Raw genomic sequence first — 55,859 nt, 5'->3', positions numbered from 1 at the left:
GTGGTGAAGCCGCCACCGCCGTCAGCTTTGCCAAGGTGCAGGAAGTGATGAACGCACGCTGCGTGCAGTGCCACGCCGAGCAGCCGAAGATGATGCCGACCGCAGCCAAGGGCATCAAGCTCGATACCGCGGAAGACATCAAGGCCCACGCGCAGCTGATCTACCAGCAGGCCGTGCAGCAGAAGGCGATGCCGCTGGGCAACGTGACGCAGATCACCGACGACGAACGCGCCCTGCTGGGCCAGTGGTTCGAAGGCGGTGCCAAGACCACCAACTGAGGGTGGCTTGATCTGAAAAGCATCAGGGCCGGCGCGTGCCGCCGGCCCGCGAAATCCGAGCATCGGTGATCGACGGTCCGGAGGGTTGTGCAGTTGGCAACCATCAGTACCGGACCGGCGAGGGTTTGAACGGGGCCTTGTGCCCCGTTTTTTTTCGGCGACTTATCCGCCGATATTCAGCAACGCCAGCACCCCCAGCACCAGGAAGATCCCCGCCGCGATCTTGTGCACCAGTCCGATCGGCATCTTGTTGGCAAACTTGTCGCCAAGCAGGACCGCCGGCGCATTGGCGACCATCATGCCGAAGGTGGTGCCGGCCACCACGGCAATCACCGCATCGCTGAAGCGCGCGGCCAGCGCCACGGTGGCGATCTGGGTCTTGTCGCCCATCTCGGCAAAGAAGAAGGCCACGATGGTGGTGCCGAGGATGCCAAGGGCGCCCTTGACCGGCCTGGCCTGTTCGGCGTCGTCGAGCTTGTCGGGGATCAGCATCCATGCCGCCATCGCGATAAAGCCCAGGCCCAGGATCCAGCGCAGCAGGCTTTCGCCCAGCACATGCGTGATCCAGCCGCCGAGCGCACCGGCAAAGCCGTGGTTGAACAGCGTGGCGATCAGGATGCCAACGATGATGGGAACGGGCTTGCGGTAGCGCGCGGCCAGCACCAGTGACAGCAATTGCGTCTTGTCGCCCATTTCAGCGAGGGCGACGATGCCTGTGGAGACGAGGAAGGCTTCCATATTGGTGTTGTGGGGTAACCGGGCCGCAATGCATCGCGAGATGCCAATGACGCACACCTTTCCCGGCCCGGCCAGAAAGGTATGGTCATCGGTCTCGCCAGGCTGGACGCTGCCGGGTCCGTATCAGTACGGCCGGGCGGGTCCGGAGCTGCGCACGCCATAACCGCAAGCGGTCAAGTCTGTTGACGTACGCCCCTGTCCCCCGGAGTCCGCATTGCGCGGCGCGGTGAGAGCAGGGCGGCTACTCCCCAATGGAAGCGGCAATTATAGCGGCGGCGGGGGCAGGCGTCCACCTGCCCCCGCCACAAGGCCTGACCCCTCAGACGGGTACAGGCGCGTTGTCGCTGGTCTGGCGGCCGCGGAAATCGGTCCAGCACAGGGCCTTGAAGTCATAGAGCTTGCAGCGGCGCGCGGTATCGAAATACCAGCGCCAGGAGAAGTTCTCGATGATGATGCGGCCCGGCAGCGCGTGCTCCAGCAGTGCCTGGGCGCGCTTGAGGCGGTACAGCGGCACGCTCATGTCGACGTGGTGCGCGGTGTGTTCCATGATGTGGTGCAGCGCCGCGCCGATGCCGTGGCGGAAGCGCAGGTGCACGGTGGTCGAGACAAAGGGCTGTGCCTTGGCCCACATGGCCTTGGTGTCATACCAGGCGACGCTGGTGTGGGTGTGGTGCACATACAGCACGAAGCCGACGGTGACATTCCAGACCAGGAATGGCAGCACAAAGCCCGCGCCGATCAGCAACCACACCGACTGCTCCGTGGCCAGCGCCAGGCCCGCCAGCGCGCCGATCCAGGCCAGCCCGAAGGCGGCTACCAGCACACAGTCGCCGGTGAAGATCGGGCGGCGCGTAGCCATCTGGCGCTTGCTGGGGAAGAACATCTTGCACCACCAGATTTCCACCAGGTAATACAGGCCCGGGCCGAAGCCGGTGCGGTAGATGCGCTCCATCACGCGGCGCCAGCGCGGCAGCGCGTTGAATTCTTCCAGTGAGTAGGGCGCCCAGACGAAGTCGAAGCCCTTCAGGTTGGTATAGCCATGGTGCACCACGTTGTGGCCGACTTCCCACAGGCTGTACGGCGTCAGCGAGGGCAGGAAGGTGAGCCGTCCCAGCCACTTGTTCAGGCCGCGGCGCGGGGTCAGGCTCTGGTGGCAGGCATCGTGGCCGATGATAAACAGGCGCGCGATGATCAGCCCGGCCAGCACGCCCAGCGCCAGCTTGGCGGCCCAGTGCTGCGCCAGCACCACGCCGGCCAACACGGCGCCGAACAGCAAGTAGTCGAAGGCGGACAACAGCAGTGCGCGCGGCGTGCTGCGCTGGCCCAGCGGGATCAACCAGCCGCGGATGATCTTGCGCGAGGGCAGCGGGGCGTCCGGCGCGATCGGCTCCGGCAGCGGGGCGTGGTTGGGCGCGCCCTTGCGCGCGGCATGGGGCACGCCATGCGGGCCACTGGCGCGCTCAGGGGCGTGAGCGGCGGATTGGGAAGCGGTCATGCGGAACCTTCTGATTGCGGTCGGATGGGTATGGGCGCACGGCACGCAGACGGCCGCGGCGGAACCGCAAGGTTAGAAGGCTTTGTCGAAGGCGGCCTTGACGGTCGTCAAGCCGGAGGCGGGGGCGAAGCGGTAAAAGCGCGCCCGCCGCATGGGGGCGGGCGGCTGCTGGCCAGGTGACGGATCAGGCGGCTGGCACGTGGGCGGCCTCGCCCATCACATAGACGCTGTCGATGACGCGGTCGTCGCCCAGCATGGCAAAGGCGAACAGCTCTTCTTCCAGCGTTTCCGAGCGGTTGCTGCGGCGCGCGATCAGCGGCGTGGCCTTGGGGTCCAGCACGATGAAGTCGGCCTCGCAGCCAACGCTGAAGCTGCCGACGCGGTCGGTCCAGCCCAGCGCCTCGGCCGCGGCGCGGGTGGCCAGGTAGAACATGCGCAGCGCGGTCAGGTAGTAGCCGCCCATGCGCGCCACCTTGTGCGCCGCGTTCATGGTGCGGAACATCGAGAACGAGGTGCCGCCGCCGACGTCGGTGGCCAGCGTCACGTTCAGGCGGTTGGCGTCGGACTGGTGGAAGTCATAGAAGCCGCTGCCCAGGAACAGGTTGGAGGTGGGGCAATGCGCCACCGCGGCGCCGCTGTCGGCCAGGCGCCGGCGGTCGTCCTGGTCCAGGTAGATGGCGTGGCCATACATCGCGCCCGGGCGCAGCAGGCCGTAGCGGTCGTACACGTCCAGGTAGCTGCGCGCGTCCGGGAACAGCTCGGCCACCCATTTGACCTCGTCGCGGTTCTCGGCCACGTGGGTCTGGATAAAGGCGTCCGGATAGGCGCGCGCCAGCTCGCCGCAGGCGGCCAGCTGCGCCTCGGTCGAGGTCGGGGCAAAGCGCGGCGTGATGGCGTAGGCCAGGCGCCCCTTGTTATGCCAGCGCGAGAGCAGGTCGGCGGAGTCCCGGGCGCCGGTCTCGGCCGTATCGCGTAGGAATTCCGGGCAGTTGCGGTCCATCATCACCTTGCCCGTGACCATGCGCAGGTTGCGCGCCTCGCTTTCGGCAAAGAGAGCCTCGGCCGAGGCCTTGTGCACCGTGCTCCAGACCACCGCGCTGGTGGTGCCGTTGCGCAGCAGTTCCTCGGTGAAGAAGCCGGCCACGCCGCGCGCGTAGTCGGGGTCGGCAAAGCGGCGCTCTTCGGGGAAGGTGTAGGTGTCGAGCCAGTGCAGCAGGCCCGGCGACGGCGACGCGATCATGTCGGTCTGCGGGTAGTGCACGTGGGTGTCGATAAAGCCGGGCACGATCAGCTTGCCGCGGTGGTCGACGATCTCGGCATCAGCCGGAATGCGCGCAGCCAGCTGCGTATGGTCGCCGGCGGCGGCGATGCGCCCGTTGGTGACGATCAGCACCCCGTCGTCCCAATACTGATACGCATCCTCATGGAATTGCGGATCGCGCAGGAAATGCAGCACGCGGCCGCGAATGGCACGGGTGAGGGAGTCAGTCTTGGGGTTGGTCGTCATGGTTTGTCTCTTGTGGCCGGCCCGCGCGGAACGGCATGGTTCAAGCAGCGGGCCGGGCTATTGGCATGCGCCGCGCTCAGGCCGCTGGGGCCGTTGCGGGCGGGGACTTGGGCGGGCTCGACCAGAAGTGGTCGACTTCCGCCAGGAATTCGGCCTTCTGCATGGCAGGCAGGAAGGCCGCTTCAAAGCTGTTGCGGGCAAGCTTGTGGGCATCGGCCGCGTCCAGCGGCAGCGCCTCGAAGGTGGCTTCCCAGTTGGCGTTCATATAGCCGCCGAAGTAGGCCGGATCGTCCGAATGCAGCGTGATCACCACGCCGGCATCGAGCATGCGCTTGAGCGGGTGGTCGCGCAGGTCCGGGTAGACCTTGAGCTTGACGTTGGACAGCGGGCACACGGTCAGCGCCACGCGCTCGCGCGCCAGGCGTTCCACCAGTGCCGGATCGTCGATGGCGCGCACGCCGTGGTCGATACGCTGCGCCTTGAGGATGTCGAGGGCGTCGGTGACGTATTGCGCCGGACCTTCCTCGCCCGCGTGGGCCACCAGGTGCAGGCCCAGCTCGCGCGCCCTGGCGAACACGCGCGCGAACTTCTCGGGCGGGTTGCCTTGCTCGGACGAATCCAGGCCCACGCCGACAAAGCGGTCGCGGTAGGGCAGCGCCGCTTCCAGCGTGGCGAAGGCGTCTTCCTCCGGCAGATGGCGCAGGAAGCACAGGATCAGGCTGCTGGAGAAGTCATATTCGGTGCGCGCCTGGGCCAGGGCATCGGCGATGCCGTCGATCACCACGCCGATCGGCACGCCGCGCGCGGTATGGGTCTGCGGATCGAAAAAGATCTCGGCGTGGCGGACGTTGTCGGCGACGGCGCGCTTGACGTAGTCCATGGTCATGTCGAAGAAATCTTCCTCGGTCAGCAGCACGCTGGCGCCGGCGTAGTAGATGTCCAGGAACGACTGCAGGTCGGTGAAGGCGTAGGCGGCGCGCAGCGCCTCGACGCTGGGATAGGGCAGCGCCACCTGGTTGCGCTGCGCCAGCCGGAAGATCAGTTCCGGCTCAAGCGTGCCTTCGATATGCACATGCAGTTCGGCCTTGGGAGTGCGGCGGATCTGTTCCGCGAGCGCGGCATCGATGGTCATGGGGGCCTCGTTTCTGGGCTTTTCTGTGCCTGCCGGCGAGGCCGGCGGCACGGGTTCAGGGATGCACCGCCTCCGGGCGGCCCAGACGCAGCGCGGCAAGGCGCTGTTCGCGGACCTGGAGCAGCTGGGCGACGATGGCTACCGCAATCATAGCCGGAGCCTTGTCGGTAATCCCGGGAACCCCCATGGGGCATGTCATTTCCGCAAACCGGGCCGGGTCGATGCCGTGCTCGGCCATGCGGTGTTCAAAGCGCGCGCGCTTGGTCTTGGAGCCGATCAGCCCGAAGTAGGCAAAGTCGGTGCGCTTGAGGATTTCTTCGCACAGGGTCTGGTCCAGCGCATGGCTGTGCGTCATGACCAGGAAGTAGCTGCCCGCGGGCGCCTGTGCCACTACCGCTTCGGGTGTGTCGCTGGCCTCGGCCTCGACATTGTCGGGCAGCCCGCCGGGGAACAGCGTGTCGCGCTCGTCGACCCAGTGCACGCGGCACGGCAGCGTGGCCAGCACCTTGACCAGCGCATGGCCGACATGGCCCGCGCCAAACAGCACCACGTGCATGGTGTCGGGCACCAGCGTATCGGTCCAGCTGCCGTCGGCGTGCAGCGTTACGCCGGGGATCACGGCATGGCTGTCGCCATGGGTGATCGCGCCGCTGGCCGGCACCTGCCGCTGCACTGCCTTGCCGGCGGTGAAATTGCGTTCGACCGCGTCAAGCCAGTGCAGGTCGGTTTTGCCAAGGACCTCGAACGCCAGCTGCACCACGCCGCCGCAGCACTGGCCCAGCGCCGGCCCGAGCGGAATGCGCTCGATCCGGCGTTGTTCACCGCGCACCAGCATCTCGCGCGCGATATCCATGCCGCGCCACTCCAGGTGGCCGCCACCGATGGTGCCGACCAGGTCGTCGGCGCTGACCAGCATGCGGATGCCGGCCTCGCGCGGGGCCGAGCCCTTGACCTCGACGATGGTGACCATTGCCACCGGCACGCCGGCGCGCACCATGCGGGCGGCGTCGGCGAAGCGGAAGGGTTTGAGCGGTGCGTCCTGCATGTCGGGGGCCTTGTCGGTGTTGCCTGGTTGCTGCTTGATGCTGTGGTGCTGCCTGCGCTATGTCAGCGCAAGGGTGGCGCGCGCCTGCTTCTGCCACCGGCCCCTTGCCCGTCAACGCGGCCAAGGGGGGAAAGTCCGGGGGCGCCCGCAGGCGCGCGCTTCCTGCGATCGTTCCGCCAGCTCAGGCTGGCTGCTCCGCGGCTGCGCGCACGGCGTCGACGGCGTCCAAAATCGCTTCGCTGGTGGCCGGGGCCTTCAGCGGCGGGTTGATGCGGTAGTCGCCAACGGCAGCCACGGCGTCGCGGATCGCGAAGAACACCGAGAACGGCAGCAGCAGCGGCGGCTCGCCCACGGCCTTGGAGCGGTGGATGCTGTCCTCGACGTTGCGGTTCTGGAACAGGCGCACGTTGAATGCCTCCGGGCAGTCGTTGACCGTGGGGATCTTGTACGTGGACGGGGCGTGCGTCATCAGCTTGCCGTCCTTGTTCCACCACAGTTCCTCGGTGGTCAGCCAGCCCATGCCCTGGATAAAGGCGCCTTCGACCTGGCCGATGTCGATCGCCGGGTTCAGCGAGCGGCCGGCGTCGTGCAGCGCGTCGGCGCGCAGCAGCTTCCATTCGCCGGTGAGCGTGTCGACCAGCACCTCGGAGCACGCGGCACCGTAGGCGAAGTAGTAGAACGGGCGGCCCTGCAGCCTGCTCTGGTCCCAGTGCAGCTTGGGCGTGGTGTAGAAGCCGTCGGACCACAGCTGCACGCGCGCCACGTAGGCTTCGCGCGCCAGCTCGCCGAACGACACGCGCAGTTCGCCGGCGCTGACCAGGTCATCGTTGAAGCGCACCTCGGACGGCTCCACGCCGGCCTTGCGCGCGGCAAACACGGCCAGGCGCTCGCGGATCTGGCGGGCGGCATCCTGCGCGGCCTTGCCGTTCAGGTCGGCGCCGGTGGAAGCGGCAGTGGCCGAGGTATTGGCCACCTTGCTGGTATCGGTCGCGGTCACGCGCACGCGTTCCATGCGGATGCCCAGTTCATGCGCCACCACCATCGCCACCTTGGTGTTCAGGCCCTGGCCCATTTCGGTGCCGCCGTGGTTCACCAGCACTGAACCGTCGTTGTAGACGTGCACCAGCGCGCCGGCCTGGTTGAAGTGGGCCACGTTGAACGAGATGCCGAACTTCACCGGGGTGATGGCGATGCCCTTCTTCAGCACCGGGCTGGTGGCGTTGAACGCGCGTGTGGCCTCGCGGCGGGCGCGGTATTCGCTGCTGGCCACCAGTTCGTCGATCAGCTCGTGGATGACGTTGTCTTCCACGGTCTGGCCGTAAGGCGTGACGTTGTTCTCGGTCTTGCCATAGAAGTTGGCGCGGCGCACGTCCAGCGAATCCTTGCCGACCGTGCGGGCGACATTGTCCAGGATGTATTCGACCGCGAACGCGCCCTGCGGGCCGCCGAAGCCGCGGAAGGCGGTATTGCTCTGCGTGTTGGTCTTGCCGCAGTAGCCGTCGATCTGCACGTTCGGCAGCCAGTAGGCATTGTCGAAGTGGCAGATGGCGCGGGTCATCACCGGGCCCGACAGGTCGGCCGAGAAGCCGGCGCGCGACACCATCTCGACCTTGACGCCCTCGATGTGGCCTTCGTCGTCGTGGCCCACGGTGTAGTCGAACACGAAGTCATGGCGCTTGCCGGTGATCATCATGTCGTCGTCGCGGTCCGGGCGCAGCTTGACCGGGCACATCAGCTTCCAGGCAGCCAGCGCGGCGCAGCAGGCGAACAGCGCCGACTGCGATTCCTTGCCGCCGAAGCCGCCGCCCATGCGGCGGCATTCGACCAGCACCTGGTGCGCCTGCCAGCCGAGCATATGGCACACCGCGTGCTGCATCTCGGTCGGGTGCTGGGTCGAGCACCACACTTGCATGCCGTCGTTCTCGCGCGGCGCGGCGTACGAGATCTGGCCTTCCAGGTAGAACTGCTCCTGGCCGCCCAGGTGGATCCTGCCGCTGTCCTGGTGGGCCGCGCCGGCAATGCGCGCGGCGGGCTCGCCGCGCGTCAGGTGCATCGGCGGCAGCACATAGCTGCCGGCCTCGTGCGCGGCTTGCGGCGACAGCACCGGGGGCAGGTCTTCGTAGTCGATCGTGCCCAGGCGGGCGGCGCGGCGCGCGGCGTCATGCGAGGTCGCCACCACGATAAAGACCGGCTGGCCGACGAACTGGACCACGTCGCGCGCCAGGATCGGGTCGTCGTGGATGATCGGGCCGCAGTCGTTGGTGCCGGGGATGTCGTCCACCGTCAGCACGTCGACCACGCCGGGCGCGGCGCGCACCTTGTCGAGCGAGATCGACTTGATGCGGGCGTGCGCGCGGGTGCTCATGCCGAGCGCGGCGTGCAGCGTGCCGGCCAGCTCGGGGATGTCGTCCGTGTAGGTGGCGGTGCCGGCCACGTGCAGGTGGGCGGATTCATGCGGACGCGAGATGCCGACCTGCGAGACCTGTTCGGCGGTGGCGTCGAGCAGGAAGGGTTCGGTTTGCTTGTTCATGCCGATGCTTTCCTTTTTCTCTGGCTCAGGCCGTGGCGGTTTCAGTGGCGCCGGCGCCGATGGCGCGGACGTTGACGGCTGCCGCGGGCAGCGCTTCGGCGCGGGTCTCCAGCCAGAAGCGGTACAGCAGGTTGGCGGCACCGCGGCTGCGGTACGACGCGGTCGCGCGCATGTCGGACAGCGGCGTGTAGTCCTGCGCCAGCGCGGCCATGCCGGCGCGGGCGGTGGCTTCATTCCACGGCTGGCCGGTCAGGGCCGCTTCGGTGGCGGCGGCGCGCTTGGGCGTGGCGGCCATGCCGCCGAAGGCGATGCGGGCCTGCGTGACGATGCCGTCCTGCACGGTGATGCCGAATGCGGCACACACGGCGGAAATATCCTCATCAAAGCGTTTGGACAGCTTGTAGGTGCGGAAGTGCTGCGGGCCGGCCACCGGCACGCGCAGCGCGGCGACGAATTCGCCCGGCTGCATCGCGGTCTTCTGGTAGGCCAGGTACAGGTCTTCCAGCGGCAGCGTGCGGCGCGTCTCGCCGTGCTGCAGCACCACTTCCGTGCCCAGCGCGATCAGCGCAGGCATCGAGTCGCCGATGGGCGAACCGTTGGCGATATTGCCGCCCAGCGTGCCGGCATTGCGGATCGGCAGCGAGGCAAAGCGCTTCCACATCTCTTCCAGCTCGGGGTGTGCGGCGTTGAGTGCGGCGTAGGCCTTTTCCAGCGTCACGGCGGCGCCGATCTCGACCATGCCGTCGCGTTCCTCAATGTGGCTCAGGTCTTCCACCTGGCCCACGTAGAGCAGGTTGCCCAGCTCGCGGAACTGCTTGGTGACCCACAGGCCCACGTCGGTGCTGCCGGCCAGGATGCGGATATCGGGCTGTGCCGCCTTGATCGCGCCGAACTCGGCCGCGCTGCGCGGGGCAAAGAACTCCTGGCCCTGGGCGCGGTAGCGGAAGGTCTCGCCGCGCTTGAGGTTGCGCAGGGTGTCGGCGATCTGCTTCGGGTTGAGCTTGTCCGCCGTCGGGGCGGGCAGGGCCATCATGCGCTCGCCGGCGTCGATGATCGGGCGGTAGCCGGTGCAGCGGCACAGGTTGCCGGTCAGCGCGTCGCAGATGGTCTGGCGCGAGGGCGCTTCGCCGCCCGGGGTGTGCTGCTGGTACAGCGCCCACAGCGACATCACGAAGCCGGGAGTGCAGAAGCCGCACTGCGAGCCGTGGCACTCGACCATGGCAACCTGCACCGGGTGCAGGTTGCCGTCGGCCTGGCGCAGGTCCTCGACCGTGATCAGGGCCTTGCCGTCGAGCGTGGGCAGGAACTGGATGCAGGCGTTGACCGCCTTGAATTCGACATCGCCGCCGTCTTGCAGCTCGCCGACCACGACGGTGCAGGCGCCGCAGTCGCCTTCGGCGCAGCCTTCCTTGGTGCCGGTGCAGCGCGCGTCTTCACGCAGGTACTGCAGCACGGTGCGGGTAATGGGGGCGTCGGATACTTCCTTGACCTGGCCGCGGTGGAAAAAGCGGATGGTTTGCGTCTCCATGGTCTTCTCTCTCTTGGTGATGGCGGAAACATAGCACCCTGGCCTTTCATGCAATATTCGGCCCAGGTGATATGCCCCATCAGCGGGCGGCCCGATTGGTGCCCCGCCGCACCGCAAGGCGCCCCCCTGGAGGAGGTGATTTGACCGTTTGCGGGGCGCCTGTCATACACTATGCGCCGTTCCCATCCCCCACGCCACCCATCTGGCCCCTGCCGGAGGGCCGCCATCGCCATGCACGGACGCGACCATCTCGATACATATTTGCTGCGGGTGCTTCACACCCTGCTGACCGAGCAGAGCGTGACCCGCACGGCCGTGCGCCTGGGCCAGTCCCAGCCCGCCATCAGCAATACCCTGAAGCGCCTGCGGGAGATCACCGGCGATGCCATTTTGGTGCGGGGCAAAAACGGCATGGTGCCGACCGAGCGCGGCCGCGAACTGCTGGCGCTGGCCGAGCAGAGCCTGGCGGCGATGGACCGCATCGCGCGCCCGCCGCAGCAGTTCGACCCGGCTACCACCACGCGCACCTTCCACCTGGGCGCGCCGGACTACCTGGACGCCTTCTTCCTGCCCAATATCGTCGAGCGCGTGCGCCGGCTGGCGCCGGGCGCCAAGCTGTTCGTGCATCCGATGACGTCGTCGTCGGACTTCCTGGACGACCTGGAGCAGGGGCAGCTCGATATCGTGGTCGGCAACTGGCTGTCGCCGCCGGAGCACCTGCATATCTCGCCGCTGTTCGACGACGAGGTGGTGTGCATGCTGGGCGCCCAGCATCCGCTGGCGCGCAAGGGGCTGACGCTCAAGCACTACCTGGAGATGCCGCACCTGGCCCCGGCGCCGTATGCGTCGATGCAGCGCAGCATGATCGACCAGGCCCTGGCCGAGCAGGGCTACAAGCGCAACATCCAGGTCACGCTGCCGTATTTCGGCCTGGTGCCGTATGTGCTGATGAAGACGGATATGGTCTTTACCACCGGCCGCCAGTTTGCCGCGCACTACGCGCAGTACCTGCCGATCCGCATGGTGCCCTCGCCGGTGTCGTTCCCGCGCATGCGCTTCTACCAGCTGTGGCACGAGCGCTGCCACGCGGCGCCGGATGTGATGTGGATCCGGCGCATGATCGCCGAGGTGGCGGCGGACCTGCCGCAGTTGCCGCGGCTGGAGGCAGAGGCCGGCTGAGCGGGCCGGGGCAGCAGGCGAGGAGCCTACTTTGCCTTGTAGCTCGGGAAGAACAGCTGCTCGCCTTCCACCTGGTACCTGGCAATCGCGTCCTGTCCTTCCTTTGACGTGATCCACTCCACCAGCTTGATCGCATCCGTGTGGTTGATACCCGCATGCCTGGCGGGGTTGACCGCGATGATGCCGTACGGGTTGAACATCTTCGGATCGCCTTCGATGGCGATGGCCAGGCCGGTCTTGGCGCGATAGGCGCCGTAGGTGGCGCGGTCCGACAGCGTATAGGCCGGCATCTGCGCGGCCATCGTCAGCACCTCGCCCATGCCCAGGCCGGCGTTGACATACCACGGCTGGCCCTTGGGCTCGATGCCGAGCTGCTTCCAGTAGTCCTTCTCCATCACGTCGGTGCCGGAGTTGTCGCCGCGCGAGATGAACTTGCTGCCGCTGCCGGCGAGCTTGCGGAACCCCGCCAGCACGTCCTTGCCGCCCTTGACGCCTGCCGGGTCGCTGGCCGGGCCGACCACGATGAAGTCGTTGTACATCACGTCGCGGCGGTTCACGCCGTAGCCGGCCGCGACAAAGGCGTCTTCCATCTTGCGCGCATGCACCAGCAGCACGTCGACGTCGCCCATCTCGCCCATCTTCATGGCCTTGCCCGAGCCGACCGCGATCACCTTGACGGTGACGCCTGCCTTTTGCTCGAAGCGCGGCAGCAGGTATTTCAGCAGGCCCGAGTTCTCGGTGCTGGTGGTGGTGGCCAGCTTCAGTTCCCCGCCATGGGCCGCCGACAGCAGGCCTGCGCAGGCAATCGCAACGAGATGGCGCGCTGGGCGGCGCAGGCGTTGGGCAAGGCGAGGCGACATGCGGTGGCTCCTTTGTATTATGTTTTTTCAGACATAATTGCTTTTGCCTTTCGATCTCATGGAGAATGCGGCAAAAGAACATAAGAATGGGGTATTCATTGTGGTCCAGCCGAGATCGACAAGTAAATATGCTGCGGATGACATATGACCTTCCGCTTTGACCTGTTCCCCGTGATCGCGCCCGACGACAATCCGCGCGCCAACGGCAAGGTCTTCCAACTGCTCAAGGCCGTGCGCGAGACCGGCTCGCTGCACCGCGCCGCGCGCGAGATCGGCTTGTCGTACCGCCATGCCTGGGGCGTGATGCGGGCCTGGGAGGAAATGCTCGGGCGCAGCGTGCTCGATATGGAGCGCGGCCGCGGTGCCTCGCTGACCCGCTTTGGCGAACGCCTGCTGCGCGCCGAGCTGCGCCTGCGCGAATCGGTCGACCCGGTGGTGCAGAAGGCCATGGCCGACTTCGTTGCCGAGCTGGACGATGCCCAGCAGCCGCAGTCGCAGGTGCATTTCACCGGCAGCCATGACCCGGCGGTGGAGGTGCTGGCCGCCGCGCTGGGCGAGGCAAGAACCTCGCTGCAGCTCGACACGGTGTTCTGCGGCAGCGTGGAGGGGCTGATCTGCCTGCAGGAGCGGCAGTCGGAACTGGCCGGCTTCTATGTCTCGCCGGTGCAGACCGCGGGCTCGGTCGCGCATGTGACGCTGCGCAAGTGGCTGCGGCCGGCCGCGGTGCGGCTGCTGCGGCTGGCCTGGCGCGAGCAGGGCCTGATCCTGGCGCCGGAGGTGGCGCGCGAGGTGCATGACCTGCGCGACCTGGCGCGCACCCAGGCGCGCTTCGTCAACCGGCAGCGCAGTTCGGGCACGCGCATGCTGTTCGACCAGCTGCTGGCCGCGCAGGGGCTGTACCCGGACCAGATCACCGGCTACGAGGAGACCGAGTTCAGCAACGAGAAGGTGGCCGAGGCCGTGCACGGCGGCCGCGCGCAGGTGGGCTTCGGGCTGCGCATGAATGCCGAGGCCCACGGGCTCGCCTTTGTGCCGCTGACGCGCGAGGCCTACTACCTGGCGCTGCGCAAGAACGACCAGACCGCCGGCTGGATGGCAGCGCTGCTGGCCCTGCTGGCTGATCCGGCCTTTGCCCGGCGCATCGAGGCGCTGCCCGGCTACACCATGGCCGAGCCGGCCGGTATCCTGACGCCGCAGGAGGCGTTGCCGTGGTTCGGGCCGGGCGGCAAGGAAGACAACTGAGGGCCAGCCAGGCGGCATGACGCCGACGGGCGCGCGGCTGCGCGGCCCGGTCCGTATTACACTCCCTGCCAGGCGCACCGCGGTTTGCATCGGCTTGCGCCAGACCCTTGCAAGGAGCGCCATGCTGGAAACCGCCGCGCTGGCCGCGGGCATGTCCTGGGCCAGCGGCTTTCGCCTCTACCTTGCGGTGCTGGCCGCCGGCGTGCTGGCGCGCCTGGGCTGGCTGGACCTGCCGCCCGGGCTGCAGCCGCTGGAATCCTGGTGGGTCATCGGCGTGGCCGCCGTGCTGGCCGTGGCCGAATTCGTCGCCGACAAGGTGCCCGCGTTCGATACCGTCTGGGACGGCATCCATACCTTTATCCGGATCCCCGCCGGCGCGATCCTGGCCGCCGCCGCCTTCGGCCAGCTGGATCCGCAGTGGATGGTGGCGGCAGGGCTGATCGGCGGCACGCTGGCCGGCACCGCGCATGCGGTCAAGGCGGGCACGCGCGCGCTGATCAATGTGTCGCCGGAACCGTTCTCCAATTGGACGGCCTCATTCACTGAAGACCTGACCGCGACCGGCAGCCTGCTGCTGGCGTTTTTCCTGCCGGTGGTGTTCCTGGTCTTGCTGGTGGTCTTCCTGCTGGTGTCGGTGTGGCTGCTGCCGAAATTGTGGCGCGGCGTGCGCCGGCTGCATGCGAGCCTGCGCGGCAGGTCTGAGCGGCCTGGCACACCTCGCTAGCTTCCCGGCCATTTCCGCTTTTTTTTCGACTGACCCGAGGCGCGCCGCCGCCAGAAACCAAGAACCAACCAACCGATGCCTCCCGAGTCCGCCATCGAAGCCCCGGCCACGGCCGCCAACCCCGCCGGCACGCGTCCCGCGCATGGCGGCCGCTTCTCCGCCTGGCACCAGGCGCTGCGCATGGCCCGGCGCGACTGGCTGGCCGGCGAGCTCTACCTGCTGCTGTTTGCGCTGGTGCTTGCCGTGGCTGCGCTGACCAGCGTGGGCTTCATGGCCGACCGCATGCGGCTGGGGCTGGAGCGCGACGCACGCCAGATGATCGCGTCCGACGTACTGCTGGTGGCTGACCAGCCTTTCGATGCCGCCTTCGCGCAGCGTGCGCAAGCGGCGGGGCTGGCCGTGGCCCAGACCGTCACCTTCCCGAGCATGGCTACTGCCAACGGCAAGGCGCCGGCCGGCGGCGACGCGCCCAGCCAGCTGGCCGCGCTCAAGGCGGTGACCGACGGCTATCCGCTGCGGGGCAAGCTCAAGGTAGCCAGTGCGGCGGGGGCGCCGGATGCGCCCGCCGAAGGCATTCCCGCGCCGGGCACGGTATGGGTCGACGAGGCGCTGCTGGGCGCCCTGGGGGTTGCCGTGGGCGACACCCTGCAACTGGGCAGCCGCAGCTTCCGCATCGAACGCATCATCACGCAGGAGCTTGATCGCGGCACCGGCTTCATGAACTTCGCGCCGCGCGTGCTGATGCCGCTGTCGGACCTGGACAGCACCGGGCTGATCGGCTGGGGCAGCCGCGTGACCTACCGGCTGCTGGTGGCCGGCCCCGACGCCGCGGGCGCTGCCTTCCAGAAATGGGCGCAGGACGAGATCGGACGCCGCAAGCTGCGCAATACGCGGGTCGAGTCGCTGGAGTCGGGCCAGCCGCAGATGCGTGCCACGCTGGACCGCGCCGAGCGCTTCCTGTCGCTGGTGGCGGTGCTGTCGTCGATGATCGCGGCGGTGGCCATCGCCATGTCGGCGCGCCGCTATATGCAGCGCCACACCGATGCCTGCGCGGTCTACAAGTGCCTGGGGCTGTCGCGCGGGCAGATCCTGCGCGCCTTCGGCCTGGAGTTCCTGCTGGTGGGGGCCGCGGGCGCGCTCGCCGGGGTGCTGCTCGGGTACCTGGCGCACTATGGCCTGCTGCTGTCGCTGGGCGGGCTGCTGCGGGTGTCGCTGCCGCAGCCGTCGCTGCTGCCGGCGCTGGTGGGCGTGCTGGCCGGGCTGGTGCTGCTGGCCGGGTTCGCGCTGCCGCCGCTGCTGGCGCTGACACGGGTGGCGCCGCTGCGGGTGCTGCGCCGCGATATCGGGCTGCCGCCGGTGTCGGCCTGGGTGGCCTATGCGCTGGGCCTGGGCGCCTTTGTCGCGCTGCTGCTGGTGGCGGCGCGCGACCTGCGGCTGGGGCTGACCACGGCGGGCGGCTTTGTCGCCGCGGGCGTGGTCTTCGCGGTGCTGGCGCTGGCGCTGCTGACGCTGCTGTCGCGCCTGCTGCGGGGGCGCCTGCGCGGGCGCGCGGCGATGGGCTGGCGCTTTGCGCTGGCGGTGCTGGAACGCCGCCGCGCGGTCACGGTGCTGCAGACCGTGGCGCTGGCGGTGGGGCTGATGGCGCTGCTGCTGCTCGGCATGACCCGCAACGACCTGGTCGATTCCTGGCGCCAGGCCACGCCGGCCGACGCGCCCAACCGCTTCATCATCAATATCCAGCCGGACCAGCGCGAGCCGCTGCGCCAGATGCTGGCCGGCGCCGGCATCAACGACCTGCTCTACCCGATGGTGCGCGGGCGCCTGACCCATATCGGCGAGCGCGCCATCCGCGGCGACAGCTTCGAGGACGGGCGCGCGCGCAACCTGGTCGAGCGCGAATTCAACCTGTCCTATACCGATGCGCTGCCCGAGGGCAACCGCGTGATTGCCGGGCGCTGGTCCAACGGCCCGGACGCCGGCGCCTCGGTGGAAGAGGGCATCGCCAAGACGCTGGGCATCCGGCTGGGCGACACGCTGCGCTTTGACGTGGCCGGCCAGGCGGTGCAGGCCCGCGTGACCTCGCTGCGCAAGCTGGACTGGGGCTCGATGCGCGTCAATTTCTTCGTGATCCTGCCGCCGCAGGCGATGCAGGGGCTGCCCGAGACCTACATCACGTCGTTCCACCTGCCGCCCGCCAGCACGGCGCTGGGCAACCGGCTGATCGCGGCCTTCCCCAACATCACCGTGGTCAATACCGACCTGATCCTGCGCCAGATCCAGGACATCCTGGACCAGGTGATCGCGGCGGTGGAGTTCCTCTTTGTATTTACGCTGGCCGCGGGCGTCACCGTGCTGTACGCGGCGCTGTCCGGCGCGCGCGACGAGCGCATGCGCGACGCCGGCCTGCTCAAGGCGCTGGGCGCTTCGGCCGCGCTGGTGCGCCAGACCCAGTACGCCGAGTTCCTGGTGGTGGGCGGCCTGGCCGGATTCCTGGCCAGCCTTGGCGCGATCGCGGTGGGCTGGGGCCTGTCGCAGTTCGTCTTCGATTTCCCGTACCGCTTCAATGCCTGGATCGTGCCGGTGGGCGTGGTTTCTGGCATGCTGTGCGCTTTTGCCGGCGGCTGGCTGGGCCTGCGCGAAGTGCTGCGCCAGCCCGCGCTGGCGACCTTGCGTGATGCCTGAGGCAGCCTGCGCAGACTGAGTGTGTGATGAGTACTGAATCCAACGACAAGCCCGGCACGGCCGAGGTGACCGCATTTGAACTGGTGGGCGGCGAAGCGCGCGTGCGCGAGCTGGTCGACCGCTTCTACGACCTGATGGACCTGGAGACCCAGTTCGCCGGACTGCGTGCGCTGCACCCGCCCTCGCTGGAGGGCTCGCGCGACAAGCTGTTCTGGTTCCTGTGCGGCTGGCTGGGCGGCCCCAACCACTTTATCGAGCGCTTCGGCCATCCGCGCCTGCGCGCGCGCCATATGCCGTTCGAGATCGGCGTGAGCGAGCGCGACCAGTGGATGCGCTGCATGGCGCTGGCAATGCAGGACATCGGCCTGTCCGAAGACCTGCAGTTGCGCCTGATGCAGGCCTTCTTCCAGACCGCCGACTGGATGCGCAACGTGGCGCGCTGAGGCGCCGCTGCTCCCTTCTTTCAACCGAAATGTTTCCCAGCCCATGACAGACCAACTGCCTGAAGACGCCCTGCGTCTGCTCGATTTCTGGTTCGGCCAGCCCGGGTCGGCCGCCTGGAATACCGAGCGCCCGCAATGGTTCACCAAGTCGGACGCCTTCGATGCGCAGATCCGCACCAACTTCCTGTCCGACTGGCAGGTCGCCTGCGACGGGGCACCGGACGACTGGTCGGTCACGCCAGAGGGCGCCTGCGCGCGCGTGGTGCTGCTGGACCAGTTCCCGCGCAACATGTTCCGCAACGATCCGCGCAGCTTCGGCAGCGATGCGCTGGCGCTGGCACTGGCCAGGCGCATCGTCGCCACCGGCATGGACCGCAAGCTGCCGACGGACTACCACCGCATGTTCTGCTACATGCCGTTCGAGCATTCCGAGGCGCTGGAGGACCAGGACGAGGCGGTGCGCCTGATGACGCAGCTGCGCGAGGCCAGCGGCGGGGTGGTGGATGTGGTGGAGTGGGCCGGGAAGCACCGCGCGATCATCGCGCGCTTCGGCCGCTTCCCGCACCGCAATGCGGTGCTGGGCAGGCAGAGCACCGAGCAGGAACTGGCGTTCCTGCGGCAGCCGGGCTCGTCGTTCTGAACCAGGCCGGCAGCAGGGGCGCGCTCAGGTCTTGTCGCGCGCCTGTTGCCACTTGTCGACCCGCACGCGCGGCGCGGCCGCCAGCTGGCCCAGCAGGCCGGCGGGCGTGTCTGCCACATGCAGCAGGTCGGCATGCACCTGCTTCATGAAGCCTTCCTGCACCGCGTGCGCAAGGAAACCCAGCAGGCCGTCGTAGAACCCGCCGACATTCAGCAGGCCCACCGGCTTGTCGTGGTAGCCCAGCTGCAGCCAGGTGAAGGTCTCGAACAGTTCTTCGAAGGTACCCACGCCGCCCGGCATGGCGATAAAGGCGTCGGCACGATCCGCCATCATCTGCTTGCGCTCGTGCATGTTGCGCACCACGTGCAGCTCGGTCAGGCCGCGGTGGCCGACTTCCTTCTGCATCAGCGCGTCGGGGATGATGCCGATGGCGTTGCCGCCATGTTCCATCACGGCGTCGGCGACGATGCCCATCAGGCCCACCTTGCCACCGCCGTACACCAGCGCCAGGCCGCTTTCGGCCAGGGTGCGGCCGAGCAGGCGCGCGCCTTCGGCGTATTCAGGACGGTTGCCGGGGCTGGAGCCGCAATACACGCAGACCGATTTCACTTTGCTTCCTTTGCCGCGTCGGCTGCGGCCTTGGCTGCCGCGTAGTCGCGCGCCAGCTGGTCGAATGCGTCCCGGGCCCGGCCGCGCAGGTAGGGCGCCAGGATCGAGAAGATGTGGTAGCTCGATCCGTGCAGGTAGCCGCGGATCTGCTCGGGGTCGTTGTACTGGCGCGGATGCTGCACGAACTGGAACGACAGCCAGTAGGTGGCGATCACCACCATGTTGGTGCAGATGGCCTCGACCTGCTCGGGCGTGGCTTCCATTTCGCCGTCGTCGATGAACTGGCGGCAGATCTCGTGCGCAAAGCGCTTCTTCTGCTCGACGATGCGCTTGAAGTTGGTCTCCAGCATCCGGTTGCGCGCCAGCAGGTCGTTGATGTCGCGGTACAGGAAGCGGTAGTTCCACAGGAACTCGGACATGTACTGCAGGTAGCCCCAGCTTTCGTTCAGCGTGGCCTTGTGGTCGTCCGGCATCTTCAGGCGCCGCTCCATCTCCTGCTCGAAGCGCACGAAGATGGAGTTGATGATGTCGTCCTTGTTGCGGAAGTGGTAGTAGAGATTGCCGGGGCTGATCTCCATGGCTTCCGCAATCGTCGTGGTGGTGACGTTGGGTTCGCCGACTTCGTTGAACAGGCGCAGCGAGACGTCGAGGATGCGGTCCCTGGTGCGGCGGGGGCCGGTTTGCGGTTTCGGTTCCATGGGCGTCCGGGCGATCGGTGCGATCGGTAAATCGGGGGGCAGGCTAGCGATTATAAGCAATCGGCCCGGCCACCCCATCCGGCATCCCCGGCGAGTGACGGATCAGCCCGCCAGCGCCCGCACCCAGCGCACCACGTGCGGCCCGGCGATGGCGACCCAGGTGCCGCCGCACAGCACCAGCGCCAGCATTACCGCGGCGCTGCCGAAATCCTTGGCGCGCTTGGACAGGCTGTGCCGCTCCAGCGAAATGCGGTCGATCGCCGCCTCGACGCTGGAATTGAGCAACTCGACGATCAGCACCACCAGCAGCGTGCCCAGCAGCAGGATGCGCTCGACCACGTCCACCGGCAGCAGGAATGCCCACGGCGCCAGGATTACCACCAGCGTCAGCTCCTGGCGGAACGCGCTTTCCTCGAGCACCGCATAGCGCAGCCCCGACAGCGAATTGATGGCCGCATGCCAGGCGCGCGTCAGGCCGCGGTTGCCCTTGTGGGGGTTCTGCTCGATCGAATAGTCAGCGCTCTGGATTGCCTGCGGCGGCCTCTGCAGAGGCGGGTCGGACGGCAGTTCCGGATGGGGTTTGGACATGGTTTTGCGGGGCGGGTTGGGCCGCTGCGCTGTCGCGGCCTGGCTTGCCGGCAGCGAACGGCCGAAGATGGGCCAGGAACTGCTCGGAGGCGGCGCGCCACGAGAACCGCTCGGCGTGGGCACGGGCCGTGGCGCGGTCGATGCGCAGCGCTTCCAGGCAGGCTTCGCGCAGGTCTTCGTGCATCGCGCCGGCGGGGCTGTCGCCCAGCACATCGATCGGGCCGGTGACCGGATAGGCGGCCACGGGCAGCCCGCTGGCCAGCGCTTCCAGCAGCACCAGCCCGAAGGTGTCGGTGCGGCTCGGGAACACGAACACATCAGCCGAAGCATACACCCGGGCCAGCTCGGGCTGGCTCAGCACGCCCAGGTAGTTGGCGCCCGGATAGCGCGCGCGCAGCGCCGGCAGCGCCGGGCCGTCGCCGACCACCCACTTGGAGCCGGGCAGGTCCAGCGCCAGGAAGGCCTCGACGTTCTTTTCCACCGCCACGCGGCCCACGTACAGGAAGATCGGGTGGGCGGTGTTGAGCACGTTGGGGCGCTGCAGCGTGAACACGTCCAGGTCCACGCCGCGCGTCCACAGCACGGCGTTGGTGATGCCATAGTGCCGCAGGTCGTCAAGCACCACCGGGGTGGGCGCCATCACCGCCTGGGCCGGGCCGTGGAACCAGCGCAGGAAGCGGTACGTCCACGCCAGCGGGATGCCGAAGCGTGCCTGCACGTATTCCGGAAAGCGCGTGTGATAGGCCGTGGTGAAGGGCAGCCGGCGGCGGAGCGCGTGGCGCCGCGCGGCCAGGCCCAGCGGCCCTTCGGTGGCGATATGCAGGGCATCCGGAGCGAAGGCCTCGATGCGGCGCTGCACGCGCGCCGCCGGGAACAGCGACAGGCGGATCTCGGGGTAGGTCGGGCACGGCACGGTGCGGAATTCCAGCGGCGTGATCATGTCGACCGTGTGGCCCATGGCCTCGAGTTCGCGGCGCGTGGACTTGAGCGTGCGCACCACGCCGTTGACCTGCGGTTCCCAGGCATCGGTGACGATCAGGATCTTCATGCAGCCTCCTCGGGCGCGGTGGAAGGGCAATGCGGTTGGGGCAAACGGTGGCAGGCCGGGATCAGCCCGCCACGGCGGCGCGGCGACGGCGGCGCGTGGCCGGGGCCGGCGCGTCCAGCAGCGTGGTCCAGTAGACGATCTTCAGCTCGCCTTCCATGGTCTCGACCAGTGCCGACAGGCTTTCGACCCAGTCGCCGTCGTTGCAGTAGAGCTGGCCATTGACCTCGCGGATCTCGGCCTTGTGGATATGGCCGCAGACCACGCCATCGCAGCCGCGGCGGCGCGCTTCATCGACCATCGCGCTCTCGAAGGCGCCGATGTAGTTGACCGCGTTCTTGACCTGGTGCTTGAGGAACTGCGACAGCGACCAGTAGGGGAAGCCCAGGCGCGCGCGCAGCCGGTTGAAGTGGCGGTTCAGCGCCAGGATCACCGTGTACAGCGAATCGCCGAGGTAGGCCAGCCAGCGCGCGTGCTGCACCACGCCGTCGAACAGGTCGCCGTGCACCACCCACAGCCGGCGCCCGGTGGCGGTGACGTGCACGGCTTCTTCGCGCACGGTGATGTCGCCAAAGGCCATCCCGTCGAACTGGCGCGCGGCCTCGTCGTGGTTGCCGGGAACGTAGATCACTTCAGTGCCCTTGCGCGCCTTGCGCAGCAGCTTCTGCACCACGTCGTTGTGGCTTTGCGGCCAGTACCAGCCGCGGCGCAGCTGCCAGCCGTCGATGATGTCGCCGACCAGGTAGAGCTGGTCGGACTCGTTGTGCTTGAGGAAGTCCAGCAGGTAGTTGGCCTGGCAGCCGGGCGTGCCCAGGTGGATGTCCGACAGCCAGATGGCGCGGTAGCGCTGGATCGGGTGCGGCTCGGGCGGGTAGGTCTGCTGCTGTTCGCGCTGGGGCGCCAGCGCGGCATCCAGGGCCGGCGCCATGAAGGCGGTCAGCGGCGCGGCGCTGTCGCTGTCAGGGCTGCGGCGCAGCCATTGCGTCAGTTGCGCGGTCTTCGACAAATACCCGCGGGCAGATCGGATTGCTTGCACCATGGCTGTCCCGGTTGCGGCGATGGCTGCATTCAGCCAGCCCGCGATGACGGTGCCGTGACGGAAACATGACTGACATATGAATCGTGGCGGAAGTGGAACAGTCCTGGCTGGCGCAGGTGTCAGTGCCCGCGGGCGGACAGCTCGGCCAGTGCGTCCAGCACCGCACGCACCGCGGCGGGATGGCGCAGCAGCGTGACATGACCGATGCCGGCCAGCGCAATATGCCCGGCGCCGTCGAGCCAGCCGGTGCAAGGCGGCCCGGCGATCGAGTCATGCCAGCTGAAGATCGAGATCATGCGCGCGCGGCGGCGCGGGGTTTCCGCGGCGGCGAGCGCGCGCAGCCAGGGGCTGCCGCAACGCATCTGGCGCGCATTGGGGCCGCCGCCAAAGCGCGCCAGCGCGCTGCCGTGGTGGGGGCTGCCCAGCGTCACCACGCCGGCGCAGACGTCTTCGTCGCCCGCCAGCTGCAGCGCGGCGCGCGCGGCCAGCCCGCCCATGCTGTGGCAGACCAGCAGCGGCGGGCGTCCGGCCTCGGCTGTGATGCGCCGCATGGCGGCCAGCAGCGTGCGGGCGTAGTCGTCGATGTCGCCGAACACCGGCTTGAGCTCGATCCCCTCGCAGCGGTAGCCGGCGGCGGCCAGTGCCGGCTGCATGTCGAGCCAGATGGCCTGCCCGCAGGCGTAGCCGTGCACCAGCAGCACCGGCGGGGCGTCGCGGCCAGGCAGGGCGTCAAGCGGTGCGGCATAAGGAGCGTGCGCGCGGAACGGCTGCAGCCAGTCGAACATGCGCAGCACGGCCACGCACTCGGCCGCAAAGCAGCGCAACGCCTCAGGCAGGCGCAGCGGCCGGCGCGTGGCGGCGAGTTCAAGCGGTGGTGCGGGCGGGTGATTGCCGCGCCCGACCCACAGGCCGCGCCCGCTCAGGGCGAAGGCGAAGGCAATGCCGCTGGCGAAGCTGCCGAGGATGGCCGCCACGCCGGCGGCGACCGCGCCGGGCCATGGCCAGCCGGCCAGTTGCACCAGCCCGGTGGCGATGCCCAGCGCGGCGGCCGCCTGCAAGGTCACCGCAAGGCGGCGGATGCCGGCGGCCGACAGGCTCATGGCTTGGGCGGGCGCAGGTCGGTCAGCCGCGTGCCGGCCAGGCGGTCGTGCAGGAACTGGCGGCGCGGATCCAGCCACGCCAGCAGGACCCAGACCAGCAGGCCGGCGCACAGCACCGCTACGAACGGCCCCTTGACCAGCCCCAGCATATGGCCGACTGCCGCCGATGGCGGCAGCCACAGCCATGCCAGCACGTAGCGCAGCGCCGCCTGCGGCCAGCGCGGCGGCACGCCGGCGGCGTTCTCGACGCGCATGCGCCAGGTCTGCATGGCCAGGGTCTGGCCGTTGCGTTGCCAGAACCAGGTGAAATACAGGCCCATCACCAGGAAGCTCCACACCTGGATCACGAGCGGCCCGTCCACGCCAAGCTTCTGCAGCAGCGGTTGCACCAGCAGGTAGGCAGCGGTCGAGGCGCTCAGCACGCCGAACAGCAGCACGCCCTCATAGAGCATGCAGGCGATGCGTCGGCGCAAGGGCGGGGCGGCGGGGCGGGCGGCTGCGGCGGGGTTGGGATCGAGGGTGGCAGCGGGCATGGAAGGCGAAGAAGGCTGGGCTGGCGCACGGGGGCATGGCGGTGCCGGCGCGGGTCAGTCGGGGCCGGCCTTGCTGCGCTGGCCGGCGTGAGACGGCCATTATGCCAAATGACGTGGGGATTACTGGCGCACGGTGGCGTCGGAAGCCGCGGCCGCTTCGGTGGCGGCCTCGGCTGCGGATGCCGGTGCGGCGAGCGCTGCCGGTGCCGAAGCAGCCGGCGCCGCGGCGGCGGTCACGGCCGCGGGCGCGGAGGCCGGTTGCGCCTGGGCTTCGCTGGCGGGCATGCCGGCAGCGTGGCCACTGCGACCCGCTGCGGCGCTGGCCGCTTTCGGCTCGCGGTGGAACTGGCGGCTGGTGTCGCTGGGCAGGCGCTTGCCGCTGGGCAGCGCGCTGACAGCGCCGGGGCGGCGCGGCACATGGTCGGTGGCGGCCAGCTTCTTTTTCTGCTCTTCAGGCAGCTGCTGGTACTTGTCCCAGGCCTCGGCCTTTTTCTCGGCCGGCAGCGAGCGGGTGATCTGGTAGTTCTCGCGCGCCAGCCGGCGTTGCTGCGGGGTCATCTTGACCCATTCCGCCATGCGAGCCTGCAGCCGGGCCTGCTCGGCCGGGGAGAACTTGGGGTAGCGCTCGGCGATGCGCAGCCATTTGTGGCGGTTCAGTTCCGGCAGGCTGTCCCACAGCGGCTGCAGCGGGGCCAGGATGCGCTGGTTGACCGGGCTCAGATCGGCCCAGGCCGGCCGGGCATTGGTTGCCTGCGCGGCCGCAGGCGCTGTCACCGCCGAAGCCCCCTGGGCATGCGCCGCGGGCGGCAGCAGGCCCCAGCAGGCGGCTGCGCCGGCACCGGCCAGCAGCGCGGCCAGCCGGCGGCGCAAGGCGTCGGGGTGGAATATTGCGCGCGCCATGCTATTGCCCGCGCTTCAGGAATACGTGGAAGCCCTCGTCGGCGTAGGCCGTGGGCGGCAGATCGTCGAGCAGCATGGCGGCGTCGATATCGGCCAGTTCCTCGATGCGCTTCTGCTCCTGCCAGTGATAGATGCCGATCAGGCCGGCGGCCAGCGCCACCAGCGTCCAGATCAGGCCAAGGCGGCGCAGCCAGGCGCCGGCGCGGTGCAGCGGGGAGCTGTCTTCATCAAACAGCGGGACGTGCGTGCCGGACATGGCCAGTTGCGGGACCAGCACGGGCGCCTCGGCCTTCTTGCGGGCGACCGCCATCCGGCGCGCAGCGGCGAGCCGTTCGGTGATGTCGGCCGGCAGGTCGTCGGTGCCGGCATCAAGTGCCGCCCGAATCTCTTGCGCAAACCGGCGTTCGCGGATTTCTTTTTCGTTTCTGCTCATAGTCGGACCCCCCGTGCGCGCAGGGCCTGCGCAAGTGTATGCGTGGCACGGGAACAGTGCGTCTTGACGCTGCCTTCGGAGCACCCCATTACGGCGGCGGTTTCGGCGACGTCCATATCTTCCCAGTAACGCATCAGGAATGCCTCGCGTTGACGCGTCGGCAGGCGCTGGATTTCCTGCTCGATGATGTGCATGACCTGGGCGCGCTCGACCTTGTCGGCGCTGCTTTCGGCCGATGCAGAGCCAGCCTGTGCCTCCAGCGTCTCAAGCAGGTCATTGTCGTCGCCTTCGCGGTCGTCGCGCAGGCTGGAAAACAGCGAGACCCAGGTGTTGCGCACCTTCTGGCGGCGGAACCAGTCGTGGATGGTGTTCTGCAGGATGCGCTGGAACAGCGGCGCCAGCTCGGCGGCGTCTTTGTCTCCGTACTTCTCGGCCAGCTTGATCATGGCGTCCTGGACAATGTCCAGCGCGGCGTCGTCGTCGCGGACCGCAAATACGGCCTGCTTGAAGGCGCGGCGCTCGACGCTGGCAAGAAAATCGGACAGTTCCTGGTCGGTGGCCATTCAGGCGGTTGCGGCTCGTTGCTGCGGGACAAATGCCCGGTTCTGGTGAATGTGCTGCGTACGGCCCGTGGCACATTCGAGGTGCTGCGATGCTAGCAAAAAAACGACCCCCTGTACCACTTTGTATTGCTGCAAATACATTGCGGCGCGCAAAAGATCCGCCGCACTCGGGAAAATCCCTCATGCGCAGGGCAAAAACAACCGTAGACCGCGCTGGTGCATTGCAGTATCATCGTCGGTTCACACGACATCAGTGGTTGTCTCATCCGGCCGCTTATGAGGCGGTCTTCCATGCAGACGCGCACCGCTTGAACCCGAGCCACAAGCCCGGCAGAGAGCATCCAAACAATTTTTTGCCGAAAATTGCAAAGGACTGAAATGAACATGCCCAGCGCGGAATTCTCCCACGCAGACAGCAATTCATCTGCCGCACCCGAAATGATCGGGGCGGAAATTCTCGTTCACGCACTTGCCGAAGAAGGCGTCGAGTACGTCTGGGGCTACCCCGGCGGCGCAGTGCTGTATATCTACGACGAGCTCCACAAGCAAACCAAGTTCGAGCACATCCTGGTGCGCCACGAGCAGGCCGCGGTCCATGCCGCAGACGGCTATGCACGGGCAACCGGCAAGGTGGGCGTGGCGCTGGTGACCTCCGGTCCCGGCGTGACCAATGCCGTCACCGGCATTGCCACCGCGTACCTCGACTCGATCCCGATGGTGGTGATCACCGGCAACGTGCCGACCCACGCCATTGGCCAGGACGCCTTCCAGGAGTGCGACACCGTCGGCATTACCCGCCCGATCGTCAAGCACAACTTCCTGGTGAAGGACGTGCGTGATCTCGCCTCGACCATCAAGAAGGCGTTCTTCATTGCCGCGACCGGCCGTCCGGGCCCGGTGGTGGTGGACATCCCCAAGGATGTCTCGCGCAATGCCTGCAAGTACGAGTACCCCAAGTCGATCGACATGCGCTCGTACAACCCGGTGAACAAGGGCCACTCGGGCCAGATCCGCAAGGCCGTGGCCCTGCTGCAAGGTGCCGAGCGTCCGTATATCTACACCGGCGGCGGCGTGGTGCTGGCCAATGCCAGCGACGAGCTGCGCCAGCTGGCGGCGCTGACCGGCCACCCGGTGACCAACACGCTGATGGGCCTGGGCGCGTTCCCCGGCACCAGCAAGCAGTTCGTCGGCATGCTCGGCATGCACGGCACGTATGAAGCCAACATGGCCATGCAGAACTGCGACGTGCTGATCGCCATCGGTGCCCGCTTCGACGACCGCGTGATCGGCAACCCGGCGCACTTCACCTCGCAGGCGCGCAAGATCATCCATATCGACATCGATCCGTCGTCGATCTCCAAGCGCGTCAAGGTCGACATCCCCATCGTCGGCAACGTCAAGGACGTGCTGCAGGAACTGATCGCCCAGCTCAAGGCCAGCGACATCAAGCCCAAGCGCGAAGCGCTCGCCAAATGGTGGGAGCAGATCGAGCAATGGCGTTCGGTGGACTGCCTGAAGTACGACCGCAGCTCCGAGATCATCAAGCCGCAGTACGTGGTGGAAAAGATCTGGGAACTGACCAAGGGCGATGCCTTCATCTGCTCCGACGTCGGCCAGCACCAGATGTGGGCCGCGCAGTTCTACAAGTTCGACGAGCCGCGCCGCTGGATCAATTCCGGCGGCCTGGGCACGATGGGCGTGGGCCTGCCGTACGCGATGGGCATCAAGAAGGCGTTCCCGGAGAAGGAAGTCGTCACCATCACCGGTGAAGGCTCGATCCAGATGTGCATCCAGGAACTGTCGACCTGCTTGCAGTACGACACCCCGGTGAAGATCTGCTCGCTCAACAATGGCTACCTGGGCATGGTGCGCCAGTGGCAGGAAATCGAGTACGACAATCGCTACTCGCACTCCTACATGGACGCGCTGCCCGATTTCGTCAAGCTGGCCGAGGCCTACGGGCACGTCGGCATGCGCGTCGAGAAGACGTCGGACGTCGAGCCGGCGCTGCGCGAGGCGTTCCGCCTGAAGGACCGTACCGTGTTCCTGGACTTCCAGACCGATCCCACCGAAAACGTCTGGCCGATGGTCCAGGCGGGCAAGGGCATTTCCGAAATGCTGCTCGGCGCGGAGGACCTGTAATGCGTCACATCATTTCGGTCCTGCTGGAAAACGAACCGGGCGCGCTGTCGCGCGTGGTGGGCCTGTTCTCGGCCCGCGGCTATAACATCGAGACGCTGACCGTGGCACCCACCGAGGATGCCTCGCTGTCGCGCATGACCATTGTCACCTCCGGCTCGGATGATGTGATCGAGCAGATCACCAAGCACCTGAACCGCCTGGTGGAAGTGGTCAAGGTGGTCGACCTGACCGAAGGCGCGCACATCGAACGCGAGCTGATGCTCGTCAAGGTGCGCGCGGTGGGCAAGGAGCGCGAGGAAATGAAGCGCACCGCCGACATCTTCCGCGGCCGCATCATCGATGTCACCGAGAAGACCTACACCATCGAGCTGACCGGCAACGGCGTCAAGCTCGATGCGTTCCTGGACGCCATCGACCGCACCGCCATCCTCGAGACCGTCCGTACCGGCGGCTCGGGCATCGGCCGCGGCGAGCGCATCCTGAAGGTCTGACCGGGCCCCGGCTCACCCATACGGCTTCACGCAGCATCCCCGGGGCGGCGCGATCCGGACGCACACGATGCGTCCGAGGATGCCGCCCCCCTCATACAAAAGACAGAGATTGAAGGAATCATCATGAAAGTGTTTTACGACAAGGACGCCGACCTCTCCCTGATCAAGGGCAAGAACGTCACCATCATCGGCTATGGCTCGCAGGGCCATGCCCACGCGCTGAACCTGAAGGATTCGGGCGTCAATGTGACGGTCGGCCTGCGCAAGAGCGGCGCGTCGTGGAACAAGGCTGCCAACGCCGGCCTGCAAGTGAAGGAAGTGGCCGAGGCCGTCAAGGGTGCCGACGTGGTCATGATCCTGCTGCCGGACGAGCAGATCGCCGACGTGTACAAGAACGAAGTGCACGACAACATCAAGGAAGGCGCGGCGCTGGCCTTCGCCCACGGCTTCAACGTGCACTACGGTGCCGTGATCCCGCGCGCCGACCTGGACGTGATCATGATCGCGCCGAAGGCCCCGGGCCACACCGTGCGCGCCACGTACACGCAAGGTGGCGGCGTGCCGCACCTGATCGCCGTGCACCAGAACAAGTCCGGCGCCGCCCGTGACATCGCGCTGTCGTACGCCACCGCCAACGGCGGCGGCCGTGCCGGCATCATCGAGACCAACTTCCGCGAAGAAACCGAAACCGACCTGTTCGGCGAGCAGGCCGTGCTGTGCGGCGGTACCGTCGAGCTGATCAAGGCTGGCTTCGAAACCCTGGTGGAAGCCGGCTACGCGCCGGAAATGGCCTACTTCGAGTGCCTGCATGAACTGAAGCTGATCGTCGACCTGATCTACGAAGGCGGCATCGCCAACATGAACTACTCGATCTCCAACAACGCGGAATATGGTGAGTACGTCACTGGCCCGCGCGTGGTGACCGAAGAGACCAAGAAGGCGATGAAGCAGTGCCTGACCGACATCCAGACCGGCGAGTACGCCAAGAGCTTCCTGCTGGAGAACAAGGCCGGCGCCCCGACGCTGATCTCGCGCCGCCGCCTGACGGCCGAGCACCAGATCGAGGAAGTGGGTGCCAAGCTGCGCGCGATGATGCCGTGGATCGCCAAGAACAAGATGGTCGACCAGTCGAAGAACTAAGCTGCATCGCTGTCTGATGGCCCGCGCCGCACGGCGGCGGGCCGAAGCCGTTCAGCGTTCCGTGCCACGCCCTTCTATTATCAGAGGGGAGTCGCGGGACCTGAACGGCTTTTTGTTATGCTTGTCAGACTTTGGGCAAGGCGTGCATTATCCTGCTCCGCGACCACGGGGGCGCCGCCCGATGGTGGCTATCGCCGCCGCCGCGCCGCCTTGCCATGGTCTTGTATCCACCGACACCTGTACTGCATGAACTACCCTCATCCGCTGATCGCCCGTGAAGGCTGGCCGTTCCTGGCCGGCGCCTTTGTCATCTCGCTGCTGGTGCACGCCAGCGCGGGCTTCTGGTGGGCGTTGCCGTTGTGGATCATCACGGTATTCGTGCTCCAGTTCTTCCGCGATCCGCCGCGCCCGATCCCGTCGCAACCCAACGCCGTGCTGGCCCCAGCGGACGGCCGCATCGTCGTGGTCGAAAAGACCCAGGACCCGTACGCCGGCCGCGAGGCGCTGAAGATCAGCGTCTTCATGAACGTCTTCAACGTGCACTCGAACCGGGTCTCGGTCGACGGCGCGGTCGAGAAGGTCGAATATTTCCCCGGCAAGTTCGTCAACGCCGACATGGACAAGGCCTCGGTCGAGAACGAGCGCAATGCCGTGCTGATCCGGCGCGCTGCGGACGGCCAGCTGGTGACGCTGGTGCAGGTGGCCGGCCTGGTGGCCCGCCGCATCCTGTGCTACACCAAGGTGGGCGACAACCTCGCGCGCGGCCAGCGCTACGGCTTTATCCGCTTCGGCTCGCGCGTGGACGTCTACCTGCCGCTCGATGCGCGCCCGCGCGTGACCATCGGCGAGAAGGTATCGGCCTCGTCGACCATCCTCGCCGAACTCGACGTGAAGTGAGCGACAGCCTGACCGGAGGACTGTGATGGTTGCCTTCCATCGACGTAACAAGCGCAGCAGCAGCGGCAACGTGACCCACCTGCGGCCGTTCCGCCATAACCAGCTGCGCGGCGCCGACGATGACTTCGACGACGAAACCGCCGACGACCACGACATCGTCTACCAGCGTCCGCGCCGGCGCGGCATCTACCTGCTGCCCAACGCGTTCACCACCGCGGCGCTGTTCGCGGGTTTCTTCGCCATCGTCCAGGCCATGAACATGCGCTTCGATGCGGCGGCCATTGCCATCTTCGCGGCGATGGTGCTGGACGGCATGGACGGGCGCGTGGCGCGCATCACCAATACGCAGAGTGCGTTTGGCGAGCAGTATGACTCGCTGTCGGACATGACCTCTTTCGGGGTTGCGCCGGCGCTGGTGATGTATGAGTGGATCCTGCATGACCTGGGCAAGTGGGGGTGGATCGCAGCCTTTGTCTACTGCACCTGCGCGGCGCTGCGCCTGGCGCGCTTCAACGCCAACATCGGCGTGGTAGACAAGCGCTTCTTCCAAGGCCTGCCCAGCCCGGCCGCCGCCGCGCTGGTCGCGGGCTTCGTCTGGCTGGTGATCGACAACAAGCTGCCGGTCAAGGAGCTGTGGATGCCGTGGGTGGCGTTCGGCATCACGCTGTACGCCGGCCTGTCGATGGTGTCCAACGCGCCGTTCTACAGCGGCAAGGCGCTTGACGTTCGCTACCGCGTGCCGTTCGGCATGATGGTGCTGGTCCTGGTGCTGTTCGTGGTGGTGTCCACCGATCCGCCGGTGGCGCTGTTCGGCCTGTTCGTGGCCTATGCGATCTCGGGCTATGTGCTATGGGCCTGGCGGGCGATGCACGGCAAGCCGGCCATCGAGAAGAAGCAGCGCGAGAACGGCGCCAAGGCTTCATAGACGCTTCAGGCAGAAGGGCGCTCAGGCGCCCTTCATGCATTTCCGGATTCACAATTGTTTTCATGCCGCGGCCATCGAGGCGTGGCACTCTGCAGTGTTTTCCACTCACCGTCAGGAGGATGTCATGGGCATGTTCGACTTCATCAAGGAAGCGGGAGAAAAGCTGTTCGGCACGGGCGAGGCCAAGGCCGCGCAAGAGGCCGCCGCGGCGGATGCGTCGGCGGAGAAGGTCGATGCCGCCAATCGCGCCGCGGGCGATGCGATCGAGGGCTACATCAGGAAGATGGGCCTGGATGCCACCGGGCTGATGGTGCAGGTGGACGGCTCGCAGGGGCTGGTCACGGTGTTCGGCGTGGCACCGGACCAGGCCACGCGCGAGAAGATCATCCTGTGCGCCGGCAACGTCGAGGGCGTGGACAAGGTCGAGGACAAGATGTCGGTCAACGTCGAATCCGCGGAATCGAGCTGGCATACCGTGGTCAAGGGCGACACGCTGTGGGCGATCTCCCAGGCTGCTTACGGCAACGGTGCCGAGTACAACAAGATCTTCGAGGCCAACAAGCCGATGCTGAGCCACCCGGACAAGATCTACCCGGGCCAGAAGCTGCGCATTCCGCCCAAGGGCTGATCCGTGCCGCTGGCGCGTCCGGGCAATATGGGCTAAACCCTGTATTGCACGGGCGCGCCAACTCGGCTATAGTCGCTGGCATGATTTCGCGCCAAGTCCTAATCGCCCGCACCACCCTAGGTGGCCTACTAGGCCATCAGGTCGGGACGCGCGCGCGCTAAGGACGGACTTACCCCTTAGCGCGACATCCGCAAGGAATTTTTCCAACGCCCCGGCCTGCTCCATGCACGCCGGGGCGTTTTGCATTCCACAGCCGTGGAGCGCGGAACAGGCGGTAGGCCCCGGACGCAGCATGCCGGGGACAGCACACGACAAGCAATCAGGAGCTCCACAAAATGTCTGACAAACTCATCATTTTCGACACCACCTTGCGTGACGGCGAGCAGTCGCCCGGCGCCTCGATGACCCGCGAGGAAAAGATCCGCATCGCACGCCAGCTGGAACGCCTGAAGGTCGATGTGATCGAGGCCGGTTTCGCGGCGAGCTCCAACGGCGACTTCGAGGCCATCCGCTCGATCGCGCAGGTGGTCAAGGACTCGACCATCTGCTCGCTGGCCCGAGCCAACGACAAGGACATTGCCCGCGCCGCCGAGGCGCTCAAGCCGGCCAACTCGTTCCGCATCCACACCTTCATCGCCACCTCCGCGCTGCACATGGAGAAGAAGCTGCGCATGACGCCGGACGAGGTGTACCAGCAGGCCCGCCTGGCGGTGCGCTTTGCGCGCCAGTTCACCGACGATATCGAGTTCTCGCCGGAAGACGGCAGCCGCTCGGACATGGACTTCCTGTGCCGCGTGCTGGAAGGCGTGATCGCCGAGGGGGCGACCACCATCAACCTGCCGGATACCGTGGGCTATGCCGTGCCGGAAGGCTACGCCGAGCTGATCCGCTCGGTGCGCGAGCGCATTCCCAACTCGGACAAGGCGATCTGGTCGGTGCACTGCCACAACGACCTGGGCATGGCCGTGGCCAACTCGCTGGCCGCCGTCAAGATGGCCGGCGCGCGCCAGATCGAATGCACCATCAACGGCCTGGGCGAGCGCGCCGGCAACACCAGCCTGGAAGAAGTGGTGATGGCGGTGAAGACCCGCCGCGACTATTTCGACCTCGATATCGGCGTGGATACCACGCAGATCGTGCCGGCCTCGAAGCTGGTGTCGCAGATCACCGGTTTCGTGGTGCAGCCGAACAAGGCCGTGGTGGGCGCCAATGCCTTCGCGCATGCCTCGGGCATCCACCAGGATGGCGTGCTCAAGGCGCGCGACACCTACGAGATCATGCGCGCGGAGGATGTGGGCTGGAGCGCCAACAAGATCGTGCTGGGCAAGCTGTCGGGCCGCAACGCCTTCAAGCAGCGCCTGCAGGAACTGGGCATCGAGCTCGAGAGCGAGACCGAAGTCAACGCCGCCTTCACCCGCTTCAAGGAACTGGCCGACCAGAAGGCCGAGATCTTCGACGAGGACATCGTCGCCATCGTCTCGAACGAGGCCCAGCACGATGCCAACGAGCACTTCCGCTTTATCTCGCTGTCGCAGCGCTCCGAGACCGGTGAGCGCCCGCATGCGCGCGTGGTGTTCAGCATGGACGGCCAGGAGCAGAGCGGCGAGGGCGAGGGCAACGGCCCGGTCGACGCCACCCTGCATGCGATTGAATCACGCGTGTCCAGCGGCGCAGAGATGGTGCTCTATTCGGTGAATGCCATCACCGGCGGCACCGAGGCCCAGGGCGAAGTCACCGTGCGCCTGTCCAAGGCCGGCCGCATCGTCAACGGCGTGGGCACCGACCCGGATATCGTCGCGGCCTCGGCCAAGGCTTACCTGGCAGCGCTGAACAAGCTGCACGACAAGGCTGTGCAGAAGATCAATCCGCAGATCTGACCGAGGCCCCTGCGTAGACGGCGGAAGGCTTACCCGGCCTGAGCGTCCGGACCAGGCCCGCCATTCCCGACCCGGGGATGGCGGGCTTTTTTCATGGCTCAGCGGCGGCGCTCGTCGGGGTCGTACATCGGGTCGGGCGTGATCTGGGTCTGGCGCAGGATGCCGGCGTCGTCGAAATAGAAGTGGTACAGCGACGGCCACACGTCTTCATGGCGGAAGCGGTAGGACCAGACCTCGCGCCGCATCAGTGGGTAGTACTCGACCGGCAGGCGCGTCATGCCGAAATGCTCGGCCACATCCTGCCTGGTCCAGGTGCCGACCTGCGCCTTGTACAGTTCCAGCGTGGACAGCACATTGCTGAAGCGGGTCAGGTTGCCGTTGCGGTCGAAGTCGGCGCCATAGGCGTACTGGCCTAGCGGCTGCTTGGTGTAGATCCAGCGCGAGGTACCGTCGCGCAGCTGGAACACATCGGTGGGCGGCCCGAACGCGGCCTGTACTGCGGCCTGCGGCTGGCCCACCAGCTTGGTGCCTTCCGGTACCGGCATCAGCGTGGTGCAGGCAGACAGCATGGCGGCGCCCAGCGCCAGCATGAGCCGGCGCGCGCCGTTGGCGATGACAGAATTCATGGCGAACCTCGGTCAATGCGTGGATGGTGAATACCGCAAGTGTAGTGCGGCCTCCGCGCTTGTGTGCGCCGGGCGCTGCTTTTCGGTGGATCTTCGCGCAACCTGGCGCTTTCCTCGCGGAAACGGCACCAATGATCGGGCCCGGTGGCATTTGCCCGCAACCGGTCGCTGCCGTACTATCCTGCGCTTTCCGGGAGAGAACATGAAGGTTGCGGGACGGTGGCGTGGATGGCTGGGCGGGTTGTTGCTGGCGGCCGCGGCGGGCGCGTCAGCTCAAGAGCCGATCCGGCTGGGCATGATCGACGGGTTGTCCGGCCCGTTTGCCAACGCAGGCGAAGCCGTGACGCGCAACCTGCGCCTGGCGATCGAGCGCATCAATGCGCGCGGCGGCGTGAAGACCGCAGAGGGTGCGCGGCCCATGGAGCTGGTCACCTTTGACAGCAAGGGCAATGTCGACGAGAGCCTGATCCAGTTGCGGGCCCTGACCGACAAGCGCATTCCCTTTGTCCTGCAGGGCAACAGCTCGGCCGTGGCCGGCGCGCTGGTGTCGGCCATCAACCGCCACAATGCGCGCCAGCCCGACGCGCGCGCGCTGTTCCTGAATTACTCGGCGGTCGATCCCAGCCTGACCAACGAGAACTGCAGCTTCTGGCATTTCCGCTTTGACGCCAGCGCCGATATGCGCATGCAGGCGCTGACCGAGGTGATCCGCCAGGACCAGGCCGTGCGCCGCGTCTACCTGATCGACCAGGACTACAGCTTCGGCCACCAGGTGTCGCGCTCGGCGCGCGAGATGCTGGCGGCGCGCCGGCCGGACATCCAGATCGTGGGCGACGAGTTCCACCCGATCGGCAAGATCAAGGACTTTGCGCCCTATATCGCCAAGATCAAGGCGAGCGGGGCGGACGCGGTCATCACCGGCAACTGGGGCAACGACCTGACGCTGATGGTCAAGGCCGCGCGCGAAGGCGGCCTGCAGGCCAAGTTCTACACCTTCTACGGCAATGGCCTGGGCGCGCCCGCGGCGATGGGCGATGCCGGCGTGGGCCGCGTGCTGGCGGTGGCCGAGTGGCACCCGAACGTGGGCGGGGCGGCGTCGGACGCGTTCTACCAGCAGTTCCGCGCGCGCTATCCGGAGCCGAAGGACGACTACGTGCACCTGCGCATGCAGATGATGGTGGAAATGCTGGCGCGCGCGATCGAGCAGGCCGGTTTCACCGATGCGGTCAAGGTGGCGCGCGCGCTCGAGAACATGCGCTACGTCAACCAGTTCCACGAGGCCACCGTGCGCGCCGACGACCACCAGGTGCTGCAGCCGCTGTACGTGTCCGTGATGGAGCGCCAGGGCGGGGCAGTGCGCTTCGACAACGAGGGCTCGGGTTATGGCTTCCGTACCGTGCGCAAGCTCAAGGCCGCGCAGACCACGCTGCCGACCACGTGCCGGATGGAGCGCCCCTGAGCGCCAGCGCGCCTGCGCGGGCCGCCCGGTATTCCTGCCGCGGCTTTTCGGCTATAATCCGCGGCTGTCGTTGCCTGGCCGTTGGCCCGGTGGCGGCGGTAGCCAGTCAAAACATGGCACGACGCATGCGGCGCATCCCGCGCTGTAGCGTTCGCAAGTGAAAGGAAATCATCATGGCAGTTGCCGATATCAACAAGTCCGAAGTCATCAAGCAGTTCGCACGTGGCGCCAACGACACTGGCAGCCCCGAAGTGCAAGTGGCCCTGCTGACCACCCGCATCAACGAACTGACCCCGCACTTCAAGGCCAACATGAAGGATCACCACAGCCGCCGCGGTCTGCTGCGCATGGTGAGCCGCCGTCGCCGCCTGCTGGACTACCTCAAGTCCAACGACGCCGACCGTTACCGCGCCCTGATCGAAAAGCTGGGCCTGCGCAAGTAAGGTTGCGCCCGATGGCAGCGCGATTCCAGGGTTTGCACGGTTTCGCGTGAGGCCTCGATGCCTGCTTCAGCAATGCTGGGGCAGGCATTTTGCATTTCTGGCGGGGTGAATCCGCCTTGTCCAGCGATGCAGGCAGATGATGGAGTGATTTTCGCTTCACGCCGCCCGGCGGACATTCTGATTCACCGGGCGCCCGTTGCAGCAAGCTGCGCAACGGAGTAAGTTGTTCTTTTTTCTGTTTTCAATACCCCGGACCGGCCAAAGAAACAGGGCTTTGTGTCATTCCAGCACGGCATCGGCAACGCCGGTGCCGCGCTGGAATGGCATAGCACTTCCCTGCGACTGCGACCGGCGACCCGGCAGTTTGCCTGCGGCTGAGAACGCAGGCGTCGCAGGCCGTGCGCGTGTTATTGCGTGATTGCGCGGCCTGCACGCAAGCCAAGGAATGCACATGTCCATGTTCAACAAGATCGTCAAGGAATTCCAGTGGGGCCAGCACACGGTCCGCATGGAAACCGGCGAAATCGCCCGCCAGGCCGGCGGTGCCGTGCTGGTCGATGTGGAAGACACCGTGGTGCTGGCGACCGTGGTCGCCGCCAAGAGCCCGAAGCCGGGCCAGGACTTCTTCCCGCTGACCGTCGACTACATCGAGAAGACCTACGCAGCCGGCAAGATCCCCGGCGGCTTCTTCAAGCGTGAAGGCCGTCCGTCGGAAAACGAGACCCTGACCTCGCGCCTGATCGACCGTCCGCTGCGCCCGCTGTTCCCGGAAGGCTTCTACAACGACGTCCAGGTGGTGATCCACGTGGTGTCGCTGAACCCGGAAGTGCCCGCTGACATTCCCGCGCTGATCGGCGCGTCGGCCGCGCTGGCCGTGTCGGGCATCCCGTTCAACGGCCCGGTTGGCGCCGCGCGCGTGGGCTACAAGGATGGCCAGTACCTGCTCAACCCGACCCGCTCGCAGCTCGCCACCTCGGACCTGGACCTGGTGGTCGCCGGTACCGAGCGCGCCGTGCTGATGGTGGAATCGGAAGCCAACCAGCTGTCGGAAGACGTCATGCTGGGCGCCGTGGTCTATGGCCATGAGCAAATGCAGATCGCGATCAACGCCATCCATGAGCTGGTGCGCGAAGGCGGCAAGCCCGAGTGGGACTGGGCCCCGGCCGCCAAGAACGAGCCGCTGATCGCCAAGGTCACCGAAGTTGCACTGCCGCTGCTGCAGGAAGCCTACCAGTTGCGCCAGAAGTCGGCCCGCAGCCAGAAGCTGAAGGAAGTAAACGCCAACGTGGCGGCCGCGCTGGCAGCCGCCGGCGTGGAAGCCGACAAGGTGGAAGTCGGCAACATCATGTTCGACCTGGAAGCCAAGATCGTGCGCGGCCAGGTGCTGGCCGGCGAGCCGCGTATCGACGGGCGCGACACCCGCACGGTGCGCCCGATCGAGATCCGCTCGTCGGTGCTGCCGCGCGCGCACGGCTCGGCGCTGTTCACCCGTGGTGAAACGCAGGCGCTGGTGGTGGCCACGCTCGGCACCAAGAGCGACGAGCAGATCATCGACGCACTGGCCGGCGAATACCGCGACCGCTTCATGCTCCACTACAACATGCCCCCGTTCGCCACCGGTGAAACCGGCCGCGTGGGCAGCCCGAAGCGCCGTGAAATCGGCCACGGCCGCCTGGCCAAGCGCGCGCTGATCCCGGTGCTGCCGAAGGACGATGAATTCGCCTACACCATCCGCCTGGTTTCGGAAATCACCGAATCCAACGGCTCGTCGTCGATGGCTTCGGTCTGCGGCGGCTGCCTGGCGCTGATGGACGCCGGCGTTCCGGTCAAGGCGCACGTGGCCGGCGTGGCCATGGGCCTGATCCTGGAAGGCAACAAGTTTGCCGTGCTGACCGACATCCTGGGCGATGAAGATCACCTGGGCGACATGGACTTCAAGGTGGCGGGTACCGACAACGGCATCACCGCGCTGCAGATGGACATCAAGGTCCAGGGCATCACCAAGGAGATCATGCAGGTCGCGCTGGCGCAGGCCCGTGAAGGCCGCCTGCACATCCTGCACAAGATGCAGGAAGCGATGGGCCACGCCCGCACCGAACTGTCGGCGCACGCTCCGCGCATGATCACCATGAAGATCCATCCGGACAAGATCCGCGAAGTGATCGGCAAGGGCGGCTCGACCATCCAGGCGCTGACCAAGGAAACCGGCACCACCATCGACATCCAGGAAGACGGCACGATCACGATCGCGTCGACCTCGACCGACGGCATGGCCGAAGCCAAGCGCCGCATCGAGGGCATCACCGCGGAAGCCGAAGTGGGCAAAATCTACGCCGGCACCGTGCTGAAGCTGCTGGACTTCGGCGCCATCGTCAACATCCTGCCGGGCAAGGATGGCCTGCTGCACATCTCGGAAATCGTCAACGAGCGTGTCAAGGACATCAAGGACTGGCTGAAGGAAGGCCAGCAAGTCCGCGTCAAGCTGATCCAGGCTGACGAGAAGGGCCGCCTGCGCCTGTCGCTGAAGGCCGCGCTGGCCGAAGAGGGCGGCAGCATCAGCCCGATCAACGCCGGCGAAGCCGCCGCGCCGGCGGCTCCGGCCGAAGGCTCGGAACAGCAGTAAAGCCAGCGGGGCAGGATTGCCCGCAGGTGCCGCCGCAAGGTGGCGCCGCCAAAAAAACGGCTGGACGATGTCCAGTCGTTTTTTTGTTTACACTGCCGGCAACCCTATCGAGCCAAGGCTCACACCGACCCTGGCGCGATGCATCGTCGACCCGCGCCAAGACAAGTACAAGGAGCAGAGCAGCATGCAAGCCATCGAAATCCGCGAATACGGTGCCCCCGAAGTCCTCCAGCTGACCGAGCGTCCCGACCCGGTTGCGGGTGCGGGCGAGGTCCTGATCCGCGTGGCTGCCGCCGGTGTCAACCGTCCGGACGTATTCCAGCGCACCGGCAACTACCCGGTGCCGCCGGGTGCTTCGGACCTGCCCGGCCTGGAAGTGGCGGGCGTGGTGGTGGGCGGCGACCTGTCGCATGCCGACAACCGCTTCGGCCTGAAGGTGGGCGACCGCGTCTGCGCGCTGGTGCAGGGCGGCGGCTACGCACAGCTGTGCACGGCGCCGCTGGCGCAGGTCCTGCCCGCGCCGCAAGGCCTGAGCGATATCGAGGCCGCGGCGCTGCCCGAGACCTTCTTCACCGTCTGGAGCAATGTGTTCGACCGCGGCTGCCTGGGCCAGGGCCCGCGCGGCAAGGATGAGACCCTGCTGATCCAGGGCGGCTCCAGCGGCATCGGCACGACCGCGATCCAGATCGCCAAGGCGCTGGGCTACAAGGTGTTCGTCACCGCCGGCACCGATGAGAAATGCAAGGCCTGCGAAGACCTGGGCGCCGACCGCGCGATCAACTACAAGACGCAGGACTTCGTCGCCGAGGTGTCGGCGCTGACCGGCGGCAACGGTGTCGACGTGATCCTCGACATGGTTGCCGGCCCGTACCTGGCGCGCGAGCTGAAGTGCATCGCCGACGATGGCCGCATCGTCATCATTGCGCTGCTGGGCGGCGCCAAGGCCGAGATCCCGCTGGGCGATATCCTGCGCCGGCGCATCACCGTGACCGGCTCCACGCTGCGTCCGCGCCCGGCATCGTTCAAGGGCAAGATTGCCGCGGCACTGCACGAGCAGGTGTGGCCGCTGCTGGCCGCCGGCAAGATCAAGCCGGTGATCCACGAGGTGTTCCCGGCCGCGCAGGCGGCCGATGCGCATCGCCTGATGGAGTCAAGCGAGCATATCGGCAAGATCGTGCTGACCTGGTAAGGCACATCGACCGTTGCATGTGGCCAATGCTGCCGCCCGCCGCCATCGGGCGGCGGTAGCGCCGTGCCCCCGCCACAAGCTACAATAGCGGGTTTGATTTGGGAGGGGCACTTCGTGAGACAAAAGCTCGTCATCGGCAATTGGAAGATGCATGGCAGTCTGGCTGCAAACGCGGCGCTGCTGGAGGGCATCAAGGCTGGCGCGGCCAAGGCGACGCTGGCGGTCTGCGCGCCGTTCCCCTATCTTGCACAATGCCAGGCGTTGCTGAATGGCTCGCAAGTGGCCTGGGGTGCACAAGATGTGTCGGCAGAGGCGCGCGGCGCCTTCACCGGTGAAGTCGCGGCATCGATGGTGGGTGAGTTTGGCTGCACTTATGTGCTGGTCGGCCACTCGGAGCGCCGCACCTATCATGGCGAAACCGACCAGACCGTGGCGGCGAAGGCGCTGCGCGCGCTGGAATTCGGCATCGTCCCGGTAGTCTGCGTGGGTGAAACCCTGGCCCAGCGCGACGCGGGCGAAACCGAAGCGGTGGTCGGCAGGCAGCTGCAGGCCGTGCTGGACGCGCTGACGGTGGAGCAGCTGAGCCGCGTGGTGCTGGCCTATGAGCCGGTCTGGGCGATCGGCACTGGCAAGACCGCCACCAGCGAGCAGGCGCAGGCGGTGCACGCGTTCCTGCGTGGCCAGGTTGCCGCGCGCGACGCGGGTGTGGCCGAGCGCATGGCCATCCTGTACGGCGGCAGCGTCAAGCCGGACAATGCGGCCGAACTGTTTTCCATGACCGATATCGACGGGGGCCTGATTGGCGGCGCCTCGCTGAAGTCGGAAGATTTTCTCGCGATCGGCAACGCCTGAATGCCGGCCGTTCCGATCGACCGATCAGGCAAGTAACCAGCCAGTAAGGCTTATCTAAATCAAATGGCAATCTTCAAGACTTTGTTGGTGGTGCTGCAGGTGTTGTCGGCGCTGGGCGTGATTGGCCTGGTGCTGATCCAGCATGGCAAGGGCGCCGATGTCGGCGCGGCATTCGGTTCGGGCGCCTCGGGCAGCCTGTTCGGTGCCACCGGCTCGGCAAACTTCCTGTCGCGCACCACCGCCGTGCTGGCCACGCTGTTCTTCGTCTGCACGCTGGCGCTAACGCTGCTGGGCAACTACAAGCCGGCTGCATCGCTGGGCGTGATGGGCGCGGCGCCGGCTTCGGCGCCCGCAGTGGCAGGTGCTTCGGCTCCCGCTGCAGCCCCGGCAGCGGCCGCTGATGCATCGGCGCCGGCAGCTCCCGCTGTACCGAAATAATCCGTAAGCCTTGCGGCGGATTCCTGAGTTTTTTTGCAGTTGTGCGTTGAACAAAGCAAGAAATCTAGGTTAGAATGCAAGGCTTGAAACGATTCCCCAGCGATGGGTTCCGAGCAAAGACGTAAGCCTCTGCAACGGACCTGAAGGGCCTGAAAACCCGGCGCCAGGCAATATTGTTTCTCCCCCAGCCGACGTGGTGAAATTGGTAGACACGCTATCTTGAGGGGGTAGTGGCGAAAGCTGTGCGAGTTCGAGTCTCGCCGTCGGCACCAAACAACTTGATCGGAGTCCCTGGCCGGGCAATGCACCCGAGCGTGGGGCTCCGGCAGTCCGCAAGGCGGCGCGCCATGAGGCTCATGGCTTAGCGCCTGGGGTGGGCAACAGGACGCCGCTTCAGCTGGTGCTGTTGACAACATTCCAGATAAGGCTGGCCGTACCTTGAATCTCGAAGCCTACTTCCCCGTTCTCATCTTCATCATCTTCGGTGTCGTGCTTGGCGTGGCGCTGATGTCGATCGGTCGGATCCTCGGTCCGAACAAGCCCGATCCCGCGAAGCTGTCGCCGTACGAGTGCGGCTTCGAAGCGTTCGAGGACGCGCGCATGAAGTTCGATGTGCGCTACTACCTCATCGCCATCCTGTTTATCCTGTTCGACCTCGAAACCGCCTTCCTGTTTCCGTGGGGTGTCGCCCTGCGCGATATCGGCTGGCCGGGTTTCATCGCCATGGGCGTGTTTCTGCTGGAATTCATCGTGGGCTTCGTCTACATCTGGAAAAAGGGCGCGCTCGATTGGGAGTGATGTGAAATGGCAATCGAAGGCGTTCTCAACGAAGGCTTTGTCACGACAACCGCTGACAAGCTGATCAACTGGACCCGCACCGGGTCGCTGTGGCCGATGACCTTCGGCCTGGCCTGCTGTGCCGTGGAAATGATGCATGCCGGCGCCGCGCGCTACGACATGGACCGCTTCGGCGTGATTTTCCGCCCGTCGCCGCGCCAGTCGGACGTGATGATCGTGGCCGGCACGCTGTGCAACAAGATGGCCCCCGCGCTGCGCAAGGTCTACGACCAGATGGCAGAACCGCGCTGGGTGATCTCGATGGGCTCGTGCGCCAATGGCGGCGGCTACTACCACTACTCGTACTCGGTGGTGCGTGGCTGCGACCGCATCGTGCCGGTGGATATCTACGTGCCGGGCTGCCCGCCGACGGCCGAGGCGCTGATCTACGGCGTGATCCAGCTGCAGAACAAGATCAAGCGCACCAACACCATCGCGCGCAAGGGCTGAAATGGCGAAGCTTGACATCCTGAAGGCCGCGCTCGAGAAAGCTCTCGGCAAGCGCGTGCAGAACCTGATCGAGGCGACCGGCGAACTGACGCTGATCGTCAAGGCCGACGACTACCTCGAAGTTGCCCGCATCCTGCGCGACGATCCGTCGCTGCGCTTCGAGCAGCTGATCGACCTGTGCGGCGTGGACTATTCCGAGTACGGCGACGGTGCCTGGGACGGCCTGCGCTTTGCCGCGGTTTCGCAGCTGCTGTCGATCACCCACAACTGGCGCCTGCGCGTGCGCGTGTTCGCCCCGGACGATGATTTCCCGGTGCTGCCGTCGCTGATCGACGTGTGGAACGGCGTCAACTGGTTCGAGCGTGAAGCCTTCGATTTCTACGGCATCGTGTTCGACGGCCATCCGGACCTGCGCCGCATCCTGACCGACTACGGTTTCGTCGGCCATCCGTTCCGCAAGGATTTCCCGGTTTCGGGCTTCGTCGAGATGCGCTACGACCCGGAGCAGAAGCGGGTCATCTACCAGCCGGTCACGATCGAGCCGCGCGAAATCACCCCGCGCGTGATCCGCGAGGACAACTACGGCGGCTTGCACTGATAACGCGCCATGGCAGATATCAAGAACTACACCCTGAACTTCGGCCCGCAACACCCGGCAGCGCACGGCGTGCTGCGCCTGGTGCTGGAGCTGGACGGCGAAGTCATCCAGCGCGCCGACCCCCATATCGGCCTGCTGCACCGTGCCACCGAGAAGCTGGCCGAGCAGAAGACCTGGATTCAGAGCGTGCCGTACATGGACCGACTCGACTATGTGTCGATGATGGTCAACGAGCACGCCTACGTGATGGCGATCGAGCGCCTGCTGGGCCTGGAAGTGCCGGTGCGCGCGCAGTACATCCGCGTGATGTTCGACGAGATCACCCGCCTGCTGAACCACCTGATGTGGATCGGCTCGCACGCGCTGGACGTGGGCGCGATGGCGGTGTTCCTGTACGCCTTCCGCGAGCGCGAGGACATGTTCGACATGTACGAGGCGGTGTCGGGCGCGCGCATGCACGCGGCCTACTACCGTCCGGGCGGCGTCTACCGCGACCTGCCTGACACGATGCCGCAATATCGTGCCTCCAAGGTACACAACGAGCGCGCGATCAAGGCCATGAACGAGGCGCGTTCGGGCTCGCTGCTGGACTTCATCGAGGACTTCACCAACCGGTTCCCGAAGTACGTCGACGAATACGAGACGCTGCTGACCGACAACCGGATCTGGAAGCAGCGCCTGGTGGATATCGGCGTGGTCAGCCCGGAACGTGCGCTGCAGATGGGCTTTACCGGCCCGATGCTGCGTGGCTCCGGCATCGAGTGGGACCTGCGCAAGAAGCAGCCGTACGAGGTGTACGACAAGCTGGACTTCGACGTGCCGGTGGGCGTGGGCGGCGACTGCTACGCGCGCTACCTGGTGCGCGTGGAAGAGATGCGCCAGTCCAACCGCATCATCAAGCAGTGCGTGGAATGGCTGCGCCGTAACCCGGGCCCGGTGATCACCGACAACCACAAGGTGGCGCCGCCCTCGCGCGTGGACATGAAGTCCAACATGGAAGAACTGATCCACCACTTCAAGCTGTTCACCGAAGGCATGCACGTGCCGGAAGGCGAAGCGTATGCAGCGGTGGAGCATCCGAAGGGCGAATTTGGCATCTACGCGATCTCGGACGGGGCCAACAAGCCGTACCGCCTGAAGATCCGTGCACCTGGTTTCCCCCACCTGGCCGCGCTCGACGAAATGGCCAAGGGACACATGATTGCTGACGCGGTAACGATCATCGGCACGCAAGACATCGTCTTCGGCGAGATCGACCGCTAATCACGGACCGCCGGCCCGGACGACGATCCGGGCGCTTTCCGCGGCGCTCCCCAAGGGGGAGCGGGCGGAAGACCCGCGGCGGACCGGTACGGCCTCAGGCCTGCCGGCGGAACGGGCAGCGACGGCTGCAAACCTGCGGAAGGGAACGCCCGGTGGCGCTGCCTGACGCCGTTTTACTGCAATGACCATGCTATCAGCAGAAGCTCTCAAGGAAATCGATCGCGCGATCGCGAAGTATCCGGCCGACCAGAAGCAGTCGGCCGTGATGGCGGCGCTTGCCGTGGCGCAGGGCGAGGTGGGCTGGGTTTCCCCCGAAGTCATGCAGTTCGTCGCCAACTACCTCGAGATGCCGCCCGTGTGGGTGGAAGAGGTGGCGACCTTCTACAACATGTATGACACCAAGCCGGTGGGCAAATTCAAGCTCGCCGTCTGCACCAACCTGCCGTGCGCCCTGTCGGGCGGCGAGCGGGCTGGCGAGTACCTGAAGCGCAAGCTCGGGATCGACTACAACGAGACCACCGCTGACGGCTGCTTCACCCTGAAAGAGGGCGAGTGCATGGGCGCTTGCGGCGACGCGCCGGTGATGATCGTCAACAACACCCGCATGTGCAGCTTCATGAGCGACGACAAGCTCGACGCGCTTGTCGACGAGCTCAAGAGCGAAGCCGCCAAGGGGGGCAAGTAATATGACCAGTCTGCACGACCGCCATATCCAGCCGCTGATCCTGGCCGGCCTGGACGGCAAGAATTGGCACCTGGAAGACTACGTCAAGCGTGGCGGCTACCAGCAACTGAAGCGCATCCTGACCGAGAAGATCCCGCCCGAGCAGGTGATCGCCGATGTCAAGACATCGGGCCTGCGTGGCCGCGGCGGTGCGGGTTTCCCGACCGGGCTGAAGTGGAGCTTCATGCCGCGCACCTTCCCGGGTCAGAAATACCTGGTCTGCAACACCGATGAAGGCGAGCCCGGCACGTTCAAGGACCGCGACATCATCCGCTACAACCCGCACTCGCTGATCGAAGGCATGGCCATCGGCGCGTATGCGATGGGCATCACCGTGGGCTACAACTACATCCACGGCGAAATCTGGAACGAGTACAAGATCTTCGAGGAAGCCCTCGAAGAGGCGCGCGCGGCCGGCTTCCTGGGTGACAACATCCTGGGCTCGGGCTTCGATTTCCAGCTGCACGCGCACCACGGCTACGGCGCCTATATCTGCGGCGAGGAAACCGCGCTGCTCGAATCGCTGGAAGGCAAGAAGGGCCAGCCGCGTTTCAAGCCGCCGTTCCCGGCCAGCTTTGGCCTGTACGGCAAGCCGACCACCATCAACAACACCGAGACCTTCGCCGCGGTGCCGTTCCTGCTGGCCGTCGGCCCCGAGAACTACCTGAAGCTGGGCAAGCCGAACAACGGCGGCACCAAGATCTTCTCGATCTCGGGCGACGTCGAGCGTCCCGGCAACTACGAGATCCCGCTGGGCACGCCGTTCGCCAAGCTGCTGGAGCTCGCCGGCGGCATGCGCGGCGGCAAGCGCATCAAGGCGGTGATCCCGGGCGGTTCGTCCGCGCCGGTGGTGCCGGGCGACCTGATGATGGCGTCCGACATGGACTATGACTCGATCGCCAAGGCCGGCTCGATGCTGGGCTCGGGCGCGGTGATCGTGATGGACGAGACGCGCTGCATGGTCCGCTCGCTGCTGCGCCTGTCGTACTTCTATTTTGAGGAATCGTGCGGCCAGTGCACGCCCTGCCGCGAAGGCACCGGCTGGCTCTACCGCATGGTCAATCGCATCGAACACGGAGAGGGGCGCCAGGAAGACCTGGACCTGCTCAATAACGTCGCGGAAAACATCATGGGCCGCACCATCTGCGCGCTCGGCGATGCCGCGGCGATGCCGGTCCGCGGCATGCTCAAGCACTACTGGAAAGAGTTCGAATATCACGTCGAACACAAGCAGTGCATGGTTCCGGCCTACATCTAAGCGTGGCAGAACATGGTTGAACTAGAGATCGACGGCAAGAAGGTTGAGGTTGCTGAAGGCAGCCTGGTGATGGAAGCAGCCCGGAAGCTGGGCACCTATATCCCGCACTTCTGCTACCACCGCAAACTGTCCATCGCGGCCAACTGCCGCATGTGCCTGGTCGAGGTCGAAAAGGCCCCGAAGGCGCTGCCTGCCTGCGCCACGCCGGTGACCCCCGGCATGAAGGTCTTCACCAATTCGGAGAAGGCGGTCAAGGCGCAGAAGTCCGTGATGGAATTCCTGCTGATCAACCACCCGCTCGACTGCCCGATCTGCGATCAGGGCGGCGAATGCCAGCTGCAGGATCTGGCCGTGGGCTACGGTGCCTCGGAGTCGCGCTACAAGGAAGAGAAGCGCGTGGTGTTCCACAAGAACGTGGGCCCGCTGATCTCCATGGAGGAGATGACCCGCTGCATCCACTGCACCCGCTGCGTGCGTTTCGGCCAGGAAGTGGCCGGCGTGATGGAGCTGGGCATGCTGGGCCGCGGCGAGCATTCCGAGATCACCACCTTCGTCGGCAAGACCGTCGATTCGGAACTGTCGGGCAACATGATCGACCTGTGCCCGGTCGGCGCGCTGACCAGCAAGCCGTTCCGCTACTCGGCCCGCACCTGGGAACTGGCCCGCCGCAAGTCGGTGTCGCCGCACGACGGCCTGGGCGCGAATCTGGTGGTGCAGACCAAGAACCAGCGCGTGATGCGCGTGCTGCCGCTGGAAAACGAAGACATCAACGAGTGCTGGATCTCCGACAAGGACCGCTTCTCGTATGAAGGCCTGAACAGCGCCGACCGCCTGACCCGCCCGCTGCTGAAGCAGGGCGGCGAATGGATGGAAACCGACTGGCAGACCGCACTCGAATACGTGGCCAACGGCCTGGCCGGCATCAAGCGCGAGCACGGCGCCGACCAGATCGCCGCGCTCGCCAGCCCGCACAGCACGCTCGAAGAATTGTTCCTGCTGGGCAAGCTGGTGCGCGGCCTGGGCAGCGACAACGTCGACTTCCGCCTGCGCCAGTCCGACTTCTCGGCCGCGCTCAAGGGCGCGCCGTGGCTCGGCATGCCGGTGGCCGACGTGACCACGCTGCAACGCGTGCTGGTGATCGGCTCGTCGCTGCGCAAGGATCATCCGCTGCTGGCCTCGCGCCTGCGCCAGGCTACCAAGAAGGGCGCCCGCGTGGCCGTGCTGGGCGCCGGCGGTGAAGACCTGCTGATGCCCGTGGCCGCCCGCATCGACGTGGCGCCGTCGGGCTGGACCGCGGCCCTCGCCGGCGTGGCCCGTGCCGTGGCCGCTGCCAAGGGCGTGGCCGCCCCGGCCGGCACCGAAGGTTTCGACGGTGGCGATGTTGCCGCCAAGACGGCCGAAGCGCTGCTGTCGGGCGAGCGCCGCGCGGTGTTCCTCGGCAACGAGGCCGTGCGCCATCCGCAGTTCTCGGCGCTGCACGCGCTGGCACAGTGGATCGCCACTGAAACCGGTGCGACGCTGGGCTTCCTGACCGAAGCCGCCAACACCGTCGGCGGCTATGTCGCCGGCGCGCTGCCCAGGCAGGGTGGCGCCAATGCGCAGGCGATGCTGGACACGCCGCGCAAGGCCTACATCCTGCTGAACACCGAACCCGAGTTCGACGCCGCCGACCCGCGCAAGGCGCTGGCCGCGCTGGCCCAGGCCGGCACGGTGGTGGTGCTGTCGCCGTTCCGCTCGGAAGCGGCCATGCAGTACGCCGACGTGATCCTGCCGGTGACGCCGTTCACGGAAACCGCCGGCACCTTCGTCAACTGCGAAGGCAAGCCGCAGAGCTTCAACGGCGTGGTCCGCGCGCTGGGCGAATCGCGTCCGGGCTGGAAGGTGCTGCGCGTGCTGGGCAACCTGCTGGACGTGGCCGGCTTCGACTACGAAACCGCCGAGTCGGTGCGTGCCGAAGTGCTGTCGGCCCCGGTCGACGCGCAGCTGGACAACGCCACCGACGCGCCGATCCGCGTTGCCGCCGCTGCCGCCAACGGCATCGAACGCATCGCCGATGTGCCGATCTACCACGCCGACCCGATCGTGCGCCGCGCCGAATCGCTGCAGCTGAGCGCTGCCGCGCGCCGCGCCATGCAGATCTCGCTGCCGGCCGACCTGTTCGCCAGCCTTGGCATCCAGTCCGGCGATCCGGTTCGGGTCACGCAAGGGCAGGGCAGCGTGGTGCTGCCGGCCGTGCTCGAAGCCACTCTCCCGGCCAACACCGTGCGCGTGCCGGCGGCAACGCCGGCGGCCATGAGCCTGGGCGCGATGTACGGCACGGTCACCGTAGAGAAGGCCATTGACCTGGCGCCGGCCACCGGCACCGTGGCCACGGCGTAAGAACAAGAGCGAGAACAAGACATGATTGACTGGATTACCTCGCAAGGACAGGGCCTGCTGGGTGCCTACTGGACACCGCTGTGGATCCTGATTCGCGCCGTGATCATCGTGGTGCCGCTGCTGCTGTGCGTGGCTTACCTGATCCTGTGGGAGCGCAAGCTGATCGGCTGGATGCACGTCCGTATCGGTCCGAACCGCGTGGGTCCGCTGGGCCTGCTGCAGCCGATCGCCGACGTGCTGAAGCTGCTGCTCAAGGAAGTCATGATGCCCACGCAGGTCAGCCGGGGCATGTACCTGATTGCCCCGCTGATGGTGCTGATGCCCGCCGTGGCGGTCTGGGCCGTGATTCCGTTCCAGGCTGAAGTGGTGCTGGCGGACGTCAACGCCGGCCTGCTGTACGTGATGGCGATCAGCTCGGTGGGCGTGTACGGCGTGATCCTGGCCGGCTGGGCCTCGAACTCCAAGTACGCCTTCATCGGCGCCATGCGCGCCGCGGCCCAGATGGTGTCGTATGAAATCGCCATGGGCTTTGCGCTGGTGACGGTGCTGATGGTTGCCGGCAGCCTGAACCTGTCGGCCATCGTCAACGGCCAGAACACCGGTTACTTTGCCGACATGGGCATCAACATCCTGTCGTGGAACTGGCTGCCGCTGCTGCCGATGTTCGGCGTCTACTTTATCTCGGGCGTGGCCGAAACTAACCGCCACCCGTTCGACGTGGTGGAAGGCGAGTCGGAAATCGTGGCCGGCCACATGATCGAATACTCGGGCATGGGCTTCGCGCTGTTCTTCCTGGCCGAGTACATCAACATGATCATCATCTCGACGATGACCGCGCTGATGTTCCTGGGCGGCTGGGCGCCCCCGGTCGATAGCGTGCTGACCAATGCGATCCCGGGCTTCTTCTGGCTGGTGATCAAGGTATTCCTGCTGCTGTCCGTCTTCATCTGGATCCGTGCCTCGTTCCCGCGCTACCGCTATGACCAGATCATGCGCCTGGGCTGGAAGGTGTTCATCCCGCTGACGGTGGCGTGGCTGATCATCGTGGCGATCTGGATCAAGTCGCCCTGGAACATCTGGCACTGAACGGCCAAACGACGGTGCGCGCCGTGGCGCGCACCGTGTGGAAATACTAGGAAGCATCATGCTGCTCGCCATCAAGGACTTCTTCAACAGCCTGCTCCTGAAGGAACTCTTCAAGGGCATGGCCCTGACCGGCCGCTATCTCTTCGCGCGCAAGATCACCGTCCAGTTCCCGGAAGAGAAAACGCCGATCTCGCCGCGCTTCCGTGGCCTGCACGCGCTGCGCCGCTACCCCAACGGGGAAGAGCGCTGCATCGCCTGCAAGCTGTGCGAGGCGGTGTGCCCGGCGCTGGCCATCACGATCGAGTCCGACGCGCGCGCCGACGGCACGCGCCGCACGACCCGCTATGACATCGACCTGACCAAGTGCATCTTCTGCGGTTTCTGCGAAGAGGCCTGCCCGGTCGACGCCATCGTGGAAACACAGATCCTGGAGTACCACGGCGAGAAGCGCGGCGACCTGTACTTCACCAAGGACATGCTGCTGGCAGTGGGCGACCGCTACGAGCCGCAGATCGCCGCAGCCAAGGCTGCCGACGCAAAGTATCGCTAAGCCGAAGCAGCGACAGTAGTAACGACCGGTTCGCGGCTGCCGCAAGCAGCAGACCTGGCAGCCGCCGCCACCGAATTTGAATGCGGCCCCTGCAATGCAAGGGGCCAATGCAAGGATGCCGCAGGAGCGGGCCACCCGAGGGGTGGCTTGTGCCGGACGGCCCAGAGAGGATCCGATAGGGACCATGGAACTCACGACCACCATCTTCTACGTCTTTGCGCTGGTGCTGGTGCTCTCCGCACTGAAAGTCATCACTGCGAAGAACCCGGTGCATTCCGCACTGTTCCTCGTGCTGTCGTTCTTCACGGCCGCGGCGATCTGGATGCTGCTCAAGGCGGAATTCCTCGCCATCCTGCTGGTGCTGGTCTATGTCGGTGCGGTGATGGTGCTGTTCCTGTTCGTGGTGATGATGATCGATATCGACATCGAGCACCTGCGGCGGGACTTCTGGACCTATGTGCCGATGGCCTCGGTGGTGGGCGCGCTGATCATCGCCGAAATGGCGATCGTGCTGGTGCGCAACTTTATCGGCACCACCACGCCGGTGGCCACCAACGGTTCGCAGGAGCCGGGCTACTCGAACACCGCCGCGCTCGGCAAGCTGATCTACACCGACTATATCTACGCCTTCGAAGTGGCCGGCATCATCCTGCTGGTGGCGATCATCGCCGCCGTGGCGCTGACCCTGCGCCGCCGCAAGGACGTCAAGGCCCAGGACGTGTCGGCGCAGCTGCGCACCCGCCGCGACGAGCGCGTGCGCCTGGTGCCGATGCAGTCCGAAGGCCAGACCCAGCAGACGGAAGCCGCGGCTGCCGCCAATAAGAACTAAAGCCCGGAGAAATCGCTGTGCTCTCTCTCGCTCATTTCCTCGTGCTCGGTGCGATCCTGTTTGCGATCAGCATCGTCGGCATCTTCCTGAACCGCAAGAACGTGATCGTGCTGCTGATGGCGATCGAACTGATGCTGCTTGCGGTGAACATCAACTTCGTCGCCTTCTCGCATTACCTGGGCGACCTGGCTGGTCAGGTTTTCGTTTTCTTCATCCTCACGGTGGCCGCCGCCGAGTCGGCAATCGGTCTCGCCATCCTGGTTGTGCTGTTCCGCAACCTGGATACGATCAACGTGGACGACATGGATACCCTCAAGGGCTGATCCGTGGCGCACTACGCAGATACCCAAGACTCACCGACCGCACACCACTAAGCGTCCTATGGCAACCACGCTCAACCCCAACCTGCTGCTTGCGATCCCGCTGGCGCCGCTAGTCGGCTCCGCGATCGCCGGCCTGTTCGGTACCAAGTTCTTTGACCTGTTTTCCTCGGAGTCGCGCGGCGGCCGGATGGTGGCCCACACCTCGACGATTCTGGGCGTGGCCATTGCCTGCGTGCTGTCGGTGATGGTGCTGCTCGACGTGATGAACGGCGCCGGCTACAACGGCACCGTCTACGAGTGGATGGCCATCGGCAGCCTGAAGATGGAGGTCGGCTTCCTGGTCGACTCGCTGACCGCGATGATGATGGTGGTGGTGACCTTCGTCTCGCTGATGGTGCACATCTACACCGTCGGCTACATGGACGGGGACCCCGGCTACAACCGCTTCTTCGCCTACATCTCGCTGTTCACCTTCTCGATGCTGATGCTGGTGATGAGCAACAACTTCCTGCAGCTGTTCTTCGGCTGGGAAGCGGTGGGCCTGGTGTCGTACCTGCTGATCGGCTTCTGGTACACCCGCCCGACGGCGATCTTCGCCAACATGAAGGCGTTCCTGGTCAACCGCGTCGGCGACTTCGGCTTTATCCTCGGCATCGGCCTGCTGCTGGCCTACGCCGGCAGCATGAACTACACCGAAGTGTTCGCCGCGCGCGACCAGCTGGCGACCGTGATCTTCCCGGGCACCGACTGGCTGATGATCACCGTGGCCTGCATCTGCCTGTTCATCGGCGCGATGGGCAAGTCGGCGCAGTTCCCGCTGCACGTCTGGCTGCCTGACTCGATGGAAGGCCCGACCCCGATCTCGGCGCTGATCCACGCGGCAACGATGGTGACCGCCGGCATCTTCATGGTGGCGCGCATGTCGCCGCTGTTCGAGCTGTCGGATACGGCGCTGTCCTTCGTGCTGGTGATCGGTGCCATCACGGCGCTGTTCATGGGCTTCCTGGGCATCATCCAGAACGACATCAAGCGCGTGGTCGCTTACTCGACCCTGTCGCAGCTGGGCTACATGACCGTGGCGCTGGGCGCTTCGGCATACTCGGTGGCCGTGTTCCACCTGATGACGCACGCGTTCTTCAAGGCACTGCTGTTCCTGGGTGCGGGCTCGGTCATCATCGGCATGCACCACGACCAGGACATCCGCAACATGGGCGGCCTGCGCAAGTACATGCCGATCACCTGGATCACCTCGCTGGTGGGTTCGCTGGCGCTGATCGGCACGCCGTTCTTCGCGGGCTTCTACTCCAAGGACTCGATCATCGAGGCCGTGGCCGAGTCGCATATCGCCGGTTCGGGCTTTGCCTACTTCGCCGTGCTGGCGGGCGTGTTCGTCACCGCGTTCTACTCGTTCCGCATGTACTTCCTGGTCTTCCACGGCAAGGAGCGCTGGGGCCAGAACCATGCCCACCAGCATCATGAGGGCGACCATGAGGACGAAGAGGTCTCGCACGACCACCACCATGGCCTGGCCGCCGGCGAGAAGCCGCACGAGTCGCCGTGGGTGGTGACGCTGCCGCTGGTGCTGCTGGCGATCCCGTCGGTGATCGTCGGTGCGATCGCGATCGAGCCGATGCTGTTTGGCAACTTCTTCAAGAACGGCATCGCGTTCAAGGACGTGATCTTCGTCGGCGAGAACCACCACGCCATGGCCGAGCTCAAGGAAGCATTCCACGGCTGGGTGGCAATGGCGATCCACTCGCTGACCACGCCCGTGCTGTGGCTGGCCGTCGCCGGTGTGGTGCTGTCCTGGTTCTTCTATATGAAGCGCCCGGATATCCCTGAAGCCATCGCGAACCGCTTCTCGGGTCTCTACAAGCTGCTGGACAACAAGTACTACATGGACGCCATCAACCAGGCCGTGTTCGCCCGCGGCGCACGCCTGCTGGGTACCGGCCTGTGGAAGGGCGGCGACCAGAGCCTGATCGACGGCCTGTTCGTTAACGGCGCGGCGCGCCTGGTGGCTTCGTTTGCTTCGGCAAGCCGCTACCTGCAGTCGGGCTATATCTACCACTACGCGTTCGCGATGATCGTCGGCATGCTGGTGCTGCTGACGCTGACGGTCACGGGCGTGATCGGCACCAAGTGATAGGCACCAAGTAAGGAAAACATAGAAATGGTTCTGTCTTTCTCAATCTGGCTGCCTGTCTTTTTCGGCCTGCTGATCCTGGCCTTCGGCTCGGACCGCAGCCCTGGCTTTGTCCGGTGGATGTCGCTGTTCGGCTCGATCGCCAGCTTTGTCGTCACGCTGCCGCTGGTCTTCGGCTTCGACCGTACCAGCGCGGCCATGCAGTTCGTCGAGAAGGCGGACTGGATCGAGCGCTTCAACATCCACTATCTGCTGGGTGTTGACGGCATCTCGATGTGGTTCGTGGTGCTGACCGCCTTCATCACGGTGATCGTGGTGATCTCGGCCTGGGAAGTGATCACCGAGCGTGTGGCCGAATACATGGCCTCGTTCCTGATCCTGTCGGGCCTGATGGTCGGCGTGTTCTGCACGCTGGACGGCATGCTGTTCTACGTGTTCTTCGAAGCCACGCTGATCCCGATGTACATCATCATCGGTGTCTGGGGCGGCCCGAACCGCGTCTATGCCGCGTTCAAGTTCTTCCTGTACACGCTGGCGGGCTCGCTGCTGACGCTGATCGCGCTGCTGTACCTGTACAACAAGACCGGTACCTTCGAAATCCTGCAATGGCACCAGGCCAAGCTGTCGATGAACGAGCAGATCGCGCTGTTCATTGCCTTCTTCGTCGCCTTCGCGGTCAAGGTGCCGATGTGGCCGGTGCACACCTGGCTGCCGGACGCCCACGTGGAAGCGCCGACCGGCGGTTCGGTGGTGCTGGCTGCCATCATGCTGAAGCTGGGCGCCTACGGTTTCCTGCGGTTCTCGCTGCCGATCGCGCCTGACGCCAGCCACTACCTGGCCCCGTTCATCATCACCATCTCGCTGATCGCGGTGATCTACATCGGCCTGGTGGCCCTGGTGCAGGCCGACATGAAGAAGCTGGTGGCGTACTCGTCGATCGCCCACATGGGCTTCGTCACGCTGGGCTTCTTCATTTTCAGCGACATCGGCGTTGAAGGCGGCATCGTGCAGATGATCTCGCACGGCTTTATCTCCGGCGCGATGTTCCTTTGCATCGGCGTGCTGTACGACCGCGTGCACTCGCGCCAGATCGCCGACTACGGCGGCGTGGTCAACACCATGCCCAAGTTCGCCGCGCTGGCAGTGTTCTTCGCGATGGCCAACTGCGGCCTGCCGGCCACCTCGGGCTTCGTCGGCGAATTCATGGTGATCCTGGGCGCGGTCAAGTTCGACTTCTGGATCGGCCTGCTGGCCGCCACCGCACTGATCTTCGGCGCCGCCTACTCGCTGTGGATGGTCAAGCGCGTGATCTTCGGCGATATCGTCCACCAGCACGTGCGCGAGCTGGTCGACCTGAACAAGCGTGAGTTCGTCATGCTCGGCCTGCTGGCCATCATGACGCTGTACATGGGCCTGCACCCGAAGCCCTTTACCGACGTGATGCACGCGTCCGTGGTGAACCTGCTGTCCCACGCGGCGCAGTCCAAGCTGTAATCGGGGAGAGAAATCAACATGCAACCGTCCTCGACACTCGGCCCTGTGGCGCCGATCATCTTCCTGGCGATCGCCATCGCCGCGATCAACTGGATCGACCTTGCGCGCGGCAAGGGCAAGCAAAGCGTTGCCTATCCGCTGTCGCTGCTGACCACCCTGGTGCTGACGGTGTGGTTCGGCCTGAACGCCGCCGCCGGCGAGACCCACTACGCGTTTTCCAACCTGGTGGTGATCGACCCGATGGCCAACGTGCTGTCGGCGTTCTGCGCGGCGGGCCTGTTTGTCACGCTGGTGTACACGCGCCGCTACCTGGCTGAGCGCGACATGTTCGCCGGCGAGTTCTACATGCTGGCCCTGTTCACGCTGGGCGGCCAGATCGTGATGATCACCGGCAACAACTTCCTGACCCTGTACCTGGGCCTGGAACTGCTGTCGCTGTCGTCGTACGCGCTGGTGGCACTGCGCCGCGAATCGCGCGTGACCTCGGAATCGGCGATGAAGTACTTCGTGCTGGGCGCGCTGGCTTCGGGCTTCCTGCTGTACGGCATCTCGATGATGTACGGCGCCACCGGTTCGCTGAACCTGGGCGAAGTGTTCCGCGTGGTCGAGTCGGGCCGCGTCAACACCACCATGCTGGCCTTTGGCGTGGTCTTTATCGTCG

At 66.2% G+C, this 55,859-nt stretch carries 53 protein-coding genes, 1 tRNA gene and 1 riboswitch (2 of these 55 running past the window's edge); of the genes, 35 read left to right on the top strand and 19 right to left on the bottom strand.

What is annotated here, in order from left to right; translation table 11 throughout:
* Positions 1 to 278, top strand: the 3' portion of a protein-coding gene (locus tag AC3WLF_RS03725; RefSeq protein WP_010809170.1) for a urate hydroxylase PuuD. The gene continues 931 nt to the left of window position 1, outside the view; only the last 278 of its 1,209 coding nucleotides appear in the window; its start codon lies off the left edge, out of view; the stop codon is at positions 276 to 278.
* Positions 279 to 440: 162 nt separating this feature from the next.
* Here the strand turns inward: AC3WLF_RS03725 and AC3WLF_RS03720 are convergent, their stop codons facing one another.
* The 7 genes from AC3WLF_RS03720 to xdhA all read right to left on the bottom strand — a co-directional run bounded on the left by AC3WLF_RS03720 (position 441) and on the right by xdhA (position 10,253).
* Positions 441 to 1,016, bottom strand: coding sequence for a TMEM165/GDT1 family protein (locus AC3WLF_RS03720; protein WP_492320946.1), 576 nt, complete (start codon positions 1,014 to 1,016; stop codon positions 441 to 443).
* A gap of 114 nt (positions 1,017 to 1,130) precedes the next feature.
* Positions 1,131 to 1,278: riboswitch (yybP-ykoY riboswitch) on the bottom strand.
* Positions 1,279 to 1,335: 57 nt separating this feature from the next.
* A complete protein-coding gene (locus AC3WLF_RS03715) occupies positions 1,336 to 2,511 on the bottom strand; it encodes a fatty acid desaturase (protein WP_492357849.1) in 1,176 nt (391 codons plus the stop codon).
* A gap of 184 nt (positions 2,512 to 2,695) precedes the next feature.
* On the bottom strand, positions 2,696 to 4,018 hold the full coding sequence (gene guaD / locus AC3WLF_RS03710) for a guanine deaminase (protein WP_492320944.1): 1,323 nt from the start codon (positions 4,016 to 4,018) through the stop codon (positions 2,696 to 2,698).
* A 76-nt stretch (positions 4,019 to 4,094) separates the two neighbouring features.
* Positions 4,095 to 5,150, bottom strand: coding sequence for an adenosine deaminase (locus tag AC3WLF_RS03705; RefSeq protein WP_035819904.1), 1,056 nt, complete (start codon positions 5,148 to 5,150; stop codon positions 4,095 to 4,097).
* Positions 5,151 to 5,205: 55 nt separating this feature from the next.
* Positions 5,206 to 6,195: a xanthine dehydrogenase accessory protein XdhC gene (gene xdhC / locus AC3WLF_RS03700; protein WP_492357848.1), complete on the bottom strand. Its 990-nt coding sequence runs from the start codon at positions 6,193 to 6,195 to the stop codon at positions 5,206 to 5,208.
* Positions 6,196 to 6,376: 181 nt separating this feature from the next.
* Complete coding sequence (gene xdhB / locus AC3WLF_RS03695) at positions 6,377 to 8,725, bottom strand: xanthine dehydrogenase molybdopterin binding subunit (protein ID WP_492320943.1); 2,349 nt, start codon at positions 8,723 to 8,725, stop codon at positions 6,377 to 6,379.
* A 25-nt stretch (positions 8,726 to 8,750) separates the two neighbouring features.
* A complete protein-coding gene (gene xdhA, locus AC3WLF_RS03690) occupies positions 8,751 to 10,253 on the bottom strand; it encodes a xanthine dehydrogenase small subunit (RefSeq protein ID WP_492357847.1) in 1,503 nt (500 codons plus the stop codon).
* A 231-nt stretch (positions 10,254 to 10,484) separates the two neighbouring features.
* Between xdhA and AC3WLF_RS03685 the strand changes: the two genes are divergently transcribed.
* A complete protein-coding gene (locus AC3WLF_RS03685) occupies positions 10,485 to 11,432 on the top strand; it encodes a LysR substrate-binding domain-containing protein (protein ID WP_010809162.1) in 948 nt (315 codons plus the stop codon).
* Positions 11,433 to 11,458: 26 nt separating this feature from the next.
* On the opposite strand, the gene AC3WLF_RS03680 is transcribed toward AC3WLF_RS03685, so the two are convergent.
* A complete protein-coding gene (locus AC3WLF_RS03680; protein WP_492357846.1) occupies positions 11,459 to 12,292 on the bottom strand; it encodes an ABC transporter substrate-binding protein in 834 nt (277 codons plus the stop codon).
* A 144-nt stretch (positions 12,293 to 12,436) separates the two neighbouring features.
* Between AC3WLF_RS03680 and AC3WLF_RS03675 the strand changes: the two genes are divergently transcribed.
* The 5 genes from AC3WLF_RS03675 to AC3WLF_RS03655 all read left to right on the top strand — a co-directional run bounded on the left by AC3WLF_RS03675 (position 12,437) and on the right by AC3WLF_RS03655 (position 18,023).
* On the top strand, positions 12,437 to 13,534 hold the full coding sequence (locus tag AC3WLF_RS03675) for a substrate-binding domain-containing protein (RefSeq protein ID WP_492357845.1): 1,098 nt from the start codon (positions 12,437 to 12,439) through the stop codon (positions 13,532 to 13,534).
* Positions 13,535 to 13,655: 121 nt separating this feature from the next.
* Positions 13,656 to 14,258 carry a DUF4126 domain-containing protein gene (locus tag AC3WLF_RS03670; protein WP_492320939.1) on the top strand — a complete coding sequence of 201 codons (603 nt, stop codon included), beginning with the start codon at positions 13,656 to 13,658 and terminating at the stop codon, positions 14,256 to 14,258.
* 75 nt (positions 14,259 to 14,333) lie between these two features.
* Positions 14,334 to 16,940: an ABC transporter permease gene (locus tag AC3WLF_RS03665; protein ID WP_492353089.1), complete on the top strand. Its 2,607-nt coding sequence runs from the start codon at positions 14,334 to 14,336 to the stop codon at positions 16,938 to 16,940.
* Positions 16,941 to 16,966: 26 nt separating this feature from the next.
* The gene (locus AC3WLF_RS03660; RefSeq protein ID WP_010809157.1) at positions 16,967 to 17,383 is read left to right on the top strand and encodes a group II truncated hemoglobin; all 417 of its coding nucleotides are present in this window, start codon (positions 16,967 to 16,969) and stop codon (positions 17,381 to 17,383) included.
* Positions 17,384 to 17,426: 43 nt separating this feature from the next.
* Positions 17,427 to 18,023: a DUF924 family protein gene (locus AC3WLF_RS03655; RefSeq protein WP_492320937.1), complete on the top strand. Its 597-nt coding sequence runs from the start codon at positions 17,427 to 17,429 to the stop codon at positions 18,021 to 18,023.
* Positions 18,024 to 18,047: 24 nt separating this feature from the next.
* Here AC3WLF_RS03655 and AC3WLF_RS03650 read toward each other — a convergent pair whose 3' ends face one another.
* The 10 genes from AC3WLF_RS03650 to AC3WLF_RS03605 form a co-directional block, all read right to left on the bottom strand.
* Positions 18,048 to 18,632: an LOG family protein gene (locus AC3WLF_RS03650; RefSeq protein ID WP_492320936.1), complete on the bottom strand. Its 585-nt coding sequence runs from the start codon at positions 18,630 to 18,632 to the stop codon at positions 18,048 to 18,050.
* Positions 18,629 to 19,330 carry a TetR/AcrR family transcriptional regulator gene (locus tag AC3WLF_RS03645; RefSeq protein ID WP_492320935.1) on the bottom strand — a complete coding sequence of 234 codons (702 nt, stop codon included), beginning with the start codon at positions 19,328 to 19,330 and terminating at the stop codon, positions 18,629 to 18,631. Before AC3WLF_RS03645 ends, AC3WLF_RS03650 begins: the two co-directional genes overlap by 4 nt.
* 102 nt (positions 19,331 to 19,432) lie before the next feature.
* Positions 19,433 to 19,918: a diacylglycerol kinase gene (locus tag AC3WLF_RS03640; RefSeq protein ID WP_492320934.1), complete on the bottom strand. Its 486-nt coding sequence runs from the start codon at positions 19,916 to 19,918 to the stop codon at positions 19,433 to 19,435.
* Positions 19,845 to 20,966: a glycosyltransferase family 4 protein gene (locus AC3WLF_RS03635; RefSeq protein ID WP_492320933.1), complete on the bottom strand. Its 1,122-nt coding sequence runs from the start codon at positions 20,964 to 20,966 to the stop codon at positions 19,845 to 19,847. Before AC3WLF_RS03635 ends, AC3WLF_RS03640 begins: the two co-directional genes overlap by 74 nt.
* A 61-nt stretch (positions 20,967 to 21,027) precedes the next feature.
* Positions 21,028 to 22,002 carry a UDP-2,3-diacylglucosamine diphosphatase gene (locus tag AC3WLF_RS03630; protein ID WP_492320932.1) on the bottom strand — a complete coding sequence of 325 codons (975 nt, stop codon included), beginning with the start codon at positions 22,000 to 22,002 and terminating at the stop codon, positions 21,028 to 21,030.
* 119 nt (positions 22,003 to 22,121) lie between these two features.
* Positions 22,122 to 23,102: an esterase/lipase family protein gene (locus AC3WLF_RS03625; protein WP_492357844.1), complete on the bottom strand. Its 981-nt coding sequence runs from the start codon at positions 23,100 to 23,102 to the stop codon at positions 22,122 to 22,124.
* The gene (locus AC3WLF_RS03620; RefSeq protein ID WP_492320930.1) at positions 23,099 to 23,635 is read right to left on the bottom strand and encodes an RDD family protein; all 537 of its coding nucleotides are present in this window, start codon (positions 23,633 to 23,635) and stop codon (positions 23,099 to 23,101) included. Before AC3WLF_RS03620 ends, AC3WLF_RS03625 begins: the two co-directional genes overlap by 4 nt.
* A 120-nt stretch (positions 23,636 to 23,755) precedes the next feature.
* Positions 23,756 to 24,535: a DUF3106 domain-containing protein gene (locus tag AC3WLF_RS03615; protein WP_492320929.1), complete on the bottom strand. Its 780-nt coding sequence runs from the start codon at positions 24,533 to 24,535 to the stop codon at positions 23,756 to 23,758.
* Between the two features lies 1 nt (position 24,536).
* Positions 24,537 to 24,968, bottom strand: a complete 432-nt coding sequence (locus AC3WLF_RS03610; RefSeq protein WP_492357843.1) for a DUF3619 family protein — start codon at positions 24,966 to 24,968, stop codon at positions 24,537 to 24,539.
* Positions 24,965 to 25,531: an RNA polymerase sigma factor gene (locus AC3WLF_RS03605; protein WP_492320927.1), complete on the bottom strand. Its 567-nt coding sequence runs from the start codon at positions 25,529 to 25,531 to the stop codon at positions 24,965 to 24,967. Before AC3WLF_RS03605 ends, AC3WLF_RS03610 begins: the two co-directional genes overlap by 4 nt.
* Before the next feature lie 378 nt (positions 25,532 to 25,909).
* Between AC3WLF_RS03605 and AC3WLF_RS03600 the strand changes: the two genes are divergently transcribed.
* The 7 genes from AC3WLF_RS03600 (at position 25,910) to AC3WLF_RS03570 (ending at position 33,631) form a co-directional block, all read left to right on the top strand.
* A complete protein-coding gene (locus AC3WLF_RS03600) occupies positions 25,910 to 27,673 on the top strand; it encodes an acetolactate synthase 3 catalytic subunit (RefSeq protein WP_492357842.1) in 1,764 nt (587 codons plus the stop codon).
* Positions 27,673 to 28,164, top strand: a complete 492-nt coding sequence (gene ilvN, locus AC3WLF_RS03595; RefSeq protein WP_010809144.1) for an acetolactate synthase small subunit — start codon at positions 27,673 to 27,675, stop codon at positions 28,162 to 28,164. The genes AC3WLF_RS03600 and ilvN overlap by 1 nt, the downstream gene beginning before the upstream one ends.
* A 123-nt stretch (positions 28,165 to 28,287) precedes the next feature.
* Complete coding sequence (gene ilvC / locus AC3WLF_RS03590; protein WP_010809143.1) at positions 28,288 to 29,304, top strand: ketol-acid reductoisomerase; 1,017 nt, start codon at positions 28,288 to 28,290, stop codon at positions 29,302 to 29,304.
* A gap of 246 nt (positions 29,305 to 29,550) precedes the next feature.
* The gene (locus AC3WLF_RS03585; protein ID WP_492320925.1) at positions 29,551 to 30,201 is read left to right on the top strand and encodes a phosphatidylserine decarboxylase; all 651 of its coding nucleotides are present in this window, start codon (positions 29,551 to 29,553) and stop codon (positions 30,199 to 30,201) included.
* Positions 30,202 to 30,226: 25 nt separating this feature from the next.
* On the top strand, positions 30,227 to 31,126 hold the full coding sequence (gene pssA / locus AC3WLF_RS03580; RefSeq protein WP_492320924.1) for a CDP-diacylglycerol--serine O-phosphatidyltransferase: 900 nt from the start codon (positions 30,227 to 30,229) through the stop codon (positions 31,124 to 31,126).
* Positions 31,127 to 31,250: 124 nt separating this feature from the next.
* On the top strand, positions 31,251 to 31,754 hold the full coding sequence (lysM, locus tag AC3WLF_RS03575; protein ID WP_010809140.1) for a peptidoglycan-binding protein LysM: 504 nt from the start codon (positions 31,251 to 31,253) through the stop codon (positions 31,752 to 31,754).
* Between the two features lie 335 nt (positions 31,755 to 32,089).
* Positions 32,090 to 33,631 (top strand): 2-isopropylmalate synthase, encoded by a 1,542-nt coding sequence (locus AC3WLF_RS03570; RefSeq protein WP_010809139.1) that lies wholly within the window; start codon positions 32,090 to 32,092, stop codon positions 33,629 to 33,631.
* Positions 33,632 to 33,729: 98 nt separating this feature from the next.
* On the opposite strand, the gene AC3WLF_RS03565 is transcribed toward AC3WLF_RS03570, so the two are convergent.
* Complete coding sequence (locus AC3WLF_RS03565; protein ID WP_492357028.1) at positions 33,730 to 34,257, bottom strand: hypothetical protein; 528 nt, start codon at positions 34,255 to 34,257, stop codon at positions 33,730 to 33,732.
* Positions 34,258 to 34,459: 202 nt separating this feature from the next.
* Between AC3WLF_RS03565 and AC3WLF_RS03560 the strand changes: the two genes are divergently transcribed.
* The 21 genes from AC3WLF_RS03560 to nuoN all read left to right on the top strand — a co-directional run.
* A complete protein-coding gene (locus AC3WLF_RS03560; protein ID WP_492357841.1) occupies positions 34,460 to 35,716 on the top strand; it encodes a branched-chain amino acid ABC transporter substrate-binding protein in 1,257 nt (418 codons plus the stop codon).
* 173 nt (positions 35,717 to 35,889) lie between these two features.
* Entirely contained in the window at positions 35,890 to 36,159 is a 270-nt protein-coding gene (gene rpsO, locus AC3WLF_RS03555) for a 30S ribosomal protein S15 (protein ID WP_010809136.1), read from the top strand.
* 451 nt (positions 36,160 to 36,610) lie between these two features.
* The gene (pnp, locus tag AC3WLF_RS03550) at positions 36,611 to 38,782 is read left to right on the top strand and encodes a polyribonucleotide nucleotidyltransferase (RefSeq protein WP_492320920.1); all 2,172 of its coding nucleotides are present in this window, start codon (positions 36,611 to 36,613) and stop codon (positions 38,780 to 38,782) included.
* Between the two features lie 184 nt (positions 38,783 to 38,966).
* Entirely contained in the window at positions 38,967 to 39,971 is a 1,005-nt protein-coding gene (locus AC3WLF_RS03545; protein ID WP_492352033.1) for an NAD(P)H-quinone oxidoreductase, read from the top strand.
* 114 nt (positions 39,972 to 40,085) lie between these two features.
* Entirely contained in the window at positions 40,086 to 40,823 is a 738-nt protein-coding gene (tpiA, locus tag AC3WLF_RS03540; protein ID WP_492357840.1) for a triose-phosphate isomerase, read from the top strand.
* A 63-nt stretch (positions 40,824 to 40,886) separates the two neighbouring features.
* A complete protein-coding gene (gene secG, locus AC3WLF_RS03535) occupies positions 40,887 to 41,261 on the top strand; it encodes a preprotein translocase subunit SecG (RefSeq protein WP_010809132.1) in 375 nt (124 codons plus the stop codon).
* 187 nt (positions 41,262 to 41,448) lie between these two features.
* Positions 41,449 to 41,533 (top strand) — tRNA-Leu (locus AC3WLF_RS03530).
* A gap of 166 nt (positions 41,534 to 41,699) precedes the next feature.
* On the top strand, positions 41,700 to 42,059 hold the full coding sequence (locus tag AC3WLF_RS03525; RefSeq protein WP_010809131.1) for an NADH-quinone oxidoreductase subunit A: 360 nt from the start codon (positions 41,700 to 41,702) through the stop codon (positions 42,057 to 42,059).
* Positions 42,060 to 42,065: 6 nt separating this feature from the next.
* Positions 42,066 to 42,548 (top strand): NuoB/complex I 20 kDa subunit family protein, encoded by a 483-nt coding sequence (locus AC3WLF_RS03520; RefSeq protein ID WP_008643342.1) that lies wholly within the window; start codon positions 42,066 to 42,068, stop codon positions 42,546 to 42,548.
* A 1-nt stretch (position 42,549) separates the two neighbouring features.
* Positions 42,550 to 43,146 (top strand): NADH-quinone oxidoreductase subunit C, encoded by a 597-nt coding sequence (locus AC3WLF_RS03515; protein ID WP_010809130.1) that lies wholly within the window; start codon positions 42,550 to 42,552, stop codon positions 43,144 to 43,146.
* A gap of 9 nt (positions 43,147 to 43,155) precedes the next feature.
* Positions 43,156 to 44,409: an NADH-quinone oxidoreductase subunit D gene (locus AC3WLF_RS03510; protein WP_492320917.1), complete on the top strand. Its 1,254-nt coding sequence runs from the start codon at positions 43,156 to 43,158 to the stop codon at positions 44,407 to 44,409.
* 187 nt (positions 44,410 to 44,596) lie between these two features.
* Positions 44,597 to 45,094, top strand: a complete 498-nt coding sequence (nuoE, locus tag AC3WLF_RS03505; RefSeq protein WP_029044768.1) for an NADH-quinone oxidoreductase subunit NuoE — start codon at positions 44,597 to 44,599, stop codon at positions 45,092 to 45,094.
* 1 nt (position 45,095) lies between these two features.
* Complete coding sequence (gene nuoF, locus AC3WLF_RS03500) at positions 45,096 to 46,391, top strand: NADH-quinone oxidoreductase subunit NuoF (protein WP_340528743.1); 1,296 nt, start codon at positions 45,096 to 45,098, stop codon at positions 46,389 to 46,391.
* A 12-nt stretch (positions 46,392 to 46,403) separates the two neighbouring features.
* Positions 46,404 to 48,770: an NADH-quinone oxidoreductase subunit NuoG gene (gene nuoG / locus AC3WLF_RS03495; protein WP_492357026.1), complete on the top strand. Its 2,367-nt coding sequence runs from the start codon at positions 46,404 to 46,406 to the stop codon at positions 48,768 to 48,770.
* A gap of 21 nt (positions 48,771 to 48,791) precedes the next feature.
* Positions 48,792 to 49,856 (top strand): NADH-quinone oxidoreductase subunit NuoH, encoded by a 1,065-nt coding sequence (nuoH, locus tag AC3WLF_RS03490; protein ID WP_340528739.1) that lies wholly within the window; start codon positions 48,792 to 48,794, stop codon positions 49,854 to 49,856.
* A gap of 58 nt (positions 49,857 to 49,914) precedes the next feature.
* Positions 49,915 to 50,406, top strand: coding sequence for an NADH-quinone oxidoreductase subunit NuoI (gene nuoI, locus AC3WLF_RS03485; protein ID WP_010809124.1), 492 nt, complete (start codon positions 49,915 to 49,917; stop codon positions 50,404 to 50,406).
* Between the two features lie 184 nt (positions 50,407 to 50,590).
* Positions 50,591 to 51,235, top strand: a complete 645-nt coding sequence (locus tag AC3WLF_RS03480) for an NADH-quinone oxidoreductase subunit J (protein ID WP_492357025.1) — start codon at positions 50,591 to 50,593, stop codon at positions 51,233 to 51,235.
* 17 nt (positions 51,236 to 51,252) lie between these two features.
* Positions 51,253 to 51,558, top strand: a complete 306-nt coding sequence (gene nuoK / locus AC3WLF_RS03475) for an NADH-quinone oxidoreductase subunit NuoK (RefSeq protein ID WP_010809122.1) — start codon at positions 51,253 to 51,255, stop codon at positions 51,556 to 51,558.
* Between the two features lie 58 nt (positions 51,559 to 51,616).
* Complete coding sequence (gene nuoL, locus AC3WLF_RS03470) at positions 51,617 to 53,704, top strand: NADH-quinone oxidoreductase subunit L (RefSeq protein ID WP_492320914.1); 2,088 nt, start codon at positions 51,617 to 51,619, stop codon at positions 53,702 to 53,704.
* Between the two features lie 27 nt (positions 53,705 to 53,731).
* On the top strand, positions 53,732 to 55,198 hold the full coding sequence (locus tag AC3WLF_RS03465) for an NADH-quinone oxidoreductase subunit M (protein WP_492352036.1): 1,467 nt from the start codon (positions 53,732 to 53,734) through the stop codon (positions 55,196 to 55,198).
* An 18-nt stretch (positions 55,199 to 55,216) separates the two neighbouring features.
* On the top strand, positions 55,217 to 55,859 hold the 5' end (the start) of the coding sequence (gene nuoN / locus AC3WLF_RS03460; RefSeq protein ID WP_492320912.1) for an NADH-quinone oxidoreductase subunit NuoN. Its footprint extends 833 nt past the window's final position; the window shows 643 of its 1,476 coding nt (coding positions 1-643); its start codon is at positions 55,217 to 55,219; the stop codon falls past the right edge of the window.

The sequence above is a fragment of the Cupriavidus sp. FW306-01-F10A genome (assembly GCF_058782785.1).
Note: the sequence above shows the minus strand (reverse complement) of the source record. Positions and strands in the feature narration are given on the sequence as shown.

What these genes read in the sequence shown, in the direction of transcription:
- AC3WLF_RS03605 (WP_492320927.1), bottom strand. Translation starts at nt 25,531, where the DNA reads ATGGCCACCGACCAGGAACTGTCCGATTTTCTTGCCAGCGTCGAGCGC.
- nuoE (WP_029044768.1), top strand. Translation starts at nt 44,597, where the DNA reads ATGCTATCAGCAGAAGCTCTCAAGGAAATCGATCGCGCGATCGCGAAG.
- AC3WLF_RS03715 (WP_492357849.1), bottom strand. Translation starts at nt 2,511, where the DNA reads ATGACCGCTTCCCAATCCGCCGCTCACGCCCCTGAGCGCGCCAGTGGC.
- AC3WLF_RS03545 (WP_492352033.1), top strand. Translation starts at nt 38,967, where the DNA reads ATGCAAGCCATCGAAATCCGCGAATACGGTGCCCCCGAAGTCCTCCAG.
- xdhB (WP_492320943.1), bottom strand. Translation starts at nt 8,725, where the DNA reads ATGAACAAGCAAACCGAACCCTTCCTGCTCGACGCCACCGCCGAACAG.
- AC3WLF_RS03615 (WP_492320929.1), bottom strand. Translation starts at nt 24,535, where the DNA reads ATGGCGCGCGCAATATTCCACCCCGACGCCTTGCGCCGCCGGCTGGCC.
- AC3WLF_RS03585 (WP_492320925.1), top strand. Translation starts at nt 29,551, where the DNA reads ATGAACTACCCTCATCCGCTGATCGCCCGTGAAGGCTGGCCGTTCCTG.
- AC3WLF_RS03520 (WP_008643342.1), top strand. Translation starts at nt 42,066, where the DNA reads ATGGCAATCGAAGGCGTTCTCAACGAAGGCTTTGTCACGACAACCGCT.
- nuoL (WP_492320914.1), top strand. Translation starts at nt 51,617, where the DNA reads ATGGCAACCACGCTCAACCCCAACCTGCTGCTTGCGATCCCGCTGGCG.
- AC3WLF_RS03720 (WP_492320946.1), bottom strand. Translation starts at nt 1,016, where the DNA reads ATGGAAGCCTTCCTCGTCTCCACAGGCATCGTCGCCCTCGCTGAAATG.
- guaD (WP_492320944.1), bottom strand. Translation starts at nt 4,018, where the DNA reads ATGACGACCAACCCCAAGACTGACTCCCTCACCCGTGCCATTCGCGGC.
- AC3WLF_RS03630 (WP_492320932.1), bottom strand. Translation starts at nt 22,002, where the DNA reads ATGGTGCAAGCAATCCGATCTGCCCGCGGGTATTTGTCGAAGACCGCG.
- xdhA (WP_492357847.1), bottom strand. Translation starts at nt 10,253, where the DNA reads ATGGAGACGCAAACCATCCGCTTTTTCCACCGCGGCCAGGTCAAGGAA.
- AC3WLF_RS03655 (WP_492320937.1), top strand. Translation starts at nt 17,427, where the DNA reads ATGACAGACCAACTGCCTGAAGACGCCCTGCGTCTGCTCGATTTCTGG.
- AC3WLF_RS03680 (WP_492357846.1), bottom strand. Translation starts at nt 12,292, where the DNA reads ATGTCGCCTCGCCTTGCCCAACGCCTGCGCCGCCCAGCGCGCCATCTC.
- AC3WLF_RS03675 (WP_492357845.1), top strand. Translation starts at nt 12,437, where the DNA reads ATGACCTTCCGCTTTGACCTGTTCCCCGTGATCGCGCCCGACGACAAT.
- secG (WP_010809132.1), top strand. Translation starts at nt 40,887, where the DNA reads ATGGCAATCTTCAAGACTTTGTTGGTGGTGCTGCAGGTGTTGTCGGCG.
- AC3WLF_RS03560 (WP_492357841.1), top strand. Translation starts at nt 34,460, where the DNA reads ATGAAGGTTGCGGGACGGTGGCGTGGATGGCTGGGCGGGTTGTTGCTG.
- AC3WLF_RS03565 (WP_492357028.1), bottom strand. Translation starts at nt 34,257, where the DNA reads ATGAATTCTGTCATCGCCAACGGCGCGCGCCGGCTCATGCTGGCGCTG.
- pssA (WP_492320924.1), top strand. Translation starts at nt 30,227, where the DNA reads ATGGTTGCCTTCCATCGACGTAACAAGCGCAGCAGCAGCGGCAACGTG.
- rpsO (WP_010809136.1), top strand. Translation starts at nt 35,890, where the DNA reads ATGGCAGTTGCCGATATCAACAAGTCCGAAGTCATCAAGCAGTTCGCA.
- AC3WLF_RS03510 (WP_492320917.1), top strand. Translation starts at nt 43,156, where the DNA reads ATGGCAGATATCAAGAACTACACCCTGAACTTCGGCCCGCAACACCCG.
- nuoH (WP_340528739.1), top strand. Translation starts at nt 48,792, where the DNA reads ATGATTGACTGGATTACCTCGCAAGGACAGGGCCTGCTGGGTGCCTAC.
- nuoG (WP_492357026.1), top strand. Translation starts at nt 46,404, where the DNA reads ATGGTTGAACTAGAGATCGACGGCAAGAAGGTTGAGGTTGCTGAAGGC.
- ilvN (WP_010809144.1), top strand. Translation starts at nt 27,673, where the DNA reads ATGCGTCACATCATTTCGGTCCTGCTGGAAAACGAACCGGGCGCGCTG.
- AC3WLF_RS03465 (WP_492352036.1), top strand. Translation starts at nt 53,732, where the DNA reads ATGGTTCTGTCTTTCTCAATCTGGCTGCCTGTCTTTTTCGGCCTGCTG.
- AC3WLF_RS03515 (WP_010809130.1), top strand. Translation starts at nt 42,550, where the DNA reads ATGGCGAAGCTTGACATCCTGAAGGCCGCGCTCGAGAAAGCTCTCGGC.
- AC3WLF_RS03645 (WP_492320935.1), bottom strand. Translation starts at nt 19,330, where the DNA reads ATGGAACCGAAACCGCAAACCGGCCCCCGCCGCACCAGGGACCGCATC.
- AC3WLF_RS03625 (WP_492357844.1), bottom strand. Translation starts at nt 23,102, where the DNA reads ATGAGCCTGTCGGCCGCCGGCATCCGCCGCCTTGCGGTGACCTTGCAG.
- AC3WLF_RS03480 (WP_492357025.1), top strand. Translation starts at nt 50,591, where the DNA reads ATGGAACTCACGACCACCATCTTCTACGTCTTTGCGCTGGTGCTGGTG.
- AC3WLF_RS03600 (WP_492357842.1), top strand. Translation starts at nt 25,910, where the DNA reads ATGAACATGCCCAGCGCGGAATTCTCCCACGCAGACAGCAATTCATCT.
- AC3WLF_RS03685 (WP_010809162.1), top strand. Translation starts at nt 10,485, where the DNA reads ATGCACGGACGCGACCATCTCGATACATATTTGCTGCGGGTGCTTCAC.
- AC3WLF_RS03635 (WP_492320933.1), bottom strand. Translation starts at nt 20,966, where the DNA reads ATGAAGATCCTGATCGTCACCGATGCCTGGGAACCGCAGGTCAACGGC.
- nuoF (WP_340528743.1), top strand. Translation starts at nt 45,096, where the DNA reads ATGACCAGTCTGCACGACCGCCATATCCAGCCGCTGATCCTGGCCGGC.
- AC3WLF_RS03610 (WP_492357843.1), bottom strand. Translation starts at nt 24,968, where the DNA reads ATGAGCAGAAACGAAAAAGAAATCCGCGAACGCCGGTTTGCGCAAGAG.
- AC3WLF_RS03665 (WP_492353089.1), top strand. Translation starts at nt 14,334, where the DNA reads ATGCCTCCCGAGTCCGCCATCGAAGCCCCGGCCACGGCCGCCAACCCC.
- AC3WLF_RS03640 (WP_492320934.1), bottom strand. Translation starts at nt 19,918, where the DNA reads ATGTCCAAACCCCATCCGGAACTGCCGTCCGACCCGCCTCTGCAGAGG.
- pnp (WP_492320920.1), top strand. Translation starts at nt 36,611, where the DNA reads ATGTCCATGTTCAACAAGATCGTCAAGGAATTCCAGTGGGGCCAGCAC.
- nuoI (WP_010809124.1), top strand. Translation starts at nt 49,915, where the DNA reads ATGCTGCTCGCCATCAAGGACTTCTTCAACAGCCTGCTCCTGAAGGAA.
- AC3WLF_RS03705 (WP_035819904.1), bottom strand. Translation starts at nt 5,150, where the DNA reads ATGACCATCGATGCCGCGCTCGCGGAACAGATCCGCCGCACTCCCAAG.
- AC3WLF_RS03660 (WP_010809157.1), top strand. Translation starts at nt 16,967, where the DNA reads ATGAGTACTGAATCCAACGACAAGCCCGGCACGGCCGAGGTGACCGCA.
- AC3WLF_RS03620 (WP_492320930.1), bottom strand. Translation starts at nt 23,635, where the DNA reads ATGCCCGCTGCCACCCTCGATCCCAACCCCGCCGCAGCCGCCCGCCCC.
- AC3WLF_RS03570 (WP_010809139.1), top strand. Translation starts at nt 32,090, where the DNA reads ATGTCTGACAAACTCATCATTTTCGACACCACCTTGCGTGACGGCGAG.
- lysM (WP_010809140.1), top strand. Translation starts at nt 31,251, where the DNA reads ATGGGCATGTTCGACTTCATCAAGGAAGCGGGAGAAAAGCTGTTCGGC.
- ilvC (WP_010809143.1), top strand. Translation starts at nt 28,288, where the DNA reads ATGAAAGTGTTTTACGACAAGGACGCCGACCTCTCCCTGATCAAGGGC.
- AC3WLF_RS03670 (WP_492320939.1), top strand. Translation starts at nt 13,656, where the DNA reads ATGCTGGAAACCGCCGCGCTGGCCGCGGGCATGTCCTGGGCCAGCGGC.
- xdhC (WP_492357848.1), bottom strand. Translation starts at nt 6,195, where the DNA reads ATGCAGGACGCACCGCTCAAACCCTTCCGCTTCGCCGACGCCGCCCGC.